Annotated in this window: 44 protein-coding genes, 1 tRNA gene and 1 pseudogene (1 of these 46 only partly in view); 25 read left to right on the forward strand and 21 right to left on the reverse strand. The window is 67.3% G+C overall.

All coding sequences use genetic code 11. From position 1 onward, the window contains the following. The 4 genes in view from KUG43_RS09005 to KUG43_RS09020 are tightly spaced (at most 50 nt apart) and all read left to right on the forward strand, a layout consistent with a single transcriptional unit that may run on beyond the window. Nucleotides 1-816, forward strand: partial view of an amino acid ABC transporter substrate-binding protein gene (locus KUG43_RS09005; RefSeq protein ID WP_216908265.1) — the 3' portion only. The gene continues 246 nt to the left of window position 1, outside the view; the window shows 816 of its 1,062 coding nt (coding positions 247-1,062); its start codon lies off the left edge, out of view; it ends in the stop codon at nt 814-816. Continuing rightward, nucleotides 816-1,853 carry an ABC transporter permease subunit gene (locus KUG43_RS09010; protein ID WP_286194579.1) on the forward strand — a complete coding sequence of 346 codons (1,038 nt, stop codon included), beginning with the start codon at nt 816-818 and terminating at the stop codon, nt 1,851-1,853. The genes KUG43_RS09005 and KUG43_RS09010 overlap by 1 nt, the downstream gene beginning before the upstream one ends. A 1-nt stretch (nt 1,854) precedes the next feature. Further along, nucleotides 1,855-3,066, forward strand: a complete 1,212-nt coding sequence (locus KUG43_RS09015) for an amino acid ABC transporter permease (RefSeq protein ID WP_216908267.1) — start codon at nt 1,855-1,857, stop codon at nt 3,064-3,066. Nucleotides 3,067-3,116: 50 nt separating this feature from the next. Beyond that, nucleotides 3,117-3,866, forward strand: coding sequence for an amino acid ABC transporter ATP-binding protein (locus KUG43_RS09020; protein ID WP_286194580.1), 750 nt, complete (start codon nt 3,117-3,119; stop codon nt 3,864-3,866). A gap of 6 nt (nt 3,867-3,872) precedes the next feature. Here the strand turns inward: KUG43_RS09020 and KUG43_RS09025 are convergent, their stop codons facing one another. Beyond that, on the reverse strand, nt 3,873-5,438 hold the full coding sequence (locus tag KUG43_RS09025) for a glycoside hydrolase family 57 protein (protein WP_216908269.1): 1,566 nt from the start codon (nt 5,436-5,438) through the stop codon (nt 3,873-3,875). Nucleotides 5,439-5,535: 97 nt separating this feature from the next. Between KUG43_RS09025 and KUG43_RS09030 the strand changes: the two genes are divergently transcribed. Then, nucleotides 5,536-7,161 carry a 2-isopropylmalate synthase gene (locus tag KUG43_RS09030; protein ID WP_216908271.1) on the forward strand — a complete coding sequence of 542 codons (1,626 nt, stop codon included), beginning with the start codon at nt 5,536-5,538 and terminating at the stop codon, nt 7,159-7,161. Continuing rightward, nucleotides 7,158-7,994 (forward strand): carbohydrate ABC transporter permease, encoded by an 837-nt coding sequence (locus tag KUG43_RS09035; protein WP_216908273.1) that lies wholly within the window; start codon nt 7,158-7,160, stop codon nt 7,992-7,994. Before KUG43_RS09030 ends, KUG43_RS09035 begins: the two co-directional genes overlap by 4 nt. 12 nt (nt 7,995-8,006) lie before the next feature. Here KUG43_RS09035 and KUG43_RS09040 read toward each other — a convergent pair whose 3' ends face one another. Both KUG43_RS09040 and KUG43_RS09045 read right to left on the reverse strand, forming a co-directional pair. After that, complete coding sequence (locus tag KUG43_RS09040; protein WP_216908275.1) at nt 8,007-8,504, reverse strand: hypothetical protein; 498 nt, start codon at nt 8,502-8,504, stop codon at nt 8,007-8,009. Nucleotides 8,505-8,548: 44 nt separating this feature from the next. Beyond that, on the reverse strand, nt 8,549-10,081 hold the full coding sequence (locus tag KUG43_RS09045) for a peptide ligase PGM1-related protein (RefSeq protein WP_216908277.1): 1,533 nt from the start codon (nt 10,079-10,081) through the stop codon (nt 8,549-8,551). Nucleotides 10,082-10,132: 51 nt separating this feature from the next. Between KUG43_RS09045 and KUG43_RS09050 the strand changes: the two genes are divergently transcribed. From KUG43_RS09050 to KUG43_RS09060, 3 genes are read left to right on the forward strand one after another with little or no spacing between them, the layout of a single operon-like run. After that, the gene (locus KUG43_RS09050) at nt 10,133-10,438 is read left to right on the forward strand and encodes a SemiSWEET family sugar transporter (protein WP_216908279.1); all 306 of its coding nucleotides are present in this window, start codon (nt 10,133-10,135) and stop codon (nt 10,436-10,438) included. A 1-nt stretch (nt 10,439) separates the two neighbouring features. After that, nucleotides 10,440-10,823 carry a fluoride efflux transporter FluC gene (locus KUG43_RS09055; RefSeq protein ID WP_216908281.1) on the forward strand — a complete coding sequence of 128 codons (384 nt, stop codon included), beginning with the start codon at nt 10,440-10,442 and terminating at the stop codon, nt 10,821-10,823. A gap of 9 nt (nt 10,824-10,832) precedes the next feature. After that, complete coding sequence (locus KUG43_RS09060) at nt 10,833-11,267, forward strand: fluoride efflux transporter FluC (protein WP_216908283.1); 435 nt, start codon at nt 10,833-10,835, stop codon at nt 11,265-11,267. On the opposite strand, the gene KUG43_RS09065 is transcribed toward KUG43_RS09060, so the two are convergent. Next, a complete protein-coding gene (locus tag KUG43_RS09065; protein WP_216908285.1) occupies nt 11,257-13,347 on the reverse strand; it encodes an HDIG domain-containing metalloprotein in 2,091 nt (696 codons plus the stop codon). The genes KUG43_RS09060 and KUG43_RS09065 overlap by 11 nt on opposite strands. 82 nt (nt 13,348-13,429) lie before the next feature. Here KUG43_RS09065 and folD point away from each other — a divergent pair, with 82 nt between their 5' ends. From folD to KUG43_RS09090, 5 genes are all read left to right on the forward strand, one after another. Further along, the gene (gene folD, locus KUG43_RS09070; RefSeq protein WP_216908287.1) at nt 13,430-14,308 is read left to right on the forward strand and encodes a bifunctional methylenetetrahydrofolate dehydrogenase/methenyltetrahydrofolate cyclohydrolase FolD; all 879 of its coding nucleotides are present in this window, start codon (nt 13,430-13,432) and stop codon (nt 14,306-14,308) included. A 120-nt stretch (nt 14,309-14,428) separates the two neighbouring features. Next, nucleotides 14,429-15,331, forward strand: a complete 903-nt coding sequence (gene crtE, locus KUG43_RS09075; protein WP_216908289.1) for a geranylgeranyl diphosphate synthase CrtE — start codon at nt 14,429-14,431, stop codon at nt 15,329-15,331. Next, nucleotides 15,328-15,873 carry a divergent PAP2 family protein gene (locus KUG43_RS09080; RefSeq protein ID WP_216908291.1) on the forward strand — a complete coding sequence of 182 codons (546 nt, stop codon included), beginning with the start codon at nt 15,328-15,330 and terminating at the stop codon, nt 15,871-15,873. The genes crtE and KUG43_RS09080 overlap by 4 nt, the downstream gene beginning before the upstream one ends. Then, entirely contained in the window at nt 15,870-17,330 is a 1,461-nt protein-coding gene (locus KUG43_RS09085) for an ATP-dependent DNA helicase (protein WP_216908293.1), read from the forward strand. The genes KUG43_RS09080 and KUG43_RS09085 overlap by 4 nt, the downstream gene beginning before the upstream one ends. 79 nt (nt 17,331-17,409) lie before the next feature. After that, nucleotides 17,410-17,727, forward strand: coding sequence for a hypothetical protein (locus KUG43_RS09090; RefSeq protein WP_216908295.1), 318 nt, complete (start codon nt 17,410-17,412; stop codon nt 17,725-17,727). Nucleotides 17,728-17,729: 2 nt separating this feature from the next. On the opposite strand, the gene KUG43_RS09095 is transcribed toward KUG43_RS09090, so the two are convergent. The 6 genes from KUG43_RS09095 to petH form a co-directional block, all read right to left on the reverse strand. Further along, a complete protein-coding gene (locus KUG43_RS09095) occupies nt 17,730-18,416 on the reverse strand; it encodes a GAP family protein (RefSeq protein WP_216908297.1) in 687 nt (228 codons plus the stop codon). A gap of 42 nt (nt 18,417-18,458) precedes the next feature. Then, on the reverse strand, nt 18,459-18,743 hold the full coding sequence (locus KUG43_RS09100) for an acylphosphatase (RefSeq protein WP_216908299.1): 285 nt from the start codon (nt 18,741-18,743) through the stop codon (nt 18,459-18,461). Further along, the gene (locus KUG43_RS09105) at nt 18,740-20,203 is read right to left on the reverse strand and encodes a cobyrinic acid a,c-diamide synthase CobB (protein ID WP_216908301.1); all 1,464 of its coding nucleotides are present in this window, start codon (nt 20,201-20,203) and stop codon (nt 18,740-18,742) included. The genes KUG43_RS09100 and KUG43_RS09105 overlap by 4 nt, the downstream gene beginning before the upstream one ends. A gap of 46 nt (nt 20,204-20,249) precedes the next feature. Further along, nucleotides 20,250-21,548 (reverse strand): glucose-6-phosphate dehydrogenase assembly protein OpcA, encoded by a 1,299-nt coding sequence (locus KUG43_RS09110; protein ID WP_216908303.1) that lies wholly within the window; start codon nt 21,546-21,548, stop codon nt 20,250-20,252. Nucleotides 21,549-21,618: 70 nt separating this feature from the next. Continuing rightward, the gene (zwf, locus tag KUG43_RS09115) at nt 21,619-23,142 is read right to left on the reverse strand and encodes a glucose-6-phosphate dehydrogenase (RefSeq protein ID WP_216908305.1); all 1,524 of its coding nucleotides are present in this window, start codon (nt 23,140-23,142) and stop codon (nt 21,619-21,621) included. Between the two features lie 162 nt (nt 23,143-23,304). Continuing rightward, a complete protein-coding gene (gene petH, locus KUG43_RS09120; protein WP_216908351.1) occupies nt 23,305-24,489 on the reverse strand; it encodes a ferredoxin--NADP reductase in 1,185 nt (394 codons plus the stop codon). A gap of 230 nt (nt 24,490-24,719) precedes the next feature. Here petH and KUG43_RS09125 point away from each other — a divergent pair, with 230 nt between their 5' ends. Then, nucleotides 24,720-25,238 carry an SRPBCC family protein gene (locus tag KUG43_RS09125; protein WP_216908353.1) on the forward strand — a complete coding sequence of 173 codons (519 nt, stop codon included), beginning with the start codon at nt 24,720-24,722 and terminating at the stop codon, nt 25,236-25,238. Nucleotides 25,239-25,355: 117 nt separating this feature from the next. Here the strand turns inward: KUG43_RS09125 and KUG43_RS09130 are convergent. Next, nucleotides 25,356-25,428: transfer RNA gene (locus KUG43_RS09130), tRNA-Glu, on the reverse strand. A 64-nt stretch (nt 25,429-25,492) separates the two neighbouring features. Continuing rightward, nucleotides 25,493-26,566 carry a histidine kinase gene (locus tag KUG43_RS09135; protein ID WP_286194592.1) on the reverse strand — a complete coding sequence of 358 codons (1,074 nt, stop codon included), beginning with the start codon at nt 26,564-26,566 and terminating at the stop codon, nt 25,493-25,495. 232 nt (nt 26,567-26,798) lie between these two features. Here KUG43_RS09135 and KUG43_RS09140 point away from each other — a divergent pair, with 232 nt between their 5' ends. The 6 genes from KUG43_RS09140 to KUG43_RS09165 all read left to right on the forward strand — a co-directional run bounded on the left by KUG43_RS09140 (nt 26,799) and on the right by KUG43_RS09165 (nt 38,247). Then, the gene (locus tag KUG43_RS09140; RefSeq protein WP_216908307.1) at nt 26,799-27,356 is read left to right on the forward strand and encodes a hypothetical protein; all 558 of its coding nucleotides are present in this window, start codon (nt 26,799-26,801) and stop codon (nt 27,354-27,356) included. 113 nt (nt 27,357-27,469) lie between these two features. Further along, nucleotides 27,470-27,886, forward strand: coding sequence for a DUF8650 domain-containing protein (locus KUG43_RS09145; protein ID WP_286194581.1), 417 nt, complete (start codon nt 27,470-27,472; stop codon nt 27,884-27,886). Nucleotides 27,887-27,893: 7 nt separating this feature from the next. Then, a complete protein-coding gene (pepN, locus tag KUG43_RS09150; RefSeq protein ID WP_216908309.1) occupies nt 27,894-30,620 on the forward strand; it encodes an aminopeptidase N in 2,727 nt (908 codons plus the stop codon). Nucleotides 30,621-30,981: 361 nt separating this feature from the next. Continuing rightward, nucleotides 30,982-35,112, forward strand: coding sequence for a PAS domain S-box protein (locus KUG43_RS09155; protein WP_216908311.1), 4,131 nt, complete (start codon nt 30,982-30,984; stop codon nt 35,110-35,112). Further along, a complete protein-coding gene (locus KUG43_RS09160) occupies nt 35,102-35,554 on the forward strand; it encodes a response regulator (protein WP_216908313.1) in 453 nt (150 codons plus the stop codon). Before KUG43_RS09155 ends, KUG43_RS09160 begins: the two co-directional genes overlap by 11 nt. A 356-nt stretch (nt 35,555-35,910) precedes the next feature. Then, nucleotides 35,911-38,247: an EAL domain-containing protein gene (locus tag KUG43_RS09165; RefSeq protein WP_216908315.1), complete on the forward strand. Its 2,337-nt coding sequence runs from the start codon at nt 35,911-35,913 to the stop codon at nt 38,245-38,247. Between the two features lie 153 nt (nt 38,248-38,400). Here the strand turns inward: KUG43_RS09165 and KUG43_RS09170 are convergent, their stop codons facing one another. After that, nucleotides 38,401-39,654 (reverse strand): glycoside hydrolase family 10-like protein, encoded by a 1,254-nt coding sequence (locus KUG43_RS09170; RefSeq protein ID WP_216908317.1) that lies wholly within the window; start codon nt 39,652-39,654, stop codon nt 38,401-38,403. 11 nt (nt 39,655-39,665) lie between these two features. Beyond that, nucleotides 39,666-40,673: a ribose-phosphate pyrophosphokinase gene (locus tag KUG43_RS09175; protein ID WP_216908319.1), complete on the reverse strand. Its 1,008-nt coding sequence runs from the start codon at nt 40,671-40,673 to the stop codon at nt 39,666-39,668. Between the two features lie 67 nt (nt 40,674-40,740). On the opposite strand from KUG43_RS09175, the gene KUG43_RS09180 reads away from it, so the two are divergent. Continuing rightward, nucleotides 40,741-41,274: a hypothetical protein gene (locus KUG43_RS09180; protein WP_216908321.1), complete on the forward strand. Its 534-nt coding sequence runs from the start codon at nt 40,741-40,743 to the stop codon at nt 41,272-41,274. Nucleotides 41,275-41,311: 37 nt separating this feature from the next. On the opposite strand, the gene KUG43_RS09185 is transcribed toward KUG43_RS09180, so the two are convergent. The 5 genes and pseudogenes from KUG43_RS09185 to KUG43_RS09210 all read right to left on the reverse strand — a co-directional run bounded on the left by KUG43_RS09185 (nt 41,312) and on the right by KUG43_RS09210 (nt 43,780). Then, entirely contained in the window at nt 41,312-41,650 is a 339-nt protein-coding gene (locus KUG43_RS09185) for a hypothetical protein (protein WP_216908323.1), read from the reverse strand. A 216-nt stretch (nt 41,651-41,866) separates the two neighbouring features. Then, nucleotides 41,867-42,040: a hypothetical protein gene (locus tag KUG43_RS09190; RefSeq protein ID WP_216908325.1), complete on the reverse strand. Its 174-nt coding sequence runs from the start codon at nt 42,038-42,040 to the stop codon at nt 41,867-41,869. A 35-nt stretch (nt 42,041-42,075) separates the two neighbouring features. Further along, a pseudogene (locus KUG43_RS17050) lies at nt 42,076-42,537 on the reverse strand (MarC family protein). Beyond that, nucleotides 42,510-42,719, reverse strand: coding sequence for a hypothetical protein (locus KUG43_RS09205; protein WP_216908329.1), 210 nt, complete (start codon nt 42,717-42,719; stop codon nt 42,510-42,512). The pseudogene KUG43_RS17050 and the gene KUG43_RS09205 overlap by 28 nt, the downstream one beginning before the upstream one ends. A gap of 38 nt (nt 42,720-42,757) precedes the next feature. Then, on the reverse strand, nt 42,758-43,780 hold the full coding sequence (locus tag KUG43_RS09210; RefSeq protein ID WP_216908331.1) for an LCP family protein: 1,023 nt from the start codon (nt 43,778-43,780) through the stop codon (nt 42,758-42,760). A 174-nt stretch (nt 43,781-43,954) separates the two neighbouring features. Here KUG43_RS09210 and KUG43_RS09215 point away from each other — a divergent pair, with 174 nt between their 5' ends. After that, nucleotides 43,955-45,142: a Coenzyme F420 hydrogenase/dehydrogenase, beta subunit C-terminal domain gene (locus KUG43_RS09215; RefSeq protein WP_216908333.1), complete on the forward strand. Its 1,188-nt coding sequence runs from the start codon at nt 43,955-43,957 to the stop codon at nt 45,140-45,142. Continuing rightward, on the forward strand, nt 45,139-46,692 hold the full coding sequence (malQ, locus tag KUG43_RS09220) for a 4-alpha-glucanotransferase (RefSeq protein WP_216908335.1): 1,554 nt from the start codon (nt 45,139-45,141) through the stop codon (nt 46,690-46,692). The genes KUG43_RS09215 and malQ overlap by 4 nt, the downstream gene beginning before the upstream one ends. Here the strand turns inward: malQ and KUG43_RS09225 are convergent. Further along, a complete protein-coding gene (locus tag KUG43_RS09225; RefSeq protein ID WP_286194583.1) occupies nt 46,647-47,609 on the reverse strand; it encodes a helix-turn-helix domain-containing protein in 963 nt (320 codons plus the stop codon). The genes malQ and KUG43_RS09225 overlap by 46 nt on opposite strands. Before the next feature lie 11 nt (nt 47,610-47,620). Further along, nucleotides 47,621-48,340 (reverse strand): pseudouridine synthase, encoded by a 720-nt coding sequence (locus KUG43_RS09230; RefSeq protein ID WP_216908339.1) that lies wholly within the window; start codon nt 48,338-48,340, stop codon nt 47,621-47,623. A gap of 89 nt (nt 48,341-48,429) precedes the next feature. Here KUG43_RS09230 and KUG43_RS09235 point away from each other — a divergent pair. Then, on the forward strand, nt 48,430-48,773 hold a 344-nt coding region (locus tag KUG43_RS09235), incomplete at its 3' end, for a sigma-70 factor domain-containing protein (protein WP_286194584.1).

A 48,773-nucleotide genomic window follows, 5' to 3' on the forward strand; every position in this document is an offset into this window, starting at 1 on the left:
GCCAAGGTGGAGTACCGCGACCTGAACTCCAGCGAGCGCTTCGCGGCCCTGGCCAGCGGCGAGGTGGACCTGCTCTCGCGCAACACCACCATGACCCTGAGCCGCGATGCGGCCGGCGGCAACGGGCTCAGCTTCGCCCCCACCACCTTCTACGACGGTCAGGGCGTGCTGGTGCCCGTGGCCAGCGGCATCAAGGACCTCAAGGGCCTGGCCGGCAAACCGATCTGCGTGGAGAGCGGCACCACCACCGAGCTCAACCTGGCCGACCGGATGCGGGAGCAGAACATCCCCTACACGCCGCTGAAGTTCCAGACCAGCGACCAGACCTTCGCCGCCTACCTCGGCGACCGCTGCGTGGCCGTCACCAGTGACCGCTCCCAGCTGGCCGGCAAGCGCACCAGCTTCCCCAAACCGGACGCCCACACCCTCCTGCCGGTGGTGATGAGCAAGGAGCCCCTCACCCCCGCCACCACCAACGGTGATCCCGCCTGGGCCGATGCGGTGCGCTGGATCGTCTATGGCCTGATGCAGGCCGAGGAGAGCGGCATCACCCAGGCCAATGTGGACGCCAAGCTGGCCGAAGCCAAGGCCAACACCAACCAGGCCGACCTGCGCCGCTTCCTGGGGGTGGAGGGTGACTTCGGCAAGCAGCTCGGCCTGCCGCCCGACTTCGTGGTCAAGGCGGTGAAGGCCGTGGGCAACTACGGCGAGATCTTTGATCGCAACGTCGGCCCTGCCTCCGCCCTCAAGCTCGACCGGGGCCTCAACCGCCAGTGGAAGGATGGCGGACTGATCTACTCGCCGCCCTTCCGTTGATGGCGCCGGTCCCCCCCGCCGACCCGTCCCCATCGCCACTGTCTGCCGCGAAACTGCCTGCCCCCAAGCCGCCCTGGTGGCGCGACCGCCGCGTCGTTCCCTGGGTGGTGCAGGCCGTTGTGGGTCTGCTGGTGCTGCTGCTGATAGCCTTCCTGCTCGGCAATCTGATCCGCAACCTGACGGCGGCCGGACTGCTGCTGAGCTGGCGCTGGCTGCAGCAGCCGGCCGGCTTCGACATCTCGGAATCGGTGATTCCCTTCAATGCCCAGCTGCCTTACTGGCGCGCCCTGGCCGCCGGCTTGGTCAACACGATCCGGGCGGTGCTGGTGGGTCTGGTGGGGGCCACCCTGCTGGGCACCCTGGTGGGTATGGCCTCCTTCAGCCACAACGGCCTGCTGCGGCGTCTAGCCAGGGTCTACGTGGAGGTGGTGCGCAACATCCCCCTGCTGCTGCAGCTGGTGTTCTGGTACTTCGTGGTGTTCCTCACCCTGCCGAACGGCCTGGCGGCGATCCAGCTCCCTGGGGTGGTGCTGGCCAAGTCGGGGCTGTACGTCGCCGGGCTGGGTGAGGGACTGCGCTGGATGGGCCCCACCCTGGTGAACGGGGTCTGGCAGGCCCCGCTCCGCCTGAGCGTCGAATTCGGCGCCCTGCTCACCGGATTGATCGTGTATTCGGGGGCCTTCATCGCCGAAGTGGTGCGGGGCGGCATCGCCGCCGTGCCGAAGGGACAGTGGGAGGCGGCCTCCTCCCTGGGCCTGAGCTGGTTCGCCACCCTGCGCCGCATCGTCCTGCCCCAGTCGCTGCGGGTGATCGTGCCGGGGCTGAACACCCAGTACATCTCCCTGGCCAAGAACTCCTCCCTGGCCGTGGCGGTGGGCTACACCGACCTTTATTCGGTGGCCGAAACCACCCTCAACCAGACCGGCCGGGCGGTGGAGGTGATCCTGGTGCTGCTGGCGGCCTACCTCACCCTCGACCTGCTGATCTCGGCTCTGATGAACGGCCTCAACCACCTTGTTCAGATCCGGGAGCGCTGAGATGAACTCCCAGCTGCGGCGGCTGCGCGCCGAACTCTTCGCCACCCCCGCCGACGCGGCGCTGAGCCTGGTCCTGATCACGCTTCTCGGCTTGGGGGCCTTCGGGTTCCTGCGCTGGGCCCTCACCCAGGCCCAGTGGGCCGTGGTGCGGGTGAACAGCACCCTTTTCGCCGTGGGCCGCTACCCGGTGGAGCAGCAGTGGCGGCTTTGGCTGCTCACCGCCCTGCTGGTGGCAGCCAGCGGCGCCACCTGGGGCCTGCTGCGGGCCCACCCCCGCCCCGATCGCACCGGCGTGCGCTGGCCGCGCAACGACCGGCTGGCCGTGGGGCTGCTGGCCCTGATCGCCTTGGCCGTGCCCTGGGCCCTCGCCCTGACCCTGGCGATCCAGTCCCGCTGGTGGGGGCTGCTGCTGCTGCTGGTGCTCTGCCGCTGGCTGGCCGGCCGCCACGGGGCGAACCTTTCGCCCACCGGCCGGCGGCTGGCCGCCCTGGTGTGGCCGGTCATCTATCTGGTGGGCATGGTGCTGATCAGCGGCGGCCTGGGCCTGGTCACCGTCTCCCCCTCGGAGTGGGGCGGACTGATGCTCACCCTGCTGGCCTCCAGCTTCGCGATCCTGCTGTGTTTCCCGATCGGGGTGCTGCTCGCCCTCGGGCGCCGCAGCGACCTGCCCCTGCTGCGCTGGGGTTCGGTGCTCTACATCGAGTTCATCCGCGGAGCCCCCCTGATCACCCTGCTGTTCCTCGGCCAGAACATCCTCGGTTTTCTGCTGCCCGGCGGCCTGGCCCCCGAGCGGGTCTGGCGGGCGGCCTGGGTGCTCACCTTCTTCGCCGCCGCCTATCTGGCGGAGGCAGTGCGCTCCGGCCTGGCGGCCGTGCCCCGGGGCCAGCTGGAGGCCGCGCGCTCCCTCGGCCTCTCCTATCCGAAGGCCCTGCAGCATGTGGTTCTGCCCCAGGCCCTGCGGGTGGCCCTGCCGGCGATGGTGGGCCAGTTCATCTCGCTCCTGCAGGACACGACCTTGCTGTCACTGATTGGATTGCTGGAACTGCTCGGCACGGCCCGCACCGTGATGGCCAACCCGGCTTTCTTGGGGCGGAACGGAGAGGTGTACCTCACCCTGGCGCTGCTGTTCTGGGGTTGCTGTGCCGCCCTCGGGCTGGGCAGCCGGGCCCTGGAGCGGCGCCTTGATCCCCACGCGGTGCCCAGCGCCACCTGAGCAGCGTTCTTCATTCCCTCCTCCCCCGCACCGATCCCGCGTCCCGCCCCATGAGCCAACCCAGCAGCGAACTGATGATCGAGGCGCGGGCCGTCGAGAAGTGGTATCCCAACGGCTTCCAGGCCTTGCGCGGCGCCAGCCTGACGGTGCGGCGCGGCGAGGTGGTGGTGATCATGGGCCCCTCGGGTTCGGGCAAGAGCACCTTCATCCGCACCTTCAATGCCCTGGAGGATTTTCAGAAGGGCAGCATCACCGTCGACGGCATCGTGCTCTCCGACGACCTGCGCAACATCGACGCCGTGCGCCGGGAGGTGGGAATGGTGTTCCAGCAGTTCAACCTGTTTCCCCACCTCTCGGTGCTCGACAACCTCACCCTGGCCCCGGTGCTCGTGCGCAAGCGGCCGAAGGCTGAGGTGGAGCAGCAGGCCTGGGCCCTGCTGGAGCGGGTCGGCATCGCCGAACAGGCGGGCAAGTATCCGGGCCAGCTCTCGGGGGGCCAGCAGCAGCGGGTGGCGATCGCCCGAGCCCTCTGCATGGAGCCCCGCATTTTGCTGTTTGATGAACCCACCAGCGCCCTCGACCCGGAGATGGTGCGGGAGGTGCTGGAGGTGATGCAGAACCTCGCCGCCGACGACATCACCATGGTGGTGGTGACCCACGAGGTGAAGTTCGCCCGCCATGTGGCCCACCGGGTGGTGCTGATGGCTGAAGGCGAAGTGGTGGAGGAGGCCGAACCGGAGGTGTTCTTCACCAACCCCAGCCACCAGCGCACCCGGCGCTTCCTGGATCAGATCCTCTGAATCGCCCTAGGAGCGCGTCGCCCAGTCGGCCGCGTTCAGCTCCGGGAACAGGCCATCCTCGCGTAGCACCCCCACCAGCCATTCCTCGGGCAGGTCGGTGCCGTGCTCGAGGGCATCGATCAGGCGCCAGAAGCGGTCGAGGTGGCGGTGGATCCGCTCGCGGGCCAGGCCGGTGGTGGTGCCGGCCCTCAGGATGAAGCTCCAGTCGGAACTCTGGGCCAGCAGCAGTTCGCGTCCCGCCTGGGTCAGCAGGGCGCGTTGATCCGTGCTGCCCACTCCCCGGTTGACCCGCTGCACCATGGCGCGGGAGGCGCGCTGCCATTCCGCCACGACCCAGGCGTTGGTGTCGTTCAGCCAGTAGTCGTGGTACCCCCCCTGGCCCCAGCTGGAGGGGGCCGGCCGGCAGACCTGCAGGGCCCGGTTCTGGCTGAGCACGTCGCGCAGGTGGGTGAAGCCCACGCCCATCGCCGGGCCCTGACGGAACAGCTCGGCCAGGAACTGGGGCCCTTCAAACCACCAGTGGCCGAACAGTTCGGCATCGAAGGGCGCCACCAGCAGCGGTGGCGGTTCGATCGTGGCGGCGAGGTGGGCCATCTGCTCGGAGCGACCGCGAAGAAAGGCCGCCGCATGCTGCTTCACCTTGTCCGCCGCCCGCTCCGGGTCGTAGGGCTGCTTCAGCTCCAGGGGACAACCCTGGGCGCTGACCCGGTGCAGCTTGAGACCGAGGGGGCGCCGGTCGCGGATGCCGAAGGCGCCAAGCGCCTCTTCCGGCAGGTCCCAGCCCAGGTCACGGTGGAACTCCCGGTAGGCGCCATCGCCGGGATACCCCTGACTGGCACTCCACACCGGCAGGGTGGACTCACTGTCACGGGCGAAGAAGGCCACCCCAGCGGTGGAGCAGATCGGCGCATAGACCCCGTAGCGGGGACGGGGCAGGCCATGGAGCAGGCCATGGCCATCGAGCAGGGAGTAACGCAGGCCGCACTCAGCCAGGAGCCGGTCGAGGTCCTCGTAGTAGGCGCACTCCGGCAGCCAGATGCCCAGGGGACGCACACCAAGCAGCCGCTGATGCTCGCGCACGGCGGTGAGCAGCTGGGCCCGCACTGCCTCCGGCGAATCCCGCAGCAGGGGCAGGTAGCCGTGGGTGGCGCCGCAGGTGATCAGATCCAGGACCCCCTGCTCCTGGAGCCGACGGAACCCGGGCAGCAGACTCCCCCCCTGCTGGCGCCACTGGGCCTCGATGGCCGCGAGCGTGGTCTGGAGCTGGCGCGCCGGCAGCACCAGCTCCGGTTCCGCCTGGTCGAGCAGGGTCCGGCGCAGGGCCAGCCAGGCCGGGAAACGGCTGTTCAGGGCCCTGTCGTTCAGCAGCGACAGCAGGGTGGGGGAGAGGCCGAGGGTGAGTTTCGGCCATTGCTCAGGGTCGGCGGCGGCCCGCTCCAGCACGGCCAGCAGCGGCAGATAGCATTCCTGCAGGGCCTGGAAGTACCAGTCCTCCTCCAGCGAACCCGGTTCTCCCGTTCGCACGTAGGGGAGGTGGGCATGCAACACCAGGGCCAGATCGCCTGCGGCCATGGGGAAACCTCTGTGGAGCCACTGTACGTTCCACTCCCGGAGCAAGGCCGTCGGGCGCCTAGAGTGCGCCTAACTCATAGCTGTTCCGCTTAACCCCATGGCCCGCGATCCCGGCCGGGTATTGATTTTCGATACCACCCTCCGCGACGGGGAGCAGTCCCCCGGCGCCAGCCTCAACCTCGAGGAGAAGCTCGCGATCGCCCAGCAGCTGGCCCGCCTGGGGGTGGACATCATCGAAGCCGGCTTCCCCTTCGCCAGCAGCGGCGATTTTCACGCCGTTCAAAAGATCGCCGCCACCGTGGGCACCCCGGACGGGCCCGTGATCTGCGGCCTGGCCCGGGCCGCCAGCGGAGACATCAAGGCCTGCGCCGAAGCCGTGGCCCCGGCGGCCCACCGGCGCATCCACACCTTCATCGCCACCAGCGACATCCATCTGGAGCACAAGCTCCGCAAGACCCGCGCCGAGGTGCTCGCCATCACCGCGGAGATGGTGGCCTACGCCCGCTCCCTGGTCGACGACGTGGAGTTCTCCTGCGAGGACGCCGGCCGCAGCGACCCTGAGTTCATGCATCAGGTGATCGAGGCGGCAATCAACGCTGGCGCCACCACCATCAACATCCCCGACACGGTGGGCTACACCACCCCGGCGGAATTCGGCGAGATCATCGCCGGCATCAACCGCTCGGTGCCCAACATCGACCAGGCGGTGATCTCGGTGCATGGGCACAACGATCTCGGTCTGGCCGTCGCCAACTTCCTCGAGGCCGTCAAGAACGGCGCCCGCCAGCTGGAGTGCACCATCAACGGCATCGGCGAACGGGCCGGCAACGCTTCCCTCGAGGAGCTGGTGATGGCGCTGCACGTCCGCCGCAGCTACTTCAATCCGTTCCTGGGCCGGCCGGCGGAGCAGCGCGACCCTCTCACCAACGTGCGCACCGAGGAGATCACCAAGACCTCCCGGCTGGTGTCCAACCTCACCGGCATGGCGGTGCAGCCCAACAAGGCGATCGTGGGCGCCAATGCCTTCGCCCATGAGTCCGGCATCCACCAGGACGGGGTGCTCAAGAACCGGCTCACCTACGAGATCATCGACGCCCGCACCGTCGGCCTGGCCGACAACCGCCTCTCCCTCGGCAAGCTCTCGGGCCGCAGTGCCTTCCGGGCCCGGCTGGAGGAGCTCGGCTACACCCTGGAGCGCACCGACCTCGACGACGCCTTCGCCCGCTTCAAGGAGTTGGCCGACCGCAAGCGGGAGATCACCGACCGGGATCTGGAGGCGATCGTCAGTGAGCAGGTGCAGCAACAGGACGGCCCCCGTTACGTCCTTCAGTCGGTGCAGGTGAGCTGTGGCACCAACCTGCAGCCCACCGCCACCGTCACCCTTCGGGATGGCGATGGCATCGATCTGACCGAGGCGGCGATCGGCACCGGTCCTGTGGATGCGGTCTGCCAGGCGCTCAACCACCTGGCCCAGGTGCCGAACGAGCTGGTGGAGTTCAGCATCAAGTCCGTCACCGAGGGCATCGACGCCATGGGTGAGGTGACGATCCGCCTGCGCCACCAGGGGGTGCTCTATTCGGGCCATGCAGCCGACACCGACATCGTCGTGGCGGCGGCCCAGGCCTTCGTCAACGCCCTCAACCGGCTCGTCTCCGGCAGCCAGCGCGCCCCGCTCCACCCCCAGAAGACGGCCCTTCCGGTGGCGGAACTGCCGCGTCTGTGAACGCCCCCAACCGCTCCCCGCTGGCCACCGGGCTGCAGCTCGCCCTGCTGCTGCTGGTGGCGGTGCTGCTGCTGCTGCCCCTGCTGTGGCTGGTCAGCACCTCCCTGAAGGGGCCGGCGGAGGACATCTTCACCAGCCCCCCGGCCCTGCTGCCGAGCCAGCCGAGCCTGGAGGCCTACGGCCGCCTGTTCGCCGCCAATCCCATGGGCACCTACCTGCTCAACAGCACCATCGTCAGCGCCCTGGCGGTGCTGGCCAACCTGCTGTTCTGCTCCCTGGCGGCCTATCCCCTGGCCCGGATGCGCTTCCGCGGCCGCGGGCTGGTGCTGGCCCTGGTGGTGGCCACGATCCTGATCCCCTTCCAGGTGGTGATGATTCCGCTCTATCTGCTGATGGTGCAGATCGGCCTGCGCAACTCCCTCTGGGCCTTGATCGTGCCCCAGGCCGCCACGGCCTTCGGCATCTTCCTGCTGCGCCAGAGTTTCCTGGCGGTGCCGGTGGAACTGGAGGAGGCGGCCCGGATCGATGGCTGCACCCCCGTCGGCGAATGGTGGAACGTGATGCTGCCGGCGGCGCGGGCCGACCTGATCACCCTGGCGATGTTCGTGTTCATCGGCACCTGGAGTGATTTCCTCTGGCCGCTGATCATTCTCGACGACCCCAAGCTCTACACCCTGCCCCTGGGATTGCAGCAGCTGGCCAGCAGTTTCTCCCTCGACTGGCGCCTGGTGGCGGCAGGCTCGGTGGTCTCGATCCTGCCGGTGCTGCTGTTGTTCGTGCTGTTGCAGCGCTACATCCTTCCCAGCGCCAGCGGCGATGCCGTGAAGGGCTGAGAGGGAGCGACCTCAGGGGATTCCAGGAGCTGGCGGGCGGATGACGCCGCCATCGCTGCGGTCGGACGCCGGGGCGCTGGGGCGGCCTCCGGAGCCTGTGGACGGCATCGGCGGGGTGGGGAAGACGTCCTGATCCGCCTGGGGTCGCCGCACGGCGCGGCCCTGCATGTCGGCGAGGGCGGAACGCCACTGCTCCTGCTGCCGCTCCAGTGCTTCCAGCCGCTGGGCGCCGCTCTCGAGCGTCTGCAGGCGTCCCACCATGGCCCGCTGCTGCTCCTCCAGCACGGAGGTGCGATCGAGGGCCCGGCTGTTCTCCAGGCCCTGCAGCCGCTGCTCCAACCGCACCAACCGCTGGTTCTGTTCCTGCGTCTTGCTCAGGATCACCAGGAACAGGACCGCCAACATGGTGCTCAGGCCGATCTGCAGCCAGCCGGTCCAGATCGGAGGGCCCAGGGGTGCCTGTGGGGGGCGCCTGGCGCCGTCGTCGTCGCGGTCGGTGATCGAAACCATGCGCCCCCTGTGCTGCCCCATCCTGCCCTGAGTCGCCCGGGCCGTCAGTCGACGGCCAACGGAAGCAGGGTCCCACTGCGGGCGCTGGCTCCGGCCAGCAGCTCCGCCACGGTGGAGCGATAGACGGCCGAGGCCTGCTCAGGGTCCCGGCCGATGCAGGTCATGCCCAGCTTGCCGAATTCCGAGAGGCAACCCAGCAGATGGAAGACACTGCCCTGCAGGCGGGCAGGGTCGTAGTGCAGGCCTGCCTCGGCGACGATGTCGATCAGGTCGAGGGGCATCAGCCCCCGCAGCCGGGGGTCGCTGAAGTTGTCGGTGGCGCGGTAGTGCAGGGGTTGGCCGGTGGGGGAGAGGAAGCGGCCGGTGGCGGGCTCGAGGCTGCCGGCGGTGATCGCCCGCAGGGCCATGAACGGATGGGTGGTACCGCCCTGGCGCAGGTTGACCTCGATGGCCTGGAGATCCCATGTCTCGCCGAAGCGGCGGGCGATGAAGTCGACGCCGTAGCGCTCCAGGGCTCCTTCGGTGGCGAGGGCCTGGCCGACGGCCCGCCCGTGCTGCATCAGCGCCACCCGGTAGGGCTCGGCGGCGGGAAAGCAGCAGCCGAGGTACGTCTGGCCACCTGGACCCCCGAGGATCTGCTCGTGGGTGGAGAGCACCTCCACCAGCCCCCCCGGATGGATCGTGCCCTGCACGCTCGGGGAACGGAGCTCGGCACCACCCTCCAGCCAGGCCTCCGCCAGAGCCCCCTGCTGGGCCAGCAGCTCCTTCCAGGCGGCCGACGGCATCGGCAAGCCCTCCAGCGCTTCGCCGAGCCGGACGACCCGCTCCCGCCTGGAGAGGCCGGCCAGGGCCAGGGGGGTGAAGTCGAGCCGGGCATTGCCTTCGCCGCTGAAGCCCTCGTTCAGCTTGATCACGCAACTGCCCAGCTCGGGGTGGGCGTCCCAGAGATCGGCCACCGCCTCCGCCAGATCTGCGGAGCTGTGGGCCAGGCCGGTGCCGGGGGGATGCGGCACGCCGCAGCGGGCGAACAGCTCCCGGCTGCCCGCCTTGGTGCCCCAGTAGCCGAGGGCCGGATCGGTGCCCAGCAGGGGCACCTGCAAGCGTTCGGAGAGCGCCTTCTCCAGCTCGGTCACCACGTAGCAGTTGATGAAGCTGCGCCCGGGCCGCAGCCGTTCCCGGATCCGCCCCAGCAAAGCCGGACGCTCCAGCAGCTTCTGGGTGAGCGGTCGGGCGGAGCCATCATCGGTGTCGAACAGGTGCAGGCGCCGGCGGGCATGGGAGGTGGGGACCCCGGGCATCAGCTCCAGCACGGCGTCCACCACCAGCTCCGGCAGCAGCTTGCTGGTCACGTAGACCACCTGCACGCCGGGGTTGCGGAGCCGCATCAACGAGAACAGCTGCCGTTCCTCGTAGTGGTGGGCCCCGGTCACCAGGGCCAGCTGGGAGGGATCCATGGTCAGCGACGGCACCATCAGCAGATCAAAGTCCGCCCCGGGCTCGCCGGCCCCCGTCTCGCCATGCTCCCGGCCCCAGGGGGCCTGCAGCTGCCCCTGCAGTTCATGGAAGCTCAGGACCACGGCGGAATGGGCGGAATCTCGTCATGCTGCTCCCATCAACGGCCGGCGCCAATGGAGTCCATCGCGGTGAGTGCCCTTGGCTATGGGGCCGCCACGTTGACCACCCTCAGCCTGTTTCCCCAGGCCGTGAAGACGGTGCGCAGCGGCGACACCAGCGCCATCTCGCTGCGGATGTACGGCCTGTTCACCCTGGGAATCCTGGCCTGGGCTGCCTACGGACTGCTCAAGGCCGATGGACCGGTGATCGCCGCCAACCTGATCACCCTGGTGCCGTCAACGGTGGTACTGGAACGCAAGCTACGGGCCCTGCTGGATGGACGAAACTGGCGGGGCCCTGGTCCCCGGGGGAAGGGCTGAAATGGCGGCACCGGTGGGTAACGACGCCCTGTTCGTGGCGCTCGGCGCGGTGCCGGGAGCCTGGCTGCGGTTCCGGGTCGTCAACCATTTCGAGCCGATGCTGCCCCGCAAGCACTGGGGCACGTTCGGTGTGAACCTGATTGCCTGCTTCGCCATCGGCCTGCTGGTGAGTCTGCAGGCCAGCTGCGGCCTTGGGGCGGGCCGCACCCTGCTGCTGCTGGGCACGGGATTTCTGGGCAGCTTCAGCACCTTTTCCACCTGGATCGCCGAACTGCACGGCACCCTGCAGCGGAAGCAGCGCCGGGAGGCGGTCCTGCTCTGTGGCGGCTCGGTGCTGGGGGGGGTGCTGGCCGTGGCCGCTGGCCTGGCCCTGGGCAGCTCCTAGGACAGACCCATGGCACCATCCCCAACCGGAAGCCCCCCCAGCCTGCGCCGCGAAGCGCGGGACCTGCTGCTGGTGGCCACAGGCGCCGTGCCCGGTGCCCTGCTGCGCTGGCAGCTGGAGGACCTGGGCAAGGGCCTGGTGGGGGGCCACGCCGGACTGGTCGAGTCCGATCTGGTGGCCAACATGCTGGGCACGTTTCTGATCGGTGTGATTGCGGCGCTGCCGCCCCCCCGGCCGCGGCTGATGCTGCTGGGGGGCATCGGCTTCTGCGGGTCGCTCACCACCTTCAGCAGCTGGATGCTGCAGATCAGCCTGGCCCTGCGCCGCGGCCGCTCCGACGAAGCCCTGGCCGTGGTGCTGATCAGCCTGCTGGGGGGGCTGGTGGCCGTGCGTGTGGGGCTGGCGGTGGGCCTCTGGCTTGGCCGCAGGCGCCTCAGGCGCTGAAGGCCTTGCGGGGGGAGATGGGGTAGGGAATGCGCCGATGGCGCATGCGCCGCCAGACCCGCACGAAGGCCCGGATCACCAGTTCCAGCTCCGCCCGGGAGATGCCGCTGCCGTCGAGCTGGCCGTCGTTCTGACGGGCCTCGACAAGGCGCCGCACCATCGCCTGGGCCTCGGCCTCGGTGGTGCCCGGTGGCAGGGAGCGCAGGGCGGCCTCGCAGCCATCGGCCAGCATCAGGATGGCCGTCTCGCGGCTGCGGGGGGCAGGGCCCCGGTAGCGGAACTGCTCCTCCCGCACCGCAGGGTCCCGCTCCTTGGCCTGGTGCAGGAAGTAGCCCATCTTCAGCCGGCCCTGGTGCTCGGGGATGAAATCCGCCAGGGGGCGAGGCAACCGGTAGCGACGGGCCAGCTTCAGCCCCTCGTCGACATGGGCCTGGAGGATGGCGGCGCTGGCGAAGGGATCGTCGAGTTCGTCGTGGGGGTTGGCGCCGTTCTCCTGGTTCTCGATGAACCAGTGGGGGCCGTGCAGCTTGCCGACATCGTGATAGAGGGCACCGGTGCGGATCAGATCCACATCGGCCTGGATGGCGCGGGCCCCCTCCTCCGCCAGTCCGCAGATCATCAGGGTGTGCTCGAACGTGCCCGGCGCCTCCATCGACAGCCGCCGCAGCAGGGGGCGTTCCAGGTCGGCCAGTTCCATCAGCCGGGCGCGGGTGAGCAGGCCGAAGAAGCTCTCCACCAACGGGGCCAGCAGCAGACCCGCCATCAGCAGACCCGTCACCAGCAGGGCCTCCTGGAGCAGGTCGCTGCCGCTGAATGGTCCCGAGGAGGTTTCCAGGCCGCGCAGGTTGAACATCTGGATCAACAGCCACTGGAGCAGCACGGCGCCGACCGGCAGCAACAGGGCCAGTTGCAGCAGCTGGGCCCGGTTGCGCTGGCGTCCGGCGAGCACGGCCGCGATCGCCGCCACCAGGGCCGCCACCCCCAGCTGGGGCGCCAGCAGACCCTGCACCGGCACCGGCCAGAGCATGGCGGCCACGGCCAGCCAGGCCAGGCCGGCGGCTGTGCCCAGGCCCTGGGACAGCAGCAAGGTGGGGGGAACCAGCAGGGCCAGGGGACTGACCTGGTTGCCGAGCCAGAGCTTGCACCCCTGGACCAGCACCAGCATCGCCAGCGCCAGCAGGGCCTGGCGGGGTTCGAGGCTGGCCCGCCAGCGGCGCATCACCAGCAGCAGCACACCGCAGGCGGCCAGGGCCTCACTGAAGCGGGCCAGCCAGGCCAGGGGGCGGGGGCGATGGTTGACCAGGTCGAAGTGCTCCAGCACATCGAAGGCCTGGGGGCTGATCGGTTCGCCCTGCCGGGTGATTAGGTCGTTCTTCCGCACCCGGATCGTGGGCAGCCCCTGGCGGGTGAGCAGGTCTTCAATGCGGCGCTGGCTGAGGAAGCTGTCACCGCGCAGGTTGGTGCGACCTTGCAGGCTGCTGGCCAGCAGGCGGCTGCCCAGGCTGCGGGCCGGAGCTGGCAGGTCGTTGAGCTGCAGCACCGCCGCCTGGAGGAGCTGGCCTTCCGAAAGGCTCGCCACCACCCCCTGGCTGAGCATGCGCAGCTGGGCCTGCCGCAGGGAGACCTTCCAGGCCACCAGCCGGGGGGGCGTCAGGCCCGTCAGCCAGCGACGTTCTTCTTCGGTGAGATTGAGAGAATCGGGGCGGGGCTGGTCGTCGGCCACCTTCTCGCGCACGTGCAGCAGACGTTGCTCCAGCCGTTGCATCAAGGCCTCGCTGGCCTGGGGGTCGACCACCTGGACCTGGCTGCGGGGCAGCATCTGGCTGCGGCGCTGCTCCAGGTCGGTGCTGTCGATGACGGTGGCGTCGGCGGGCGCCCGCACGGTGAAGGGGGCCGCCATGCCCGGACGCAGACTCGGCTCGACCAACCAGGGCCAACTGGACAGCAGGGCCACCAGGAGGCAGAGCAGCAGCACGAGCAGACCGCCCCCTGGACGCCAGGCCACCAAGGCCTGGCGGGGACGCTCGAGCCGCAGCAGCTGGCGCCAGAGTCCCCTGATCGGCCGCAGCCCCAATCTCATACCACCCACGCTAGCCAATGCACAACGTCGCTCCATTCGGGGGCTGTCGTTGCATGCTGGTGGTCGGCAGCGCGTTCTCCCCATGGCCACCCTTCTCGACGGCCGGCGACTGGCGGCGGAGATCGAACGGCGCCTGAGCGCCGTGATCAGCGAAGGCCTGGAGGTGGCGGGTCGGGCACCCGGCCTGGCGGTGTTGCGGGTTGGGGATGATCCCGCCAGTGGCGTGTACGTCGCCAACAAGGAGAAGGCCTGTGGCCGCATCGGCATCAGCAGCCACGGGGGCCATCTGGCAGCGGACACCCCGGCCGAGGAGGTGCTGGCCCTGATCCGGCGCCTCAACGCCGACCCGACGGTCGACGGCATCCTGCTGCAGCTGCCCCTGCCGCAGGGTCTGGCGGAAGAACCGCTGCTGGCGGCGATCGACCCGGACAAGGATGCCGATGGTCTGCACACCCTCAACCTGGGCCGGCTGCTGAAGGGGGAGCGGGGCCCGCGCAGCTGCACGCCGGCTGGGGTGATGGCGCTGCTGCGCAGCGCCGATGTGCCGATCTCCGGGGCCCATGCGGTGGTGGTCGGCCGCAGCATCCTGGTGGGCAAGCCGATGGCCCTGATGCTGCAGGCCGCCGATGCCACGGTCACCGTGGCCCATTCCCGCACCCGTCACCTGGCCGAGGTGACCCGCCAGGCCGATCTGCTGGTGGTGGCGGCCGGCCACCCCCAACTGATCGGCAAGGTGCACGTCAAGCCGGGGGCGGTGGTGGTGGATGTGGGCATCCACCGACTGGACGGGAAGCTCTGCGGCGACGTGGATTACGAGACGGTCGAGCCCCTGGCGGCCGTCATGACGCCGGTGCCGGGCGGGGTGGGGCCGATGACCGTGGCCATGCTGCTGGTCAACACCGTGGTGGCCTGGTGCAATCGCCACGGGCTGGAGCATTCCCTGGATGATCTGCTCCGCTGACGACGCCAACGGCAAGGTCAATGCCTCCCCCAATGCAGCGCAACCGATCCCAAACTGTTGCGCACATCCAGCACCTGCCACCATCGGCCTGAGAGAATCCGCGCCAACACACTGGTACCCATGGCCCCGGCGGTGAGCACGGCGTTCGACTTCACCGCCTACCTGGAGGCGGCCCGCTGGCGGGTGGAGGCGGCCCTGGACGGCTCCCTGGGCCCGGAGCGTCCGGAGTCGCTGCGGGAGGCGATGCGCTATTCCCTGCTGGCCGGTGGCAAGCGCCTGCGGCCGATCCTCACCCTGGCGGCCTGTGAACTGGCCGGCGGTGATACCGATCTGGCCATGCCCACGGCGGTGGCGATGGAGATGATCCACACCATGTCGCTCATCCATGACGACCTGCCCGCCATGGACAACGACGACCTGCGCCGCGGCCGGCCCACCAACCACAAGGTGTACGGCGAGGCCAAGGCGATCCTGGCCGGCGATGCCCTGCTGACGCGCGCCTTCGAGATGGTGGCGCTGCGCAGCCCAGGGGTTCCCCCCGAACGGCTGCTGCAGGTGGTGGGCGAGCTGGCCCTGGCCTCCGGCGCCCCCGGCCTGGTGGGCGGCCAGGTGGTCGACCTGGAATGCGAAGCCCGCCAGGTGGATCTCGACACCCTCGAGTACATCCACCTGCACAAGACAGGTGCCCTGCTGCGGGCCTGCGTGATCTCCGGCGCCCTGGTCGCCGGGGCCTCCGAGGAGCTGCTGACGGCCCTGCGCACCTACGCCCGGGGCATCGGACTGGCCTTCCAGATCATCGACGACATCCTCGATGTCACCGCCAGCAGCGACGTGCTGGGCAAGACTGCCGGCAAGGACCTGGCTGCCGACAAGACCACCTACCCCAAACTGCTGGGCCTGGAGGAATCCCGCCGCCGCGCGGAAGCCCTGGTGAGCGAGGCCAAGGCGGTGCTGACCCCCTGGAACACCAAGGCCGCGCCCCTGCTGGCCCTGGCCGACTACATCACCAGTCGCGACCGATGAGCGAAGCTGTCGGCGCGCTCGATGCCCTGGGGGAGATCCTGGCCAACGGTGTGCTGGCCTGGGGTCTGGCCGCCTGCGGCGTGGCCCAGCTCTCCAAGCTGGTGATCGAACTGGTGCAGCACCGGCGCTGGCGGCCGGCGGTGCTGGTCGAAACCGGCGGCATGCCGTCGAGCCATTCCGCCCTGATGACCGGCACGGCGGCTGGCCTGGGCTGGGAACTGGGCTTCGCCGACCCCCTGTTCGCCCTGGCGGCCGTGCTCTGCTTCGTCGTCCTGTACGACGCCAGCGGCGTGAGGCGCGCCGCCGGTCTGACGGCCCAGCGGGTGAATGGTCTCCCCGATGGACTCTGGGACACGCGGTCCAATCCAGGGGAGACCAGCGCCGAACCCGTGCTGCGTCCCCTCAAGGAAAACCTCGGCCACACCCGCCCAGAGGTGCTGGTCGGCAGCCTGATGGGTCCCCTGGTGGCGCTGCCGGGCCTGGCCCTGCTCGGCTCGCCGCTGCAGATCGCCCAGGGCGCCGGCTGGTTGCCGCTGGGGTGAGCGATCTCTCCAGCCTGAGCGACGATCAGCAGAACGCCGCCACCGCCTTCGCCGCCTGGCTGTCGGCCCCATCCGACGGCGTGCCGTTCGTGCTGGAGGGCTATGCCGGCACCGGCAAGACGTTCCTGTCGATGCGATTCCTGGCCCAGGCGGAGCGGGCCGGCCTCTGCTGGACCGTTGTCGCCCCTACCCACAAGGCGGTGGGCGTGCTGCGCCATCACCTCGCCCTGGCGGGACTGCAACCCACCTGGTACCCCTCCACCATCCACCGCCTGCTGCGGTTGAAGCTGAAGCGGGAGGGGGATCGGGAACGCTGCGAGGAAACGGCGCAGACCGCCCTGGCGCTCGAGAACCTCGGGCTGGTGCTGGTCGATGAGGCCTCGATGGTGGATGGCAGCCTGTTGGAGATCACCCTTCGCTGCGCCCAGGCTTACCGCACCCGCCTGGTGTTCGTGGGGGATCCGGCCCAGTTGCCGCCGGTGGGGGAGGAGCAGAGTCCGGTGTTCGCCCTGGGCCGGGCCCAGCGGGTGGCCCTGACCCATGTGGTCCGCCACCAGGGACCGGTGCTGCGCCTGGCCGGCGGCCTGCGGCAGGGGAACCTCCCTTGCCGCAGGCCGCCTGTGCTGGCACCGGTGCGCACCGCCACGGGGCGGGTGTCGTTGCTGGGCCGAAGCGACTGGCTGGCGGCCGCCCAGGAGGGCCTGCGCCGCAGCGCCGCTGCCGACGATCCCGACCTGGCCCGGATCCTCTGCTACACCAACCGGTCCCTGGAGCGTCTGGTGCCGATCGCCCGCCGCGCCCTGCATGGCGCCATGGCCGACCAGCTGCCCGTGCTCCCCGGCGAGGTGCTGATCACCCGCACCGCCGTGATGGCGCCCGCCTGCCGCGAAGGGGACGCCGCCGCCGAGGAGCCCGACCTGCTGCTGGGCAGCAACCGGGAGCTGGTGGTGCGCGATGTGCGCCCCGAACGCTGTGACCTGGCTGACTATGGCGTGGAGGCCTGCCTTGGTGCCTCCGTGATCGACACCCTCACCGCCACCGTCGAGGCGGGGGAGGCCCAGCTGAACCTGCGCTTGCTGCCCCCCCTGGGCAGCGGCCCCCGCGCCAGCCTTGACGGGGTGATGGAGGGGCTGCGGCAGCAGGCCCGCGAGGCGGGCAAAAAAGATGGCAAGCCCTTCTGGCGCCGCTACTTCCTGGTGCGTGACGCCTTCGCCTCCCTCGGACCGGCGGCCGTGCTCACCGTCCATCGCAGCCAGGGCAGCACCTTCGGGGAGGTCTTCATCGATGAGGACGTCTTCTGGCCCCGGGACCTGCAGCTGCGGCAACGGCTGGTGTACGTGGCGGTGAGCCGGGCCAGCCAGGCGGTGACCCTGATGGCCGGGGCCGGTGACGACGCTGAGCGGGAGCACTGGGGACGCTGGCTGCGGGAGGTCGACAGCAGTCCATCGGCCCCATGAGCTGGACCCACCCGAGCACAGCGCCTACCCTCCGTCCATAGGTTTCTGTCTGGATCACACCCTGAATCCCCTTCTCGGTATGACGCCTCCGCGGCTTGAACTGGCGACGGTGCTGGGCACCGCCCAGCCGGAGGCCAAGGACGCCGCCAGCCAGGGCGAAGCCCCTGGATCCACCTTGGGCGGTGAGCTGATCGCCGAAGTGGGAGCCCTGCTCGTCGCTGCGGTCCTGGTGGGAGTGATCGTGCTGGTGCGGCGCTGGCTGAAGCTGCGCTCGCGGCCGGCGATGCCGGGACTGCCTCCGGAGCGGGTGCTGCCCTTCTCGCGCCACGGCACCATCCACGATCCCAAGTACCTCGGACGCATCCTTGAGGCTGAGGACCCCCCGGGCGGTCCCTGATCTCAGCCGGCCCGCAACCCCTCGATGCCCTGCCAGCCGAGGTAAGCGGCCAGGACGAAGCAGATGGTCGCCACGATGAGCTCGGCGTTGGCAAACAGCCAGTCCTTGCCGGCCTGCAGCACGGGCCGCAGACGCTCCTGACCCACCAGTGCCAGCCCCGCCAGGGGCAGCAGCAGCAGGATGGCGCTGAACAGGCTGAACACCCCCGTGGTCAGCACCTCCCGGGGCCGACTCAACCCCGCCTCCAGCAGGCTGGCGGCGGATTTGGCATAAAGGAACAGATCATCCGGGCTGGACACCTGCACAGCGGCGCTGAGGCCGAGCAGCAGCGGCAGCGGCAGGGCGCAGAAGCCGTCCAGCCGGCGGGTCCAGCCGGGGGGACCACTCTCCTGGCGGCTGCCCTGCAGGCCGTTGAGGCCCAAGGCCAGCAGGCCGCCGGCCCCCAGCAGATCGAGGCCGGTGCGCTGATCGCTGCCCTGCTCCATGGTGAGCAGCAGGCCATGGCCCACGCTCAGCAGCAGGGCCATGGCCGCCGCGGAGGTGAGCAGCCAGCCCAGCACGAACCAGCTTCCCCGGCGCAGAGGATTGGGACCCACCAGGATCAGCAGCAGCAGGCCGATGTGCAGCGGGCTGAAGCTGATCGCCAGGCCAAATCCGAACAGTTCACGCCAGAGGCTGGTGGTCGGCATGGTGGGGGTCGTTGAAGCCCCATTCTCCGGTGCCGTGATGGTTCAGGTGCGGATCTCGAACCAGTCGGTGCCCGCCACCGCCACCTGGCCGCTGCTGACACTGCTCACATGGGCCCCCTGGGGCCCCTTTTCGCACCAGAGCCGCAGCTCCTGCAGCCGGTCCGGAAGCCCCTCGGCCTCCAGATCCACCGAGCCATCGGCGCGGTTGCGCACCCAGCCGCTGAGGCCGAGGTCGATGGCCTTCTGGCGGCAACCCACCCGGTAGCCCACCCCCTGCACCAGCCCCCGCACATTCAGGCGCCAGCGCTCATGGGGCGTGGCACTCATCCGCAGACTGGGCTGAATGAAGCGGCGTTCCTCGGCAGCGGCACGGCGCTGGCGGCGGCTCTCGCCAGTCTCGAGGGAATCGCCGGGCATCCAGCCCAGTGGAGGTGCAGCCAGCTGGCGTGAACGGTCCGGGCGGTCCATCCTTCAATCCTTGCGGGTGTTCCCCACCCATCAAGTTGCCATAAGTCCTCCCCCGCTGCCAACTCATCGGCCAGGGGTGGTTGGGGCACCAGCTGCCAGCGGTGGAACTCATGGCCGCTGAGGACTTCACCTCGGCGCACCAGCAGCCCATCCACGCCCGGCAGGGCCTGGCGGTAGCCCAGGCTGAGGGCACCCCGGCGGGCGCTGAAGGGGAGCAAGCCGGCCATGGGGTGCCGGTTGCCGTCGCCATCCTCCAGCTCCCGGCCCAGCAGCAACAAGCCGCCGCATTCGGCCACGATCGGCAGACCGGCGCGGGCCGCCACGCCGAGGGATCCCAGGCTGCGGCGGGCGGCCGCCAGTTGGGAGGCATGCAGCTCGGGATAGCCGCCCGGCAGCAACACCGCCCGGCAGTCCGCCGGCAGGGGCTCGTCGGCCAGGGGACTCCAGGGCAGCGGCCGCAGGCCGCAGGCCAAGAGCAGCTCCTCGGCTTCCGGGTAGCGAAAGTGGAAGGCGGCGTCGCTGGCGATCGCCACGGGCAGGGGGCCGGAGGCCGGGGTGGCCGTGGAGACGGTGGTGGGTGGCTCCGGCGGGACCTGCCCCAGGCACCAGCGAATCGGATCCAGCGTTTCCGGCGGGCCGGCCGGTGGTGCCAGCAGGGGCCAGAGCCGGCCCAGATCGAGGTGCTCTTCAGCCAGGCGGGCCCAGATCCGCTGGCGCTCGCCCAGGTCGCCCAGCTCGCCCGGGGTGAGCAGGCCCAGGTGGCGGGAGGGCAGTTCCAGGCTGGGGTGGCTGGGCAGCACTCCCAGCAGGGGAACCTCGATGGCCTCGAGGGCTTCGGCGAGCAGGCGGTGGTGCCGGTCGCTGCCGACCCGGTTGAGCACCACTCCGGCCAGGGACACCCGGGGCGGGCCGTGGTCGCGGAAGCCGCGCACCAGGGCCGCCAGGCTGCCGGCCTGGCGCGACGCTTCCACCACCAGCACCACCGGCAGCCCCAGCAGATCAGCCACGGCGGCGGAACTGCCCTCGCTGCCGGAGCCACGGCCATCGAACAGGCCCATGACCCCCTCGACCAGCACCCGAGTGGCCCGGCCGCCATGCCATTGATAACTGCGCCGCACCCACTCCTCGCCGCAGAGCAGGGGGTCGAGGTTGCGGCAGGGGCGCCCCGCCACAGCCCCCAGCAACTGGGGGTCGAGGTAGTCGGGCCCCACTTTGAAGGGCTGGAGGCTCTCCCCCCGCGCCCGCGCCACGGCCGCCAGGGTGAGGCTCAGCAGGGTCTTGCCGCTGCCGCTGCAGGGGGCGGCGATCAGGCAACTCATGCGATCGGGTCGGGACGGCGTTGACGCGCCGAGAGAGGAGCGCGCTTCAGCCTGGCAGCAGGGTGGCCGCCAGTGGCACCGCCGCCGCCAGCAGCGGGGCGGTGGAATCGTGGCCGCCGGAGAGCAGGCGGGCCATTTCCATCTCCTCGCTCTCCTCGGGCAGGGGCACCACCCCCTCGGCCAGTTCCATGCTCGCCATGCCCCCCGACTCCAGCCGCATGCAGCCCCCTGACTCCGAGCAGAGGATCACACACAGGGGGGGCCGGTGCACCGGTTCGCAGATCAGCCGCATGCCGACGATGGCGCCGGGGTGGGTCTTGGGCACCCCCATGGGCACGGGCATGAGCGTGAACTGGACCGCCACGCCGTCGGTGCGCTCGAACTCGGCCGTGATTCCCGGACCCGGCCCGTCCACTTCCACCGCATAGCTGGTCACCAGGTGCCAACCCAGGCGGTCGGCGATCCAGGCGGCCAGCAGCAACCCCTTGACCGGGTGGTCGCCCTCCACGTCGATGTCGAGCTGGACCACATGGCCGAGGGCATCCCGACGGGACGGGGGGTCAAACACCATGGCCAGGGATTCACGCCAGGTGCGCAGCCGCAGCCAGTTGAGATCATTGACGGCCTGGCCGGCGCTGATCCGGGCCAGCATGAGGTCGAGGCAGCGGCGCGGCTCCCCGAGGGAACTGTCGATCACCAGCCGCCGGGGCACCGGCGCCAGCGCCTCCAGCATCTCGGAGGGTTCATCCAGGCTGCTGTTCCACCACACCCAGCACGGCAGGCTGTCGTCCACCAGGGTCTGGAACAGGTCGAGGCTCTGCTGCAGCGCCCCCATGCCGCCACGGAGCACCACAACGTCGCCGCAGGCGGCTCCCGCGCCCCCCTCTTCCGGCAGTGGGCAGTAGGCCGCCACCAGGGTCTCGAGGGGATGGCCGGGATCCAGGGTGGGGGCCAGGGTGATCAGCCGCCGCGGCATGTGGGCACTGATGGCGCTTTCGACGAACTGGCCGCGCAGGTCCTGGCACCGGTGGTGGCCATCCTTCTGGCCGATGGCCCAGGCCAGCCGGGGATCCATCGGCGCCGTGCTGAGGGGCAGGTCGGTGTCCGGCAGGGCCAGGCGGGCCGCCTCCAGCAGCTCCTGGCGCAGCAGGCCGGTGATGGGCCCATCCACCCGGCCGATCCGCACCATCTGCTGTTCCAGCCAGGAAGGTTCCCACACCACCAGCGTGAAGGTGGCGGCGCCGGTGGAGCCCTCCAGGTCATGGGTCCAGAGGCGCTGGAGGTAGGGGTGGACCTCCTCGGGCGGCAGATCGAGGGGGGCCTGGAGGGTGAGCTGGGGAGCCATGGGGGCGCGGAAGGGGGCGGTGGTCGCTGGGCTGGGGGACTGGAGCGAGAGGGGGGACCGGACCCGTGCCTCAGGGGCGGCGCCAGATCAGGCCGTCATCGGCCAGAAGGCCATCGGCGGCGGCCGGACCCCAGGTGCGGGCTTCGTAGGGGTGGACGGGCAGTTGCCAGGGGGATTCCTCGATCAGGGCCAGCAGCGGCGTGTAGAGCCGCCAGGCCGCTTCCACCTCGTCGCTGCGGGTGAACAGGGTGGGATCCCCCAGCATGGCGTCGGCCAACAGGCGCACATAGCCCTCATCGGAGGGTTCACCGAAGGATTCGTCGTAGCTGAAGGCCATGTCGACGGGACGACTGCGCATCCCGGAGCCGGGGGCCTTGACCTCGAACTTGAATTCGGCGCCCTCATCGGGCTGGATGCGCAGGATCAGCTGGTTGGGGGTGGGGGCGCCACCGGCGGCGTCGAAGAGGTGCACCGGGGCCTCCCGGAAGGTGAGCACCACCTCGCTGAGGCGCTTCGGCAAGCGCTTGCCGGTGCGCAGGTAGAAGGGGACGCCCTGCCAGCGCCAGTTGTTGATGGCCACCTTCATGGCCACGTAGGTCTCGGTGGTGCTGTTGGCGTTCACCCCCGGCTCCTGGCGGTAGCCGGGCAGGGGCTTGGCCATGGTGCCGCCGGCGGCGTACTGGCCCCGCACGCAGCACTTCCAGGCCTCGTCCTCGTTGGCCAGGCGGGCCGACTGCAGCACCTTGGCCTTTTCGTTGCGGATCGCCTCCGGATCGAAGCGGCCGGGGGCCTCCATCGCCGTCAGGGCCAGGATTTGAGTGAGGTGGTTCTGCACCATGTCCCGCAGGGCGCCGGAGGATTCGTAGTAGCCGGCCCGCTCCTCCACGCCGACGGTTTCGGCGGCGGTGATCTGGACGCTGGAGATGTAGTTGCGGTTCCAGATCGGCTCGAAGATCGTGTTGGCGAAGCGCAGCACCAGGATGTTCTGGACCGTTTCCTTGCCCAGGTAATGGTCGATGCGGAACACCTGGCTTTCCTTGGCGCAGGCCTGCACCACCTTGTTGAGGGCCTGGGCGCTGGCGTAGTCGCGGCCGAAGGGCTTCTCGATCACCACCCGGCTGCGATCGGCGTCGGCCAGCAGGCCGGCACCGGCCAGGGCGCGGCAGCCGCTGCCGTAGAACTCCGGCGAGACCGAGAGGTAGAAGGTGCGGTTGCCCCGGGTGGCCCGCAGCCGGTCGATGCTCTCCAGCCGCTGGCCGAGGCGCACCAGGTGGTCGGGCTGCTGGAGGTCGACCGGCTCGTAGAAGAGGCCCTGGGCGAACTGCTCCCAGGCGGTGCGGTGCGAGGCGATCTCATTGGCCAGGGCGGCGCCCATCTTCTGGCGGAACTCCTCATCGCTCCAGGGCCGCCGGGCGCAGCCGAGCACGGCGAACTCGCTGGGCAATCGCCGCTGGCGGAACAGCTCGAACAGCGCCGGGATCAACTTGCGGTGGGTGAGGTCGCCACTGGCCCCGAAGATGACGATGCACTGGGGCGAGATCACCCGCTCCTGGCGCAGACCCACCCGCAGGGGATTGGTGAGGATGGCGGTCATGGGCAGGGCGTCCGGTCACCCTGGTTTAACGGCTGCTCCGGCATCCCGCTGCATCGCCGCCGCAGGGAGCCTGCCGGTGTGTGCATTCTCGGATCGTCGCCCATCAAAAAGCCCGCCGGAAGCGGGCTTGGGGGGAGGTAAGCGGCTGGGTCACCGCCGGACTCAGTAGGTCTCGACGTGCCAGCGGTCGGCCTTCTTGAGCTGGGGCCGCAGCTCGCTCCAGTTCAGGTCCTTGGCGGCGGCGGCGGCGGTCATGGCCTCGTCGATGCCAGGCTCCATGCCGCGCAGACCACACATGTACACGTGGGTCTTGGGGTCCTCGATCAGTGAGAAGATCTCATCGGCGTGCTCGGTGACACGGTCCTGGATGTACATCCGGCCGCCACTGGGGTTCTGCTGCTCACGGCTGATCGCCTTGGTGTAGCGGAAGTTCTCCGGGTACTCGGCCAGATAGCGCTGGAAGTCGTCTTCGTACAACAGGTTGGGGGTCTTGGGGACGCCCATGATCAGCCAGGCCTTGCCGCGGAACTGGTACTCGGGGTTCTTGGCGCGCTCGGACGGCTCGAACATGCGGCGCAGGTAGGCCCTCATCGGGGCGATGCCTGTGCCGGTCGCCAGCATGATCACGTTGGCGTCCTCATCGGGGGGCAGAAGCATTTCCTTGCCCACCGGGCCGGTGATCTTCACCTTGGCGCCCGGTTCGATGTCGCACAGGAAGGTGGAGCAGACGCCGTTGATGGTGCTGCCGTCCTTCTCGTACTGGAGCTGGCGGACGCAGAGAGAGACCGTGCCGCCCTCGCAGTTGTCGCCGTGGCGGGTGCTGGCGATCGAATAGAGGCGCAGCTTGTGGGGTTTGCCGTTGGCATCCTCGCCATCGGGGATGATGCCGATGCTCTGGCCCTCGACGTAGTGCAGGTTGCCTTCGGAAAGGTCGAAGGTGATGTGGTTCACCCGGCCGATGGCCCCCTCGGCCAGGAGGCTGTAGTTGCCAGTAACCGTACCGATGAAGGGATCCTTGGGTTTGTAGAGGTTGACCGGAACGTCGGCGTGGCTCACGGGGGCTTTCTTTGCGGGGGTGGGGGGGGCGGCCGGGGCGGGAGCAGCGGCTTCGGTGGCGGCTTCGGTGTCGGGGGCCTGGGGTTTGGACCCGACCGGGACCTCCTCAGTGTTGATGGCCCGAATCCGACCACCCTGAAGGGCGATGGTCTGCATCAGCCGCTGCAATTGGCTGAAGGGCACGGTGAGACGGCGTTCCGCCCGCCGCTGCAGACCGACGCCGAAGCCTTCGACGACAACCGTGAACATGCGGCCGTCGGACTGGGTGGCCTTGCCGGTGGAAACGCGCATGCGGGCGACGGTGCCGAAAATCGGGCCGATCATAGAGAACTCGCCTCACGCCCCCTCGGGCTGCCGTCTTTGACCGGAAAGCGGAAACACGGGCTAGTTTGTGTTCCAACGCACCGATGCCGGTGCCGTCCGCTGCCACCCTCCCCCAAGCCCCGAGCGAGCTCCGATCCGTCTTGGCCCAGCCCCTGGCGTTGTTTCCCAGCCCCGTGACCCTCCCGTCCCCCGAGGCCATGGTCGCCAGAGAGGCCTGTTGTGCCCTCGACACGATCCAGCAGGAGATGGAGCGGCTCCCGCACGGCACCCGCCGTCTGGCGGTTCAGTTGCGGCTCAGCCTCGCCCCCGAGTGGATCTGGTCGGTGCTCACCGACTACGACCACCTCGACAGCTTCATCCCCAACCTGGCAAGTTCCCGCCAGCTCTGGCGCCGCGGCAACCAGGTGGCCCTCGAGCAGGTGGGCACCCAGCAGTTCTGTGGCCTGCGCTTCAGTGCCCGCGTGCAGCTGGAGCTCAATGAAGAGCCTGACCAGGGCCGCCTCGCCTTCCGCATGCTGGAGGGCGATTTCCGCTGCTTCCAGGGCCTATGGCAAGTGGGCATCGACGACACCAGCACCTGGCTCCTCTACGACCTCACCGTCCAGGGCAAACCGGGCATGCCGATCGGTCTGATCGAGCAGCGCCTCAAGGAGGACCTGGCCAGCAACCTGCGGGGCGTGCAGCGGGAAGCCCAACGACGCTTCGAAGCCGGCTGACGCCCTCGGCGGCTCGCCATCTTTTCAGCGTCTGAGCGCCTCGGCAGCGCAGCCTTGACAAAGCTTGAAGAGGAACTCGGGCCAAAGCGTTGTCGCCTCAGGCCCGGAACCGATGGATACCCCCAAGGGGATTCGAACCCCTGTCGCCTCCGTGAAAGGGAGGTGTCCTAGGCCTCTAGACGATGGGGGCGAGGCCACAGCCGGCTTGCCACCGGGCTGATGTGCTGGACGCTACGGGCCGGAGGGACCCTTCGTCAAGAAAGGTCGCTGGCGGCGCGATCGGGCTCGGGAGAGCTCTGGCCGGTCCAGACCGGCACCGTGAAGTTGAAACAGGCGCCCTCCCCGGGTTCAGACACCACCCAGATGCGGCCCCCGTGCACCTCGGCGATGCGACGGCACACGGACAGCCCCACACCGAAGCCGGAGGTGGTGCCGGAGGTCTGGGGCAGCCGCACCCGGTCCTGGAAGATGCGGTGCTGCTCCTGGCGGGGAATGCCCGGGCCGCTGTCGCAGATGCTCACCTGCACCCACTGGCTGGTGCGGTGCATGAGGCTGAGGCTCACCTTGCCGCCGTCGGGGGTGAACTTCAGGGCGTTCTCCAGCAGATTGAGCATCACCTGCCGCATGCGCCGCTGGTCGGCATGGACATCGGGCAGGTCGGCGGGGATGTCGGTGACCAGCCGCAGCCCCCGACCCAGCCAGAGCTTCTCCAGTTCCAGGATGGCTTCAGCCGCCACCTGGCTCAGGTCGAGGCGCTGGGGATTGAACAGGGCCTCCCAGCGGGTGGTGCCCACCTCCAGCAGGTCCCTGGAGAGGGCCTCGATGTCATCCAGCCGGCGGTTAAGCACATCGCGGAAGCGGCTCTCGTCGATCTGGCCCAGGGCGTGGCTCTGCAGGGCCAGCTTGGCGGCGGTGAGGGGGGTGCGCAGCTCATGGGCCACCATGCGCAGCAGCCGCTCCTGGACCCCGAGCCGTTCGATCAGGGTCTCGTTCTCCTGCCGCAGCACCAGCAGCTGGTCCTCGAGCTGCACCTCCCGCTGGCTGCGGCTGCCGTCGATCTCCGCTGGCCGCAGGCTGAGACCCAGGCTGGTGACCACCTCCATCTGCTGCCAGCGGGGCAACCAGGTGCGCAGCTGCTCCGCCAGGGTGTTGCCGGCGAAGACCTGCTTCGGCAGATCGAGTTTGATCAGGGCCGGTGTGGCCACCAGCCGGTGCAGTTCGAGCAGCTCGGGATGGTCGGCCGGATCGGCCACCTGCAGCGACACCTTGCAGGTGCACTCCTCGGAGTTCAGGAAGGCCAGCAGGGCCCGCAGGTCGGCGGACGCCATGTGATGGCGGGCTGCCACCAGCAGCAGCTTCAGCGGTTTCTGGGCCTCAACGCCGGCAACGCTGGCGTCGGTGGTGGCCGCTGCCACCGCCGACGACGGGAACTCGGACTCCCCCAAGACCGGCAACGGCAGGCATGCGTCAATGCACCCAACCTTATGGGGTTCTGGGCACAACCCCGTCAACCTCGCTAGGACTTCGGGGATCGACAGTCTGTGCCGGGGTGGGCCAGCCATGACCACACCAAGTCAGCCGGGACTTGCCAGGGGGATTCCCGTCCAGAGCCGCATCCGCCTCGACACCAGCCTGCGGCGCTGGTTTGCCCGCAACCTGGGGCTGTGGCGGTCGCGCCGCACCTACTTCTTCACCGAGGGCGATGAGGTCCTGAAGGTCGACATGAACCTGCGCATCGAGGTCCACGGCGAATTGGTGGACGGGGATGAGGGCTACCGCTTCACCTGGTGGGCGGAGGGGAATCAGCCCTTCTTCGAAACCAAGCCCGACTACAGGCCAGAGGGCACGATGGAGGCCTGGCTTTGTGGCCACCAGCTGCGGCGCAGCTGCGGTTACCTGGCGGGGGCGCCCACTGTCAGTCAGATCCGCCAGATCGATGAGCACACCATGGCGTTCCAGTCCCACTACGACGACTGGGAGGTGCTCGAGCAGATCCGCCTGGTGGATGGAGACAACTACCGCTCCCGCTCGATCCACACCTGGCGCCACGGCAGCCTCGAACTGGTGGAGCTGCATCACGAGATCCGGCTGGAGGCCGCCGGAGAACCGATCGGTTAAGCGCTGTCGGCGCCGGGACCCCGGCCGCAGGGCCGCCTCGCGGAGCGGACTCCGTGGCGGGTATGGCGGCTGCTGCGATGCATCACGATGGGAGTTCACGGATTCCTACCCCTTTGTCTCTCCTGCTCCGCCGCACCCGGCCGCTGCTGGTGGCACCCCTGGTGGCCATGCCGTTGCTGCTGGCACCGGTGGCGGCCCACGCGGCCCCTGCCACCCCCGCTGAGATGGGCCTCTACACCCGCATCGGCGCCGTCAACGTCTGCATCTCCCGCGCCGCCGGCATCGACTTCGAGAAATCGGTGGGCATCGCCGGTGAAACCATCGCCCAGCTGATCCTCGGCCAGCACAAGGGTGAAATCCAGCAGGTGGGCACCAAGGCCCTCAGCATCGAGGAACTGCGCCGCGGCGCCATCAACTCTGCCGTGCTCGGCGCCGCTGAGATCTGCCCCAAGGAGGTGCCGGCCGATGTCATGAAGAAGGTTCAGGACGCCATCAAGCAGCAGGGCGCCGCCAAGCCAGCCCCCAAGTAAACCGCTGATGGCCGTTGTGCACCTCGCCGACTACCGGCCGGCGCCCTATCTGCTGGAGCGCACCGATCTCACGGTGCGCCTCTTCGCTGACCATGCCTTGGTGGAGGCGCGCCTGGCGTTCCTCCCCGGACCTGGAGCCGAGCCGGAGGGGAGCCTTGCGCCGCTGGAGCTGAAAGGCGTGGATCTCGAGCTGCGTTCCCTCGAGCTCGACGGCGTTCCCCTGCCCGCCGACGCCATCCAGCTGGAGGGGGACCGCCTGCTGGTGCTGCAGCCGCCCCGGCGACCGTTCATGATCACCAGCAAGGTTTGGCTTGATCCGCGGGCCAACACCAGCCTCGAGGGGCTCTACGTGAGCGGCGGGATGGTCACCACCCAGTGCGAGGCGGAGGGCTTCCGCCGCATCACCTACCACCCGGATCGCCCCGACCTGCTCAGCCGCTTCCGGGTGCGGATCGAGGCCGACCGGGACAGCTGCCCGGTGCTGCTCTCCAACGGCAACAGCCTCGAGAGCGGCGACCTGCCGCCCGGACCCGACGGGGAAGCCCGGCATTACGCCGTCTGGGACGACCCCTTCCCCAAGCCCTCCTATCTGTTCGCCCTGGTGGCGGGCCGGCTGGAGGAGGTGCGCGACACGTTTGTGACGGCTGACGGCCGCACGGTGCAGCTGCGCCTGCACGTGGAGCCGGGCGATGCCCCCTTCACCGCCCACGCCATGGCGTCCCTGAAGCGGGCGATGGAGTGGGACGAGCGCGTCTATGGGCTGGCGTATGACCTCGACGAGTACAACATCGTCGCCGTGCGCCACTTCAACATGGGCGCGATGGAGAACAAGAGCCTCAACATCTTCAACTCCAAGCTGGTGCTGGCCGACGCCGCCACGGCCACCGACGGTGAGCTGGAGCGGATCGAGAGTGTGATCGCCCATGAGTACTTCCATAACTGGACGGGCAACCGCATCACCTGCCGCGACTGGTTCCAGCTGTCGCTGAAGGAGGGACTCACCGTTTTCCGGGATCAGAGCTTCTCGGCCGATCTGCATGGCCATGCGCTCAACCGGATCGAGAACGTGGCGATGCTGCGCAACACCCAGTTCCGGGAGGATGCGGGGCCGACGGCCCATCCGGTGCAGCCGGATCAGTACCAGGCGATCGACAATTTCTATACCACCACGATCTATGAGAAGGGATCCGAGGTGATCCGGGTGCTGCACACCCTGCTTGGGGAGGAAACCTTCCAGCGGGGCATGGCGCTGTATGTGGAGCGCCACGACGGCACCGCCGCCACCTGCGAAGACTTCGTCCAGGCGATGCAGGACGCCGCTGGCGAAGTGGACGACAGCTGCCGCCTGCCACCCTTCGACTTCTCCCAGTTCCGGCGCTGGTACCACCAGGCGGGCACCCCGGTGCTGCACGTCCGGCGCCGCTGGAACAAGGCGGCCGGGACCCTGGAGCTGTTCGTGCGCCAGTCCACCCCCGCCACCCCCGGCCAGCCCCACAAGCAGCCCCTGGTGATCCCACTGGCCGTGGGGCTGGTGAGCCAGGCCGGCCAACCCCTGCCGATGCGGCTGGTGGCCGAAGACCCCGATCACGGCGCCGCCCCGCTGCTGCCGCGGCGCTGGGGGGCTGGGACGCGCCTGCTGCTGATCGACCGGGAGGAGCAGGTCTTCCGCTTCGAGGGGCTGCCGGCCCAGTCGCCGCCGCCGGCCCTCTCCCTGCTGCGCCAGTTCTCGGCGCCGGTGCGGGTGGAGCTGGGGCGGCCCAGCAGCGAGCTGGTGCACCTGCTGGCCGCCGACAGCGACCCCTTCGCCCGCTGGGACGCGGGCCAGCTGCTGCTGCGCCGAGCCGTGCTGCGCCGGGCCGCCGGCCGGGTGGATGGGGGCCTGGAGGAGTCCCTGATCGCCGCCTTCGAGCGGATCCTGGCCGATCCCTCCCTGTCGGAGGCCAGCCGCAGCGTGCTGCTGGCCCTGCCGGGTCTGGCCGAACTGGAGGATGCCGCGCCGCAGCCCGATCCCCCGGCCCTGTTCGCCGCGCTGCAGGCCCTGCGCGGCCGCTTCGGAGAGGCCCTGGCAGAACCGCTGCAGCGGGCCCTGCAACGCTGCAGCGATCAGTGGTCTTTGGCCTGGCCGGAGGGGGTGGGCGATCGGATGCTGACGGGCTCGATCTGGAACTGGCGGGTGGCCGCCGGCGACGCGGCGGTGATCGCTGCCGCCCGCTCGGCCGTCGATGGCCCCTCGATGACCCTGGCCCGGGCGGGCCTGCGGGCGCTGCAGGATCACCCGATCGCCGCCCGCCAGGAGGCGATGGAGGCCTTCTATGCCCGCTGGGAGCAGAAGCCGGTGATCCTCGATTCCTGGTTCGCCCTGGAAGCCTCAGCCCCCTTTGCCGATGGCCTGGCGCGGGTGCAGCGGCTGCTCGACCATCCCCGCTTCGATCCAGCGGCGCCCAATTCGGTGCGGGCGGTGCTGGGAGGACTGGCGGGCAACCCGCCGGTGTTCCACGCCGCCGACGGCAGCGGCTACCGCTTCATGGCCGACCAGATCGCCGCCCTGGACCAGCGCAATCCGATCACGGCCTCGCGCCTGGCCAAGGTGTTCAGCCGCTGGCAGAGCTACGGACCCGACCGGCGGGAGCGGATGCGGGAGGCCCTCGACCAGTTGGCGGCGGCCGAACTCTCCACCAACACCCGCGAGGTGGTGAGCCAGTGCCTCAACGGCACCGACGTGAGCTCCACCTAGAAGCCTTGGCCGCACCGGCTTGTGCTGGACGGACAGGCGCGAAGCGAGCAATCTTCATTTTCTTGGTAACATCCGTCCAAGCCTGCCTGTTCGCCATGGAGAGAACGGCAAAAGCTTGCGGGTCTGGGAAACGGGAAGAACGTGAACAAGGCAAGCGACAGCAGCACTGCTCGCCGACAACGGCCATGGTGTGTCGGAAGGGAGAATACAGACCAACCAGATCACCGTTTGCCGACGGAGAAAGGCCACGCAGGGAAACGCAGAACACGCGGTCGACACCGATCTGGAGTCATGGGATCGGCGGGTTCACGCCGATGGCGTGGGTTGGAGACCCCAAGGGCAGCCGCTTCTGGTAACCGGCATGCACACGGACATCGACGACCGGGAACGGGCTGAGGCGGCCCTCCAGGCCGAGAGATTGCGCCTGCAACTGGCCTTGGACGCCGCTCAGATGGGCACCTGGGGTGAAGACCTGACCACGGGCAAGCTGGAGTGGTCGGACCGGGCTGGATCGATTCTGGGGCTGCCGGCGGAAGGGCTGCCGGGCGATCAAGACACGCTGCTGACACTGATCCATCCCGACGACCGCGATCGGTTCCATCAAGCCGTGACCAGAACCCAGGAAGGCGGCGAAGCCTTGGCCATCGAGTGTCGCCTCTGCCGGCCGGGGCTGGACATCCGCTGGGTGGCCATGTGGGGAAAACTGTCACAGGACAGTGTCCTCGCAGGGCGGCAGCTCATTGGCGTGATCACCGATATCAGCGATCGAAAAAAGGTCGAAGGGGCGCCGCGGGAAAGGGAAGGCTGGGAACGCTCGGCCATGCAGGTCGGGCGCCTGGGAGCCTGGCGGATCCAGATCGACACCAAACACGTCGAGATGGACAAGCGGCTGCGAGAGATCTGGGGGGAACCGCAGGACGATCTTCCTCTTCCGATAGGCAAAGTGCTGGAGCGGGTGCATCCGGAGGATCGGGATCGGGTCGCAACGGCTGTGGAGAAGGCCATGAAGCCAGACCCTGAAGAAATCTATGAAATTGACTATCGGCTCCAGTGGAATGACGGCTCGGAACGCTGGGTGTTGGCCAATGGCAGGGCCGAATTCGAGGGACAGGGGATAGCTCGCCGGCCAGTCAGTTTTGTTGGAACGCTGCTGGACATCACCGACCGGAAGAACTCCGAACTGGTACTGCAGGAGAGCGTGCATCACCAGGAGCAGATTCTCAATTCAGTTCAGGACATGGTGTTCTGTAAGGACAGTCATTCAAGAGTGATGTATGCCAACCAGGCAACCCGGCATTATTTCGGCATCACCTCGGAGAATCTGAAGGGACAGAAGAACGTTTCATTAAATCCAGAGAATACAAATCAGTATCGACAGGACGACCTGGAAGTGTTCCAAACCGGCCAACCGATCGAACGACTGGAGGAGCCCCACCAACGGGCCGATGGAACCATTCGCTACTTTCACACCATCAAAGCCCCCATCTTCGATCGTGAAGGCAATGTGGTTGAGCTGGTAGGGCTCTCCCGGGACATCACAGAAAGGAAACTCTTTCAAGAATCACTTCTGATCCATGCACGTCAGCAGGATGCTGTGGCTCAGCTTGGGCAATTGGCGGTCGCAGAAACGAATCTGGCCGTGGTCATGGACAGAGCGGTGTCATTGGTGGCTGAAAGCCTTGACCTCGAATACGGCATGATTCTCGAACAACTGCCAAACGGGACAGATCTCAGGCTCAAGGCGGGTTTTGGGTGGCGACCAGGTCTGGTGGGTCAGGTGATCATGAGCCTTGATCCCTGCACCCAGAGTGGCTACTCCCTGCTGAAGAATCAAACCGTGATCGTGGAGGATCTGGCGGCAGATCTTCGCTTCAACGCATCGAGCCTGCAGCGGGAGCATCTGGTGCAGAGCGGCCTGAGCGTGGTCATCCCTGGCAAGAGTCAACCGTTCGGCGTCCTTGCTGCTCACTCCCGAAAGCGGCGCATTTTCTCCAAGGATGATGTCAACTTCCTGCAGGCTATCGCCAACATTCTGGCGACAGCAATCCAAAGGAAGGCTACGGAACAGCCCTTTCAGCACTCGGAAGCTGAATTCCGGGCACTGTTTGCGGCCATGACCGATGGAGTGGCAGTCAGAGATCGAGAAGGACGCTGCCTGATAGTCGCTCCGACCAATGCAGTTCTCTACACACCCGCAGAAGAGTTACTGGGTAAGACGCTCCATGAAAGCATTCCAGAGGCGCAGGCAGACTCCGTGCTCGAAGGCATTCAGGCGGCCTTGGCCGCCCAAAAGACCATCCATATTGACTACTCGCTAGAGATTGAAGGGCAAGAAGTCTGGCACACTGCAAGTATTTCGCCAATGACCGAAGACAGCGTCATTATTGTGACAAGGGATATTTCCGATCGTAGACGGATCGAAGAGGAACTCAGCATATCCATGAAAGCCCTTGACAACCACTTTGATACATCACTCCTAGGCATCATCGAGTGGGATCGAAATGGCAGAGTCAGGCGATGGTCCAAGCAGGCGGAGAACATCTTTGGCTGGAGTGAGGCCGAAGTTCAGAGTATGGACATTCCTCGCTGGCAATTTGTCCATGAAGAGGATGCCGCCTGGGTCGCGAAACAATTGGCCGCTCTGAGAAAAGGACTCACCAAGAGCTGTCGTTTCGAGAATCGGAATTACAGGAAAAACGGGATCATCATCAGCTGTGAGTGGCACTCATCAGCGCTATTTGATAACTCGGGCAACCTTCAGTCAGTGCTCTCCTTTGCACAGGATATTACAGATCGACGACACCAGCAGGAGCAGCTGCAGCGGCAAAAAGAACTGTTGCAGACCATCATTGATCACCTCCCGGCGATGGTGATGCTCTACTCAGGCAATGATGAAGTACTGATGGTGAATCGCGGGATGGAGACCTTGACTGGATGGAGAATGGAAGAATACAAAACCATCGATGGGCTGCGTGCCTGCTATCCAGATCCGGAAGACTATCGTCAGGTTGTTGAACATATGATGGCCGCTGATTCAAGCTGGAGAGATTTCAAGACTTTAGTCCGCAACGGCCGAGTAATGGATACAACATGGGCCCACATACGCCTCTCTGATGGACGCCGTCTTGGGCTCGGTCAGGACATCACCGAACGCAAGGCGGCAGAGCAGCAGCTCCAGAGTCTGGTGGAAGCCACCGCTGCCGTGACGGGGCAGGATTTTTTCCCAACACTCGTGAGTCATATCGCAAAGGCGCTGAATGTCTCCTATGCCCTTGTCACTGAACTTGTGAACAGTGAATTACATAGTCTGGCGTTCTGGGCGAACGGGTCGCTGCAGCCTGCCCTTCATTACCATCCCGCGAAGACTCCCTGCGTCTACACATTGAGAGAGAAGATATTTCACGTGTCCAATGCTGTTCAACAACACTTCCCGGAGGACACTGACCTCACTGAGATGCAGGCGGAGAGCTACCTGGGGATTGCGTTGCTTGGTTCCAGCGGTCAGGTGATCGGGAGTCTCTGCATCCTCGACAAGGGTCCGCTTCAGGATCCGGCGCATGCGGAGATGCTGCTTAATGTTTTTGCCTGTCGAGCAGCCGCCGAATTGGAGCGGGCTCAGGCAACATACAAATTAGAGCAACTCAACCGCAATCTCGAAACACTTGTTGAGCAGCGTACAGCCGAGTTAAGTCGGCGTACACTTCAGTTGGAAGCGAGTAACCGGGAGCTCGAATCATTTTCCTATTCTGTCTCTCATGACCTGAGGGCACCACTTCGGCATGTCAATGGTTTCGTCAATGCCCTCAAGCAAAGGCTGGAGGGCTCACGGGCTCTCGACGACCCCAAAGTCGCGCACTATCTGCAGGTGGTTGAGGCCAGCAGTCAGAAGATGGGCCAGTTGATTGACGGTTTGCTGTCCCTCTCTCGCATGGGTCGCAAACCGATGGAGTACCAACCCGTGGACCTGCGAGTCTTGGTGGACCAGGCCATCGCGCTGACCCAGGAGCATTCACAGCGTGCCCGCAGTGTTACCTTTGCGATAGGCCCATTGCCTATCGTGCAAGGGGATGCCATCCTTTTGCAACAGGTCTTTACCAACCTGATCAGCAATTCAGTCAAATTCAGCTCCCATCTGGTGAGTCCGGAAGTTCAGATTGGTACCCTGCTAGATCACACGATATTTATACGGGATAACGGGGTCGGATTTCAGATGCAGTATGCAGACAAATTATTTGGAGCTTTCCAACGGCTGCACTCTCAGTCTGAGTTTGAGGGAACCGGGATTGGGCTTACCATCGTCCAACGGATCATCCATCGCCATGGCGGAACCATCTGGGCCGAGGGCCAGCCCGACCATGGTGCCAGCTTCTACTTCACACTGAAGACCCCTTCAGAAGGGATCACCCGATCAGCAGAGGATCACTATCCGACTAGTGGATGGCCATGGCAAGATAGGCTTCAAGAAGAGTCTGATTCTGAAAATGCCACTTGAAAGGATTGATCCCGCCAAAATACTGCTAGTGGAAGACGACCCCAACGACGTCGAGTTGATCAAGCTGGCTTTGGAAAACCATAAGGTCGTGAACCAGATTGACGTCGCTACCGATGGAGAACAGGCTCTGAATTACCTGCATGAACTCTCCTCTTCAGGGCTTCCGGTAAGAGATCTGCCACGACTGACCCTGCTGGATCTGAAGCTTCCCAAGATTGATGGTATTAAGGTCCTGGAAAGAATCCGAAACGAACCAAGGACTCGAGACTTGGTCGTTGTTGTGATGACCTCTTCATCTGAGAATCAGGACCTCAAAGCTTGCTATCAGCTTGGTGTCAACAGCTATGTCGTTAAACCACTTGGTTTCAATCAGTTTATGGACGTCTCTCGGCAGGTCGGTTGTTACTGGATGATGCTAAATCAGGTAACTCAAACCTTGTGAGCTCCATCACGCCCCCTGAGCTGTATCGCTTGTCGGAGCAGTTCACTAACATCTAGGCCCCTGCATTAAACGGGGGAAGAGCAGGGCGACAGGAAAACCGTTATAATGGATTGACTGATGGCCCCAACATACCACCCCCCCCTCAAAGGATTGACTGGCCCCTTGGGCCAATCAATCCAAAGGCAGAAGGGGTCGTACAGGAGGTGTTTGAATGAGAGTAGGTGAGAAGCACGTCAGGACAGTAGTCATTGCATCTTTCCATAGACTGACAACCTGATCAACCAAGATCCCAAAGACAGGGTTTCATTATCAGAGCGCCTGAGACTCCTGCATGAGATCATTAGCAACAAATTGACATGGATCTCTCCTCACAGCGCCAAGCAGGGGATGGTTATGGGATTACAGATCGTCTTTTGAATATCCTGATTGTTGAGGATGTTGCGGAAGATGTTGAACTCATTGTCTTGACATTGGAAGCCGATCATATATCCTTTCGATATGACAATGCGGTGTCATCAACCGAGGCAGAGCACTACTTGTCAATTGACCGCTATGACGTTGTTCTTTCCGACTACAGCTTAGCCCAGTTTAATGGGGCACAGGCATTTGATATTTTGAAAGAATCCGGTCAAGAAATTCCATTTATCCTTGTCACTGGAAGCCTTGGAGAGGAAGCCGCCGTTGAATTCATCAAGGCTGGCATGACTGACTACGTACTCAAGGATCGTCTATTTCGGCTTCCCATGGTCGTGGCACGAGCATTGGAGGAATTTGAGCTGCGAAGGCAACAACAACAGGCCATCAGCCAGATTCACCGCCAAGCCAGGCGTGAAGCCATGGTGAATAAGATCGTACAAGCGATGCGTGAAACACTGATTATTGAGAATGTGCTGCAGACAACTGTGGATCAACTCCATGACATTCTCGAAGTCAGTCGATGTTGTATCTTTCAGCCTGACTGCGAAGAGGACAGCAAGGTAATTATTGCTTATCTGAACAGGAGTACAGAGCAACATTCTGACATCCTTGGCCTCAGTTCTGATCTCTTTAATTACTATCAGGAATCCTTAATTAAGAGCCATTCCGTTTTTATGCACGAGATGGGCGAGCTGCCAGAAGCCCTGCATCAACAGGCGATTGCTGATGGCGTGCGCTCCACGATGTTGATGCCACTGATCTATCAGAACACCTATTTGGGAGGGATCTGCTTGCAACAGTGCGATCAATCGCGTGTGTGGACGGAGGATGAAGTGGCAATCGTCAAAACCATTTCTGATCAGTGTGCGATCGCCATCCATCAAGCCAGGTTGTATGAGCAAGCACAACGAGAAATTGCCGAACGAGAGCGCATTGAAGCGAGACTGCGCCATGACGCCTTCCACGACGCCTTGACAGGTTTACCGAACAGGATCCTGTTCATTGACCGCCTTGAGCATGCATTGCAATTGGCAAAACGACGTTATGATAAATCCTCTTGGGCGAACAGTCATCGCTTTGCCGTTCTGTTTCTTGATCTCGATCGCTTCAAGGTCGTCAACGACAGCCTAGGGCATGGCACTGGTGACCAACTGCTACAGAAAGTCGCTGAACATCTCCAGGTCTCCGTCAGGAGGGGCGACACGATTGCACGGTTAGGTGGCGATGAATTTGTCATTCTGCTGGAGGATCTCAAGAGTCCCAGTGAAGCCATTGATGTAACGCTGAGAATTCATCAGCAATTGAAGCAGCCCATCGTGCTGGGCGGTCAGGAGATCTTTATCACCACCAGCATCGGTATCACTCTCGACTCCGAACGCTATACCTCTTCAGATCAGATGTTGCGGGATGCGGATATTGCCATGTATCACGCCAAAAGAGCAGGCCGGGCTGGCTATGAGATCTTCGATTCGTCCATGCATGTGGTCGCTGTTCAGCAACTTCACCTTGAGAGTGACCTACAACGGGCGATCGATCGGGATGAATTCCGTGTGCATTATCAACCCATCATCAATCTTGACAGTCGTCAGATCTTAGGCTTTGAAGCGCTCATACGCTGGCAGCATCCTGACAGGGGAATGATTGAGCCCGGTGAGTTTATCCCTGTTGCTGAAGAAGCAGGCCTGATCGCAGACATTGATCTCTGGGTGATGAGTCAAGCTGTGCAGCAGATGCAGCTTTGGCAACAGGAGTTTCCAGAGCTTTCCCATCTGAAAGTCAGTGTCAACCTCTCAGGAATACACTTCTCCAATGGGGAACTGATCTCTCGCATTGATCAAGTGCTGCAAGACACTGGCATCAGTGGCTCCAAACTGAAGATTGAAATCACAGAAGGCGTCTTGATTAACAATGCTGAGTTTGCAGCTCAGATTTTAGAGCAGCTTCGGGACAGGGGGATCCAAGTGTGCTTGGATGACTTTGGCACGCGCTATTCGTCACTGAACTATCTCCATCGATTCCCAATCAGCTGCCTAAAGATTGATCGGACATTCATCACATCCTTGGAGACAGACACCTACAAACGTGAAATTGTCAAAGCCATCGTGAGTCTTGCTTTGAATCTGCAAATCACGGTTGTCGCCGAAGGCGTGGAGTCGACCAGTCAGCTCACCTTTTTGCAATCCATTCATTGTCAGCTGGGGCAAGGCTATATCTTTTCTCCTCCTCTGAATCGACGTTCTGCAACCGAGCTTCTACGTAGCAACTCCCTCCTTTGACCCATCAAGCATCTGTGAGCTTGGTGTGACCCCCAACCGGATTGTCGTCAAACAGAATGGTTTCCGGGTTCATTTCAAGAGCAGATCTGCTGAGGCTTCCAGGGCAGGGGTGTCTTTGAAGAGATCGGATGCTGCTCTTGGGGCGTCAGACGTCTAACGGCCGCCGAACACCTCGCGGTTGAGGCGGCGGAAAGCGGCCTGCCGGACGGCGGCCCCCTCCGGGCCGGCGTACTGGCCCCAGAGCCCCTCCCAGTAGAAAAAGATCACGCCGTGGCCCCGGGCGGCGGAGAGGCGAACCTTCTGCTCCAGGGTGGCCATGTCGGGGGTGCGGCCACCGAAGCCGGAAAGGATGCCGATCTCCACAGGCATGCCCCAGCGGCGGGCCTTGACCAGCGCCGGCTGGTCGAGATCGCGGGCGAAGCCCTTCACCGAATAGGCGTAGTTCTGCACGATCAGGTCGTCGACCAACTCGCCCAGGGCCCAGAGCTCCCAGTCCTGCAGCCAGTGGTTGTAGGCGAAGCGGAACGGCCCCGGCGAGAGGCTGATCACCGTGCGCCGCGGGCCGCCCACCTCCTGCATGGTGGCCCGCAGTTCCCGCAGCAGGGCGGTGAGCTGCTGGCGGCGCCACTTCATCCAGTAGCGGTCATTGAAGTTGGCGGGCGGCTCCCGGCCGGTGTCTGCGAGATAAAGGGCGCGGGTGTAGGGGTCGTAGCCCAGTTCCACCGGCCAGGCGAAGTGGTCATCGAGCTGGATACCGTCCACGCCGCAGCGCTGGACGATCTCCTTGATCAGACCGATGAAGCGGGCGCGCACCCCTGGGTGGGCCGGGTTCAGCCACACCCGCAGGTCCTTGAGCGGCGAGGTTTTCAGGTTGGCGCCGTGCATGGCGTAGAGGGCACTGCCATCGGCGCGGCGGAGCACCCACTCAGGGTTGCGCTGCACGACCTCGGCATCGCCTGGCTCCATCAGGCCGTACTCGAACCAGGGGATCACCTGCATGCCGCGGCGATGGGCGGCCTTGGTGAAGCGGCAGATCGGGTCGAGGCCAGGGTTGGCCTTGGCCAGGGCCGGCTCCATCGGCGCCCAGCGGCTGCGGTGGAAGGTGGCCCCCCGGCTCCAGACGTTGGGGTAGAGGGTGTTGAAGCCGGCGGCGTCGAGCTGCGCCACGGCGGTCTCGATGCGGTTGGCGTTGTAGTAGAGGGGGCTGGGGCTGTTGGTGAGCCAGACCCCCACGCGGCGCTCGAACCCCTTCGGCAGGCGGCTTTGGGCGTCGGCCGGCCGGGGGGCGCCCACCGTCAGGGCCAGCAGGGCCGTGACGAGCACGGTGAGCGGCACCGGCAGGAGGCGCTTGAGATGGGCGAAGTGCTTGAGCGGCACCCGCGAAACAGGCGGTGGAGAGGCGGGCATGGTGGTGCCGCTCAGCGGAACATCGAGCTGACCGAGCTCTCCTGGTGGATCCGCCAGATCGTTTCCCCCAGCATGTTGGCGATCGAGAGCACCCGCAGCTGGGGGAAGTGCAGATCGGGGGGCAGGGGGATGCTGTTGGTCACCACCACCTCCTCGAACAGGCCGGGGGTGGAAAGACGCTCGACGGCGGGGGGGGAGAAGACGGCGTGGGTGGCGCAGGCCAGCACCCGTGCCGCCCCCCGGGAGCGAAGCAACTGGGCGCCCTGGAAGATGGTGCCGCCGGTGTCGATCATGTCGTCGATCAGGATCGCCGTCTTGCCAACCACATCGCCGATCACGGTGAGGCTTTCGGCCACGTTGTGGCCGGAGCGGCGCTTGTCGATGATCGCCAGGGGCGCATCCTTCATCTGCTTGGCGAAGGCCCGGGCCCGGGCCACACCGCCCACGTCGGGGGACACCACCACTACTTCGCCCAGGTCCCGGGTGGAGAGGTAGTCGACCAGGACCGGTGAGCCGTAGATGTGGTCGCAGGGGATGTCGAAGTAGCCCTGGATCTGGGAAGAGTGCAGGTCCATGGCCAGCACCCGCTCGACGCCGGACTTGACCAGCAGGTTGGCCACCAGCTTGGCCGTGATCGATTCCCGTCCAGCCGTCTTGCGGTCGGCGCGGGCGTAGCCGTAGTAGGGGATGACGGCCGTGATCTGGCGCGCCGAGGCCCGGCGGCAGGCATCCACCATGATCAGCAGCTCCATCAGGTGATCGTTCACCGGAGCACAGGTGGGCTGGATCAGAAAGACGTCGCAGCCGCGGATCGACTCCTGGATCTGGATGTAGAGCTCGCCATCAGCGAAGCGCTTGATCACCCTCGGGCCGTCGGGCACACCGAGGTAGGCGGCGATCTCGTGCGCCAGGCCGGGGTTGGAATTGCCGCAGAACAACCGCAACCGGCGAGGGTCGTGGCTGGTGAGGGGCGGCTGCCCGCTCTGCTCCACCCGTTCAGCGGTCGAGAAAGTGGACAAGGGCGCAGGCGGCGTTGCTTCGCAGCACGATGGTAGAAGCGAGCCGGCCCAGACAGTGCAAACAACCATGTCGGTTTCAGGGACCGAAACGGATCGCTGCGATGGCCTGCTGCTGTTGGGCCTGGGGCGGCGCCAGGAGCTGGAGGGCCTGGCGGCGGTGGCGGCGCGGCTGGCCGCCGCCGAAGCCGTGCCCCTGCGTCAGCTGACCGGCGCCGAGGATCCCGATGCCGGCCTGGCGGCCCTGACGGCAGCCCCGGGCCCGTGGCTGGCTGCCCTGCCCCTCGATCCGGGCCTGCCGCTGGAGCGGGGCGGCAGCTGGGCCGAAGCCCTTGGGGCCTGGCGCCAGCCCTGCCTGCTGGTGGTGCGGGGCGAGCAGATGGACACGGGGCTGCCGGCGGCCGGCGCCGCCCTGCTGGAGCGCTGGCGGGTGCCCCTGGCCGGGCTTGTGCAGGTGGGCAGCGACTGGCAGCCGGCGCTGCGCCGCCGCGACGGCCTGCCCTGGCTGGGCTGGCTGCCGGAGAGCGGCGAGGAGAACGACGAGGCGATGGCGGCGCTGCAACAGGTGCTGCGGGGCCGCTGGCGGGTGCTGCAGGCGGCCTAGCGAGGTGCTGCGGCGGGCACGGCCAGGCCCATGGCCCTCACTCGCTGCCTTCCGCCTCGCCGTTCCCGCCCTCTTCGGCCCCGCCGCCATTGTCCGCCGCTGGGGTGCCCGCCCCGGGGGCGCCGGGATCCATGGTGACGCCGAGGGCGCGGCAGGTGCCGATCGGATCGACGCCCGGTGCCAGGCCGAGGGCCTTGCGCAGGGCATCGATCTGGCCAGCCGACTGGAGGTCGATGGTGCTGGCCACCTGCTGGCAGGCGATCGTCTGCAGGGCCCGGCCATCGGGGCGGCCGCAGCTGGCCAGGAGGCCGAGGGCAGCAAGAGCGGCGAGAGAGACAACCCGGGGCATGGGGATGCCGAAAACGACGTCCGCCAACGTAAGGGCTCCGGGCTCACTCCCCGAGGGCCTCGGACACGGCGCGCTGGAACACCGCCTCCTCGGGAGTCACGCCGGTCCACTGCTCGAAGATCTGCATGGCCAGCCGTGGCTGCGGGCCGTGGCCAGGAACGGGGTGATGCGGGGGTTGGTGATCACATCCACCACCACGCAGGCCGGATCCAGCGTGTCCCAGCGGACGGGTACCGGCTCCAGCTACGGCGCGCAGACAAGGTTGGTGGCGTTCATCAGCAGGCTGGTGCCCGCCGGCACCACCGCCTCCCCCTCCCAGGCCTGCCACACCGCCGGCACGCCGGATGGCCGAGCATGCCGGTCGTCTGCTTCTGGGGAGGGATCACGGCGAGCCGGCGGCAGTCCCCAGGCTGGCAAGGGTGGGACGCCGGGCGGATGCGACACAACCACCCTCAGATCTTCAGCGTCACCCTGCTGAGGAGGGTGCTGGCGCCGGTGGCGATGAACTGCACCCCGATCGCCAGGGTGAAGAGGCCCATCACCTTGATCAGCACCGTCATGCCGACATAGCCGAGCAGCTGGGTGAGGCGGGTGGCGAAGGTGAACATGAGGCCGATCAGGATCGCCATCGCCCAGATCGCCGCGAACAGTTCGATGCGGTGGTTGAAGCTGTGGGCCCCTTCGGCCTACACCGTGATCGTCGACATCGTGCCGGCGCCGGTGGTGGGGGGCAGGGAGATCGGCACGATCGCCGAGGAGGTCATCTGCCCCACATGCATGTGCGACACATCGAAGTTCTTCGCGTGCGAATCACCCGGATCGGTGGCATTGAGCATGCTCAGGCCGCTGAAGCAAAGGAGCAGGCCGCCGGCGATCTGAAAGGCACTCACGCTGATCCCGAAGAACTGCAGCACCGCCGTGCCCAGGACATTGGCCCCACCCTGATCAGCAGGCTGGAGACGGTGGTGATGCGGATCACCCGCCGGACATGCCGCTCCGGCACCCCCTGGCTCAGGGTGAGAAACGGCCCGATGGCGGGGAAGTTTTTGGCCACGGCGAACAACCCCAGCAGGTCGTGCTGCAACGTGCTCGGCACCAGCAGCTCGGGAGTGATGGCCTTGGTGCCCAGTATCGCTACGGGGCCGCGGGCTCCTTCCAGAGCGGCGGTGTCGCGCCGGGGTCCAGCTGGCGCAGACCCTTGTGTTTCTCCTCCGCGGGTTTGAGCGGCAGGCTGGCGAACTGCACCGGCTTGCTGCCATCCAGTCCGGCCGCCAGGAGGCTGAGGGTCTCGCTCGGCGAGAGGTTGGTCTCCACCTTCGGCTGCAGCTGGCTCACCAGGAACGGCAGCTTCGCCAGCCGCTCCGGCTGCAGCATCCGTTCCCTGAGGCTGCTGGCCACCAGCTGCTGGTTGCTGCGGCGGCCGGTGTCACCCAGCCACGGGTCACGGAAGCGCACCAGCTGCTCCACCTTGGCGCCCCCCAGCTGCTGCAGCCCGGCCTGCAGGTCGATGGTCAGCTTCTGGGTTTGATCGGTGTAGCTCATCCGCCGCGGCGGACTGAGTTCCAGCCCCCCCAGGCCGTTGACCAGATCCCTCAGCGCCCCCCGCGGGAGCACCAGGTAGCGGTCGGGGGCGGGGGGCTGCAGCCCCACCAGCTCCCGCACCGCATCGGCGGTGAGCGCCACACCCCCGAGTCGGAAGGCCTCACCCAGCCGTTTCACTCCCTTCTGCCCAGGCAGATACACCGCCACTTCGGTGGGCAGGTTGAGCACCTGCAGGGGACCCTCCGGGTTGATGCGCACCAGCAGCAGGGCATCGGCGTTGGCGGGGCCGGCGGGAGCGGCCTTGTTGATCGGCGCGCCGATCCGCTCGCCGTCGCTGCCGATCACCAGCACGGTGATGGGCCGCGCCGGCGGGGCGGCCAGGCTGGCCGGGCCCACCTCGGCCGTGGGGGCCAGGGCCCGGTCCGGCATCGGCCAGAGCAGCCCCAGGGTGGCCATCCCCACCAAGGCGCCGGCAGCGGTGATGCCGAGGCTTTTCAGCAACCGCCCGTTCAGCAGGAGCCGCTTCGGGGTCCGGGCCGCCACGGTGGATGTCGCCGCGGGGGTTCCGGGGGCCGGGGATTCGGCGGGTCGGCGGGTCTTCCGGCGGGCGGGCATCGGGGCCGAAACGGAGGGGTGCTTGGGGGCACTCTGACGCAGGCGGCGCCCTCCTCGGCCCCGGGCGCCTTCGGGGGGCCGGCGGCATGGAAGCGCGACGACGGATAGCTTGAGCGTCGAGCCACTGCGCCCCTCCAAAGCTTGTCCACCGTTCCATCACCGGCACCGGCCTCCGTGGCGCCGCACGATCGAGCCCGACCCCTGGCCAAGGGCAGCCCCAAACCCGCCAAGGATCTCTGCAGCGACTGCGGCCTCTGCGACAGCCGCTGGGTGGCCTACGTGCGCCGGGCCTGCGCCTTCCTGGAGCAGCGTTTCGAGGCGATGGAGGAGCAGGCCCACGGCCGCAGCCGCCGCCTCGACGACGAGGACGAGCTCTATTTCGGCGTGCACCAGCGCATGGTCACCGCCCGCCTGCGCCAGCCGATCGAAGGGGCCCAGTGGACCGGCATCGTCAGCCGCATCGGCGTGCGGGCCCTGGAGACGGGCCTGGTGGATGCGGTGCTGTGCGTGCAGCAGAGCCCGGACGATCGCTTCACGCCGGTGCCGGTGCTGGCCCGCACCCCTGAAGAGGTTCTGGCGGCCCGGGTGAACAAGCCCACCCTCTCCCCCAACCTGGAGGTGCTTGAGCAACTGCCGGGCAGCGGCATCGAACGGCTGCTGGCCATCGGGGTGGGCTGCCAGATCCAGGCCCTGCGAGCGGTCCAGGCCACCCTGCCCCTGCAGAAGCTCTACGTGCTCGGCCTGCCCTGCGTTGATAACGTCAGCCGCCAGGGGCTGCAGACCTTCCTGGAGAGCGCCAGCCGCTCCCCCGACACGGTGGTGCACTACGAGTTCATGCAGGACTTCCGCATCCACTTCCGCCACAGCGACGGCCACCAGGAAACGGTGCCCTTCTTCGGCCTCGACACCCCCGCCCTCAAGGACGTGTTCGCGCCGAGCTGCCTGAGCTGTTTCGATTACACCAACGCCGGCGCCGATCTGGTGGTGGGCTACATGGGGGCAGGCTTCGGCCGCCAGTGGATCACCGTGCGCAATGCCACCGGCCAGGAGTTGCTCGATCTGGTGGAGCCGGAGCTCGACCTGGCGCCGGTGACCAGCACCGGCGACCGCCGCCAGGCGGTGCAGCAGGGCATCGACGCCTACGAGAAGGCCCTGAAGCTGCCGATGTGGCTCGCCGAACTGGTGGGCGTGTTCGTGCAGCGCTTCGGGCCGAAGGGCCTCGAATACGGCCGCTTCTCGATCGATTCCCACTTCACGCGCAACGCCCTCTGGCTGCAGCGCCACCACCCGGAGAAGGTGGAGGCCCACATCCCCGCCTTCGCCCGCAAGATCGTGGCCCGCTACCGCCTGCCCCAACCGTGAGCGGCGATCCACGGGCCTGCGGTGTGCTGCTGCACCCGACCGCCCTGCCGGGCTCACCGGCCTGCGGCAGCTTCGGCGCCGCAGCCCGCGACTGGATCGACCTGCTGGCGAGCGAAGGGGTGGGGGTGTGGCAACTGTTGCCCCTGTCCCCCACCGATGCCACCGGCTCCCCCTACAGCTCCCCCAGTGGCTCAGCCCTGAACCCCTGGCTGATTGATGCCGACGATCTCGTGGCCGAGGGGCTGATCACCCCCGCCGACCGGGACGCCCTGCCCGCCGGGCCCCTCGATCGCCTCGATCCGTCCGCTGCCGCGGAGCGGGCGGCGGCCATCGCCGTGGCCCTGGGACGCCGCTGGGCCGACCAGCCCCAGCAGAGCCAGGAGGCCTTCGCTCGCTGGGAGCAGCGCCAGCGCTACTGGCTGGTCGACCACTGCCGCTTCATGGTGATTCGCCGCCTGCAGGCGGGACGGCCCTGGTGGGAGTGGCCAGCACCCCTGGCACGGCGCCAGCCTGCAGCCCTGCGGGCCCTGGTCGAGGCCCAGAGCCGGGCCCTGCAGGAGGAGGCCCTGCTGCAGTGGCAGCTCCAGTGCCAGTGGAGCCGCCTGCAGCAGCGCGCCCATGACCAGGGGGTGCGGCTGGTGGGCGACCTGCCCTTCTACGTGGCCCACGACAGCGCCGATGTCTGGAGCCACCGGCGCCTCTTCTCGCTGCGCTCCGATGGGAGCCTGGTGGAGCAGAGCGGCGTGCCGCCCGACTACTTCGCCGCCACCGGCCAGCTGTGGGGCACCCCCGTGTACCGCTGGTGGGGCCACCGCCTCAGTGGCTTCGCCTGGTGGCTGCAACGGCTGCAGCGCCAGCTGGAGCTGATGGATCTGCTGCGCCTCGATCACTTCCGGGCCCTGGAGGCCTACTGGAGCGTCCCGGGCGGCGACACCACCGCCGAGCACGGCACCTGGCGCCCCTCCCCCGGCCGCGCCCTGCTGCACCGCCTGTGGTCGCGCTGCCGCCGTCAGAATCGGCTGCTGGCCGGCGACCGGTTGCCGCTGATCGCCGAAGACCTGGGCGTCATCACTCCGGCGGTGGAGGCCCTGCGCGATCGTTTCGAGCTGCCCGGGATGAAGATCCTCCAGTTCGCCTTCGACGGCAACGACGACAACGCGTACCTGCCGGCGAACTACAAGGGCAGCCGCTGGGTCGTGTACACCGGCACCCACGACAACGCCACCAGCCTCGGATGGTGGAGGGATCTCGACGACGACGCCAGGGGACGGGTCGCGGCGGTGGTGGGGGGTGAGGTGCCGGCGCCGAGCTGGCAGCTGCTGGAGCTGGCCCTGGCCTCGCCGGCCGAGCTGGCCGTGGTGCCGCTGCAGGACCTGCTGGAGCTCGGCGACGAGGCCCGCTTCAACACCCCTGGCACGATCGACGGCAACTGGAGCTGGCGACTGGCTCAGCCTGTGGCCGCGCTGGCGGGGCCCCTGCAGGGCTTCGGCGTCATGGCGGCCCGCTACGGGCGGGGGCGGGAAGCGGCGGCCGGGACCGGGGGCGGGTAGAGGAACTGGGCTGGGCTGCCCATCGGGTCGGGGCTCTGGCCGGCGGCGGTGGCGGGCGCCAGGGGCTGGCCGTTCCAGCGCACCGCACCGGCCGCCGGGGCCGGCTCGAGCCGCAGGCTGAAGGGGGGCAGCACCGGCAGGCTCAGGCTGCCCTGCACCGCCGGCAGCTGGGTTTCCACGCCCCGGTCGCTGCGCAGCGACACCCGGGTGGGCTTGGCCAGCTCCAGGCGCAGCAGGCCGAGGGCCAGATCGGGGCGGTTCTGGCTGGTTTCGCGCCGCAGCCGCTGCAGACCCTGGCCGGCGGCGGCCTTGCCCAGGGGCCGGAGGTCGGGGTAGGCTCCCAGGATGGCCCGGTCCGCATCCTCCAGGTTCGCCTGGTCGGTCTGGGCGGCACTCAGGGGCGGGATCGGGCGCAGGGCGTTGAGGCCCTGGGCAGCCAGCTGGCGCTGCTGCAGGTTGAGGCCATAGAGAAGGCCGGCGCACAGCAGCGCGTAAAGCACCGTGCCCTGCCAGGTGGTGAAGACATCGATCGAGCCGGGGGTGAAGCGCAGCAGCACCGTGTCCCGCCGCCGCCCGTTGCGCCGCTCCTGCTCCGGCGGCAGCACCCCGTCCAGAGCGCCCCCGGGCAGCTCCAGATGGTGTTCCAGCAGGGGAAGCATGGTGCGCAGGTAGGCCGCTTCCGGCAGCCGGTCCCGCCAGCCCCGCTCCAGGGCCTCCAGCACGGCGGTGCTGATCCGGGTGTCGAGCGCCAGCTGGCGCAGGCCGATGCCACGGCTCTCCCGGGCCTCGCGCAGCTGCTGGCCGGCGAGCAGCAGGGGATCCTGGCGTCGCTCTTCCACCACGGTCCCCACGCTGCGGCGCTGGCCTGGCAGGCTTTCGCGCAGACGCTGGAACAGGGACGGGACCGACTTGGGCAAGGAAGGGGGGCTCAGGGAGCGACGGCCAGGGGGCCCCATTCTCCCGGTTCGACCTCACGCCACGATCCTTCGGGCAGATCACCCAGCCCCACCGGGCCGACGGCGGTCCGCCTCAGATCCAGCACCGGGTGGCCAAGGATCTCCGCCGTGCGCCGGATCTGGCGGTTGCGGCCCTCCCGCAGCACCAGCTCCAGCAGGGTGGCACCGCGGTGGTGGCGCAGCCGATGCAGCTCCACCGGCTGGCTGGGCAGGCCATCGAGGGGCACGCCGGCCCGCCAGCGCTCCAGGGTGGCCAGCGGCGGCCATCCCTCCACCCACACCTGGTACGTCTTGCGATGGCCGTAGCGGGGATGGGTGAGGCGCAGGGTGAGGTCGCCGTCGTTGCTGAGCAGCAGGGCGCCCCGGCTGTCGGCATCGAGCCGGCCCACCGGATGCAGGCCGCGGCGCCGCTGCGGCGGCAGCAGCTCGAGCACGGTGGGGCGGCCGTGGGGATCGTGGCAGGTGCTGAGCACCCCGGGGGGCTTGTTGAGCAGCAGGGTCAGGGTGGTGCGAGGCAGCTCCAGGGGCTGGCCGTCGATAGTGATGCGGTCGCAGCTGGGATCGGCGCGGTCGCCCAGCTGGGCCAGGTCTCCGTTGACCCGCACCCGGCCGTCGCGCAGCCACGTCTCCGCCTCACGGCGGGAGCAGAGCCCTGCGGCAGCCACGAGTTTCTGCAGGCGGTCGGCAACCATCCCCCCATTCTGCGGACCACTCCAGGTCGGAGCGAGTCCGCAAAGTGATGGTAGATTTACGAAACCAAATGGTTTCGTAACAAGGGACGATGCCTTCGATCACCGTCACGGCTGCTTCCGCGTCCTTGCTGGTCTCCACCGGCGATTCGTTGCGTTCCTACCTGCGCGACATCGGCCGGGTGCCGCTGCTCAGCCATGAGCAGGAAATCACCCTGGGCCGCCAGGTGCAGGAGCTGATGGCCCTCGAGGAGATCCGCGAGGAACTCACCCTCCGCTCCGGTGGCGAGGAGCCCAGCCCCGAGCTGCTCGCCGCCGAGGCGGGCCTCACCCCGGCGATGCTGCGCAAGCGCCTGCACGCTGGCCGTCGCGCCAAGGAGCGGATGGTGGCGGCCAACCTGCGCCTGGTGGTGAGCGTGGCCAAGAAGTACACCAA

The organism is Synechococcus sp. CCY 0621, from assembly GCF_019038465.1.
GTDB lineage: Bacteria > Cyanobacteriota > Cyanobacteriia > PCC-6307 > Cyanobiaceae > Cyanobium.

Coding starts and splice junctions, on each gene's coding strand:
- KUG43_RS09015 (WP_216908267.1), top strand. CDS start 1,855: ATGAACTCCCAGCTGCGGCGGCTGCGCGCCGAACTCTTCGCCACCCCC.
- pepN (WP_216908309.1), top strand. CDS start 27,894: ATGGCCGTTGTGCACCTCGCCGACTACCGGCCGGCGCCCTATCTGCTG.
- KUG43_RS09230 (WP_216908339.1), bottom strand. CDS start 48,340: ATGGTTGCCGACCGCCTGCAGAAACTCGTGGCTGCCGCAGGGCTCTGC.
- zwf (WP_216908305.1), bottom strand. CDS start 23,142: ATGACCGCCATCCTCACCAATCCCCTGCGGGTGGGTCTGCGCCAGGAG.
- KUG43_RS09065 (WP_216908285.1), bottom strand. CDS start 13,347: ATGAGATTGGGGCTGCGGCCGATCAGGGGACTCTGGCGCCAGCTGCTG.
- KUG43_RS09125 (WP_216908353.1), top strand. CDS start 24,720: ATGGTCGCCAGAGAGGCCTGTTGTGCCCTCGACACGATCCAGCAGGAG.
- KUG43_RS09055 (WP_216908281.1), top strand. CDS start 10,440: ATGGCGGCACCGGTGGGTAACGACGCCCTGTTCGTGGCGCTCGGCGCG.
- KUG43_RS09140 (WP_216908307.1), top strand. CDS start 26,799: ATGACCACACCAAGTCAGCCGGGACTTGCCAGGGGGATTCCCGTCCAG.
- petH (WP_216908351.1), bottom strand. CDS start 24,489: ATGCGCGTTTCCACCGGCAAGGCCACCCAGTCCGACGGCCGCATGTTC.
- KUG43_RS09210 (WP_216908331.1), bottom strand. CDS start 43,780: ATGCCCGCCCGCCGGAAGACCCGCCGACCCGCCGAATCCCCGGCCCCC.
- KUG43_RS09155 (WP_216908311.1), top strand. CDS start 30,982: ATGCACACGGACATCGACGACCGGGAACGGGCTGAGGCGGCCCTCCAG.
- KUG43_RS09025 (WP_216908269.1), bottom strand. CDS start 5,438: ATGGCCGCAGGCGATCTGGCCCTGGTGTTGCATGCCCACCTCCCCTAC.
- KUG43_RS09170 (WP_216908317.1), bottom strand. CDS start 39,654: ATGCCCGCCTCTCCACCGCCTGTTTCGCGGGTGCCGCTCAAGCACTTC.
- KUG43_RS09180 (WP_216908321.1), top strand. CDS start 40,741: ATGTCGGTTTCAGGGACCGAAACGGATCGCTGCGATGGCCTGCTGCTG.
- KUG43_RS09165 (WP_216908315.1), top strand. CDS start 35,911: ATGGATCTCTCCTCACAGCGCCAAGCAGGGGATGGTTATGGGATTACA.
- KUG43_RS09135 (WP_286194592.1), bottom strand. CDS start 26,566: ATGGCGTCCGCCGACCTGCGGGCCCTGCTGGCCTTCCTGAACTCCGAG.
- KUG43_RS09040 (WP_216908275.1), bottom strand. CDS start 8,504: ATGGTTTCGATCACCGACCGCGACGACGACGGCGCCAGGCGCCCCCCA.
- KUG43_RS09095 (WP_216908297.1), bottom strand. CDS start 18,416: ATGCCGACCACCAGCCTCTGGCGTGAACTGTTCGGATTTGGCCTGGCG.
- crtE (WP_216908289.1), top strand. CDS start 14,429: ATGGCCCCGGCGGTGAGCACGGCGTTCGACTTCACCGCCTACCTGGAG.
- KUG43_RS09060 (WP_216908283.1), top strand. CDS start 10,833: ATGGCACCATCCCCAACCGGAAGCCCCCCCAGCCTGCGCCGCGAAGCG.
- KUG43_RS09105 (WP_216908301.1), bottom strand. CDS start 20,203: ATGAGTTGCCTGATCGCCGCCCCCTGCAGCGGCAGCGGCAAGACCCTG.
- KUG43_RS09090 (WP_216908295.1), top strand. CDS start 17,410: ATGACGCCTCCGCGGCTTGAACTGGCGACGGTGCTGGGCACCGCCCAG.
- folD (WP_216908287.1), top strand. CDS start 13,430: ATGGCCACCCTTCTCGACGGCCGGCGACTGGCGGCGGAGATCGAACGG.
- KUG43_RS09160 (WP_216908313.1), top strand. CDS start 35,102: ATGCCACTTGAAAGGATTGATCCCGCCAAAATACTGCTAGTGGAAGAC.
- KUG43_RS09050 (WP_216908279.1), top strand. CDS start 10,133: ATGGAGTCCATCGCGGTGAGTGCCCTTGGCTATGGGGCCGCCACGTTG.
- KUG43_RS09010 (WP_286194579.1), top strand. CDS start 816: ATGGCGCCGGTCCCCCCCGCCGACCCGTCCCCATCGCCACTGTCTGCC.
- KUG43_RS09100 (WP_216908299.1), bottom strand. CDS start 18,743: ATGAGTGCCACGCCCCATGAGCGCTGGCGCCTGAATGTGCGGGGGCTG.
- KUG43_RS09020 (WP_286194580.1), top strand. CDS start 3,117: ATGAGCCAACCCAGCAGCGAACTGATGATCGAGGCGCGGGCCGTCGAG.
- KUG43_RS09080 (WP_216908291.1), top strand. CDS start 15,328: ATGAGCGAAGCTGTCGGCGCGCTCGATGCCCTGGGGGAGATCCTGGCC.
- KUG43_RS09030 (WP_216908271.1), top strand. CDS start 5,536: ATGGCCCGCGATCCCGGCCGGGTATTGATTTTCGATACCACCCTCCGC.
- KUG43_RS09110 (WP_216908303.1), bottom strand. CDS start 21,548: ATGGCTCCCCAGCTCACCCTCCAGGCCCCCCTCGATCTGCCGCCCGAG.